47 protein-coding genes and 1 pseudogene (2 of these 48 running past the window's edge) are annotated in these 57,671 nt (G+C 62.6%); 15 read left to right on the top strand and 33 right to left on the bottom strand.

From position 1 onward, the window contains the following. The 4 genes from JYG36_RS02865 to glnE form a co-directional block, all read right to left on the bottom strand. Positions 1 to 679: the 5' portion of a glycosyltransferase family 4 protein gene (locus JYG36_RS02865; protein WP_213603054.1), read on the bottom strand. It extends 446 nt beyond the left edge of the window; 679 of the gene's 1,125 nt are visible here — the first part of the coding sequence; it begins with the start codon at positions 677 to 679; its stop codon lies beyond the left edge, outside the window. Beyond that, on the bottom strand, positions 679 to 1,737 hold the full coding sequence (waaC, locus tag JYG36_RS02860) for a lipopolysaccharide heptosyltransferase I (RefSeq protein ID WP_045199168.1): 1,059 nt from the start codon (positions 1,735 to 1,737) through the stop codon (positions 679 to 681). Before waaC ends, JYG36_RS02865 begins: the two co-directional genes overlap by 1 nt. After that, the gene (gene waaF / locus JYG36_RS02855) at positions 1,738 to 2,787 is read right to left on the bottom strand and encodes a lipopolysaccharide heptosyltransferase II (protein WP_045199166.1); all 1,050 of its coding nucleotides are present in this window, start codon (positions 2,785 to 2,787) and stop codon (positions 1,738 to 1,740) included. A 156-nt stretch (positions 2,788 to 2,943) separates the two neighbouring features. Further along, positions 2,944 to 5,880: a bifunctional [glutamate--ammonia ligase]-adenylyl-L-tyrosine phosphorylase/[glutamate--ammonia-ligase] adenylyltransferase gene (glnE, locus tag JYG36_RS02850; protein WP_213603052.1), complete on the bottom strand. Its 2,937-nt coding sequence runs from the start codon at positions 5,878 to 5,880 to the stop codon at positions 2,944 to 2,946. A gap of 383 nt (positions 5,881 to 6,263) precedes the next feature. On the opposite strand from glnE, the gene aceE reads away from it, so the two are divergent. From aceE to JYG36_RS02825, 5 genes are all read left to right on the top strand, one after another. Beyond that, positions 6,264 to 8,909, top strand: coding sequence for a pyruvate dehydrogenase (acetyl-transferring), homodimeric type (gene aceE, locus JYG36_RS02845; protein ID WP_045199161.1), 2,646 nt, complete (start codon positions 6,264 to 6,266; stop codon positions 8,907 to 8,909). Positions 8,910 to 8,922: 13 nt separating this feature from the next. Continuing rightward, positions 8,923 to 10,554 carry a dihydrolipoyllysine-residue acetyltransferase gene (gene aceF, locus JYG36_RS02840; RefSeq protein WP_213603049.1) on the top strand — a complete coding sequence of 544 codons (1,632 nt, stop codon included), beginning with the start codon at positions 8,923 to 8,925 and terminating at the stop codon, positions 10,552 to 10,554. Between the two features lie 297 nt (positions 10,555 to 10,851). Further along, a complete protein-coding gene (locus JYG36_RS02835) occupies positions 10,852 to 13,545 on the top strand; it encodes a putative bifunctional diguanylate cyclase/phosphodiesterase (RefSeq protein ID WP_045199157.1) in 2,694 nt (897 codons plus the stop codon). 131 nt (positions 13,546 to 13,676) lie between these two features. Then, on the top strand, positions 13,677 to 14,345 hold the full coding sequence (msrA, locus tag JYG36_RS02830; RefSeq protein WP_093378790.1) for a peptide-methionine (S)-S-oxide reductase MsrA: 669 nt from the start codon (positions 13,677 to 13,679) through the stop codon (positions 14,343 to 14,345). 9 nt (positions 14,346 to 14,354) lie between these two features. Beyond that, positions 14,355 to 14,987, top strand: a complete 633-nt coding sequence (locus tag JYG36_RS02825; RefSeq protein ID WP_045199153.1) for a glutathione S-transferase — start codon at positions 14,355 to 14,357, stop codon at positions 14,985 to 14,987. A gap of 150 nt (positions 14,988 to 15,137) precedes the next feature. On the opposite strand, the gene creD is transcribed toward JYG36_RS02825, so the two are convergent. The 4 genes from creD to rloA2 all read right to left on the bottom strand — a co-directional run bounded on the left by creD (position 15,138) and on the right by rloA2 (position 19,301). After that, entirely contained in the window at positions 15,138 to 16,472 is a 1,335-nt protein-coding gene (gene creD, locus JYG36_RS02820; RefSeq protein WP_045199151.1) for a cell envelope integrity protein CreD, read from the bottom strand. A gap of 95 nt (positions 16,473 to 16,567) precedes the next feature. Next, positions 16,568 to 18,001, bottom strand: coding sequence for a two-component system sensor histidine kinase CreC (gene creC, locus JYG36_RS02815; RefSeq protein WP_093378787.1), 1,434 nt, complete (start codon positions 17,999 to 18,001; stop codon positions 16,568 to 16,570). Next, positions 18,001 to 18,684: a two-component system response regulator CreB gene (gene creB, locus JYG36_RS02810; protein WP_045199148.1), complete on the bottom strand. Its 684-nt coding sequence runs from the start codon at positions 18,682 to 18,684 to the stop codon at positions 18,001 to 18,003. The genes creC and creB overlap by 1 nt, the downstream gene beginning before the upstream one ends. A gap of 113 nt (positions 18,685 to 18,797) precedes the next feature. After that, a complete protein-coding gene (rloA2, locus tag JYG36_RS02805) occupies positions 18,798 to 19,301 on the bottom strand; it encodes a retropepsin-like aspartic peptidase RloA2 (protein WP_093378784.1) in 504 nt (167 codons plus the stop codon). A 180-nt stretch (positions 19,302 to 19,481) separates the two neighbouring features. On the opposite strand from rloA2, the gene yihG reads away from it, so the two are divergent. Continuing rightward, on the top strand, positions 19,482 to 20,369 hold the full coding sequence (gene yihG / locus JYG36_RS02800) for a 1-acylglycerol-3-phosphate O-acyltransferase, YihG family (protein WP_045199146.1): 888 nt from the start codon (positions 19,482 to 19,484) through the stop codon (positions 20,367 to 20,369). On the opposite strand, the gene JYG36_RS02795 is transcribed toward yihG, so the two are convergent. The 12 genes from JYG36_RS02795 to glyA all read right to left on the bottom strand — a co-directional run bounded on the left by JYG36_RS02795 (position 20,370) and on the right by glyA (position 32,992). Then, complete coding sequence (locus JYG36_RS02795) at positions 20,370 to 21,527, bottom strand: glutathionylspermidine synthase family protein (protein WP_093378777.1); 1,158 nt, start codon at positions 21,525 to 21,527, stop codon at positions 20,370 to 20,372. A gap of 9 nt (positions 21,528 to 21,536) precedes the next feature. Next, entirely contained in the window at positions 21,537 to 22,133 is a 597-nt protein-coding gene (locus JYG36_RS02790; RefSeq protein ID WP_213603047.1) for a DUF1190 domain-containing protein, read from the bottom strand. 13 nt (positions 22,134 to 22,146) lie between these two features. Beyond that, a complete protein-coding gene (locus JYG36_RS02785) occupies positions 22,147 to 22,914 on the bottom strand; it encodes a DUF1190 domain-containing protein (protein WP_195885191.1) in 768 nt (255 codons plus the stop codon). A gap of 16 nt (positions 22,915 to 22,930) precedes the next feature. Beyond that, on the bottom strand, positions 22,931 to 23,359 hold the full coding sequence (locus tag JYG36_RS02780) for a DUF350 domain-containing protein (RefSeq protein WP_093378770.1): 429 nt from the start codon (positions 23,357 to 23,359) through the stop codon (positions 22,931 to 22,933). Between the two features lie 71 nt (positions 23,360 to 23,430). After that, positions 23,431 to 23,997, bottom strand: coding sequence for a DUF2780 domain-containing protein (locus JYG36_RS02775; protein ID WP_045199137.1), 567 nt, complete (start codon positions 23,995 to 23,997; stop codon positions 23,431 to 23,433). A gap of 183 nt (positions 23,998 to 24,180) precedes the next feature. Further along, positions 24,181 to 25,380 carry a formaldehyde dehydrogenase, glutathione-independent gene (fdhA, locus tag JYG36_RS02770; protein ID WP_045199135.1) on the bottom strand — a complete coding sequence of 400 codons (1,200 nt, stop codon included), beginning with the start codon at positions 25,378 to 25,380 and terminating at the stop codon, positions 24,181 to 24,183. Between the two features lie 160 nt (positions 25,381 to 25,540). Further along, positions 25,541 to 26,398, bottom strand: a complete 858-nt coding sequence (gene purU, locus JYG36_RS02765; protein ID WP_093378767.1) for a formyltetrahydrofolate deformylase — start codon at positions 26,396 to 26,398, stop codon at positions 25,541 to 25,543. 11 nt (positions 26,399 to 26,409) lie between these two features. Beyond that, the gene (locus JYG36_RS02760) at positions 26,410 to 27,042 is read right to left on the bottom strand and encodes a sarcosine oxidase subunit gamma (protein ID WP_213603045.1); all 633 of its coding nucleotides are present in this window, start codon (positions 27,040 to 27,042) and stop codon (positions 26,410 to 26,412) included. A 67-nt stretch (positions 27,043 to 27,109) separates the two neighbouring features. Then, positions 27,110 to 30,127: a sarcosine oxidase subunit alpha gene (locus tag JYG36_RS02755; protein ID WP_213603043.1), complete on the bottom strand. Its 3,018-nt coding sequence runs from the start codon at positions 30,125 to 30,127 to the stop codon at positions 27,110 to 27,112. Next, the gene (locus tag JYG36_RS02750) at positions 30,124 to 30,453 is read right to left on the bottom strand and encodes a sarcosine oxidase subunit delta (RefSeq protein WP_045199126.1); all 330 of its coding nucleotides are present in this window, start codon (positions 30,451 to 30,453) and stop codon (positions 30,124 to 30,126) included. Before JYG36_RS02750 ends, JYG36_RS02755 begins: the two co-directional genes overlap by 4 nt. A gap of 14 nt (positions 30,454 to 30,467) precedes the next feature. After that, on the bottom strand, positions 30,468 to 31,718 hold the full coding sequence (locus tag JYG36_RS02745) for a sarcosine oxidase subunit beta family protein (RefSeq protein WP_038998326.1): 1,251 nt from the start codon (positions 31,716 to 31,718) through the stop codon (positions 30,468 to 30,470). 20 nt (positions 31,719 to 31,738) lie between these two features. Then, a complete protein-coding gene (gene glyA, locus JYG36_RS02740) occupies positions 31,739 to 32,992 on the bottom strand; it encodes a serine hydroxymethyltransferase (RefSeq protein ID WP_195885194.1) in 1,254 nt (417 codons plus the stop codon). A 231-nt stretch (positions 32,993 to 33,223) separates the two neighbouring features. Here glyA and JYG36_RS02735 point away from each other — a divergent pair, with 231 nt between their 5' ends. Then, complete coding sequence (locus JYG36_RS02735) at positions 33,224 to 34,264, top strand: threonine aldolase family protein (RefSeq protein ID WP_093378747.1); 1,041 nt, start codon at positions 33,224 to 33,226, stop codon at positions 34,262 to 34,264. A gap of 78 nt (positions 34,265 to 34,342) precedes the next feature. On the opposite strand, the gene JYG36_RS26730 is transcribed toward JYG36_RS02735, so the two are convergent. The 4 genes and pseudogenes from JYG36_RS26730 to JYG36_RS02720 form a co-directional block, all read right to left on the bottom strand. Continuing rightward, positions 34,343 to 35,047, bottom strand: a complete 705-nt coding sequence (locus JYG36_RS26730; RefSeq protein ID WP_502937512.1) for a methyl-accepting chemotaxis protein — start codon at positions 35,045 to 35,047, stop codon at positions 34,343 to 34,345. 204 nt (positions 35,048 to 35,251) lie between these two features. Next, positions 35,252 to 36,097: pseudogene (locus JYG36_RS26725) on the bottom strand (PDC sensor domain-containing protein); the annotation flags it as partial. Between the two features lie 339 nt (positions 36,098 to 36,436). Continuing rightward, positions 36,437 to 36,739: a cell division protein ZapA gene (locus tag JYG36_RS02725; RefSeq protein WP_038998322.1), complete on the bottom strand. Its 303-nt coding sequence runs from the start codon at positions 36,737 to 36,739 to the stop codon at positions 36,437 to 36,439. Next, positions 36,736 to 36,966, bottom strand: a complete 231-nt coding sequence (locus tag JYG36_RS02720; protein WP_045202365.1) for a hypothetical protein — start codon at positions 36,964 to 36,966, stop codon at positions 36,736 to 36,738. Before JYG36_RS02720 ends, JYG36_RS02725 begins: the two co-directional genes overlap by 4 nt. Positions 36,967 to 37,240: 274 nt before the next feature. On the opposite strand from JYG36_RS02720, the gene JYG36_RS02715 reads away from it, so the two are divergent. Next, the gene (locus JYG36_RS02715) at positions 37,241 to 38,866 is read left to right on the top strand and encodes a methyl-accepting chemotaxis protein (RefSeq protein WP_093378737.1); all 1,626 of its coding nucleotides are present in this window, start codon (positions 37,241 to 37,243) and stop codon (positions 38,864 to 38,866) included. Here JYG36_RS02715 and JYG36_RS02710 read toward each other — a convergent pair. Continuing rightward, positions 38,856 to 40,682 carry a flavin monoamine oxidase family protein gene (locus JYG36_RS02710; protein ID WP_213603041.1) on the bottom strand — a complete coding sequence of 609 codons (1,827 nt, stop codon included), beginning with the start codon at positions 40,680 to 40,682 and terminating at the stop codon, positions 38,856 to 38,858. The genes JYG36_RS02715 and JYG36_RS02710 overlap by 11 nt on opposite strands. A 163-nt stretch (positions 40,683 to 40,845) precedes the next feature. On the opposite strand from JYG36_RS02710, the gene JYG36_RS02705 reads away from it, so the two are divergent. Then, positions 40,846 to 41,766, top strand: coding sequence for a nitrilase-related carbon-nitrogen hydrolase (locus JYG36_RS02705; RefSeq protein WP_213603039.1), 921 nt, complete (start codon positions 40,846 to 40,848; stop codon positions 41,764 to 41,766). Here the strand turns inward: JYG36_RS02705 and gbcB are convergent. Next, positions 41,687 to 42,787 carry a glycine betaine monooxygenase reductase subunit gene (gbcB, locus tag JYG36_RS02700; RefSeq protein WP_093378723.1) on the bottom strand — a complete coding sequence of 367 codons (1,101 nt, stop codon included), beginning with the start codon at positions 42,785 to 42,787 and terminating at the stop codon, positions 41,687 to 41,689. The genes JYG36_RS02705 and gbcB overlap by 80 nt on opposite strands. Positions 42,788 to 43,073: 286 nt before the next feature. On the opposite strand from gbcB, the gene gbca reads away from it, so the two are divergent. Then, on the top strand, positions 43,074 to 44,366 hold the full coding sequence (gene gbca, locus JYG36_RS02695; protein WP_115084934.1) for a glycine betaine monooxygenase oxygenase subunit: 1,293 nt from the start codon (positions 43,074 to 43,076) through the stop codon (positions 44,364 to 44,366). Between the two features lie 1,110 nt (positions 44,367 to 45,476). Here gbca and etfB read toward each other — a convergent pair. The 6 genes from etfB to JYG36_RS02665 form a co-directional block, all read right to left on the bottom strand. Then, positions 45,477 to 46,247, bottom strand: a complete 771-nt coding sequence (gene etfB / locus JYG36_RS02690) for an electron transfer flavoprotein subunit beta (protein WP_045202289.1) — start codon at positions 46,245 to 46,247, stop codon at positions 45,477 to 45,479. A gap of 15 nt (positions 46,248 to 46,262) precedes the next feature. Next, positions 46,263 to 47,486, bottom strand: a complete 1,224-nt coding sequence (gene etfA / locus JYG36_RS02685) for an electron transfer flavoprotein subunit alpha (protein ID WP_213603037.1) — start codon at positions 47,484 to 47,486, stop codon at positions 46,263 to 46,265. Further along, entirely contained in the window at positions 47,486 to 49,435 is a 1,950-nt protein-coding gene (gene dgcB, locus JYG36_RS02680; protein WP_213603034.1) for a dimethylglycine demethylation protein DgcB, read from the bottom strand. The genes etfA and dgcB overlap by 1 nt, the downstream gene beginning before the upstream one ends. A gap of 103 nt (positions 49,436 to 49,538) precedes the next feature. Continuing rightward, positions 49,539 to 51,599: a dimethylglycine demethylation protein DgcA gene (dgcA, locus tag JYG36_RS02675; RefSeq protein ID WP_093378706.1), complete on the bottom strand. Its 2,061-nt coding sequence runs from the start codon at positions 51,597 to 51,599 to the stop codon at positions 49,539 to 49,541. 15 nt (positions 51,600 to 51,614) lie between these two features. Further along, positions 51,615 to 52,145: a 4-vinyl reductase gene (locus JYG36_RS02670; RefSeq protein ID WP_045202287.1), complete on the bottom strand. Its 531-nt coding sequence runs from the start codon at positions 52,143 to 52,145 to the stop codon at positions 51,615 to 51,617. 214 nt (positions 52,146 to 52,359) lie between these two features. After that, positions 52,360 to 53,337: a dipeptidase gene (locus JYG36_RS02665; protein WP_123565301.1), complete on the bottom strand. Its 978-nt coding sequence runs from the start codon at positions 53,335 to 53,337 to the stop codon at positions 52,360 to 52,362. A gap of 258 nt (positions 53,338 to 53,595) precedes the next feature. Here JYG36_RS02665 and JYG36_RS02660 point away from each other — a divergent pair, with 258 nt between their 5' ends. The 5 genes from JYG36_RS02660 (at position 53,596) to JYG36_RS02640 (ending at position 56,870) form a co-directional block, all read left to right on the top strand. After that, on the top strand, positions 53,596 to 54,363 hold the full coding sequence (locus JYG36_RS02660) for a hypothetical protein (RefSeq protein ID WP_093378697.1): 768 nt from the start codon (positions 53,596 to 53,598) through the stop codon (positions 54,361 to 54,363). A 54-nt stretch (positions 54,364 to 54,417) separates the two neighbouring features. Next, entirely contained in the window at positions 54,418 to 55,071 is a 654-nt protein-coding gene (locus JYG36_RS02655; RefSeq protein ID WP_213603032.1) for a hypothetical protein, read from the top strand. Between the two features lie 72 nt (positions 55,072 to 55,143). Beyond that, on the top strand, positions 55,144 to 55,881 hold the full coding sequence (locus JYG36_RS02650) for a hypothetical protein (protein ID WP_213603030.1): 738 nt from the start codon (positions 55,144 to 55,146) through the stop codon (positions 55,879 to 55,881). A 154-nt stretch (positions 55,882 to 56,035) separates the two neighbouring features. After that, positions 56,036 to 56,443 carry a lysozyme inhibitor LprI family protein gene (locus JYG36_RS02645; RefSeq protein ID WP_213603028.1) on the top strand — a complete coding sequence of 136 codons (408 nt, stop codon included), beginning with the start codon at positions 56,036 to 56,038 and terminating at the stop codon, positions 56,441 to 56,443. A 7-nt stretch (positions 56,444 to 56,450) separates the two neighbouring features. Then, the gene (locus JYG36_RS02640) at positions 56,451 to 56,870 is read left to right on the top strand and encodes a DUF3010 family protein (RefSeq protein WP_195885206.1); all 420 of its coding nucleotides are present in this window, start codon (positions 56,451 to 56,453) and stop codon (positions 56,868 to 56,870) included. Here the strand turns inward: JYG36_RS02640 and JYG36_RS02635 are convergent. Further along, positions 56,857 to 57,671, bottom strand: the 3' portion of a protein-coding gene (locus tag JYG36_RS02635) for a GlxA family transcriptional regulator (RefSeq protein ID WP_213603026.1). 145 nt of this gene lie beyond the right edge of the window; the window shows 815 of its 960 coding nt (coding positions 146-960); its start codon lies off the right edge, out of view; it ends in the stop codon at positions 56,857 to 56,859. The genes JYG36_RS02640 and JYG36_RS02635 overlap by 14 nt on opposite strands.

The following is a 57,671-nucleotide window of genomic DNA, read 5'->3' as shown; positions in this document are numbered from 1 at the left end:
TGCGCAAGGCCGACGGCAAGGCGGCCAGGGCCTTGAGGCTGCGGTCGACGCCCTTGGTCTTGAAGCCCGAACCGATCTGCACCAGCAGCAGCTGATCGTCTTTCAGGTCGAATTCGCGGCGGAACTCGGCGCGGATCTCGGCGGCATTGGCCGGCGCCCGGCGATCCTGGCTGATGCCGGGTGGCAGCAGGTGGAAGCGCTCGATCGGCGTGTCGTAGTGTTTGATGAACAGCGGCTGCTGGACTTCGGAGATCATCAGGATCTCGGTCTTGGCGTCCTTGGCGAACACCGCCCGCTCGTATTCAGCGAAATGCCGGTAACGGCCCCAACGCCGATACAGCGAATTACGCAGGGTCTGCGCCTTGTCTTCGAAGCAGCCGTCGGCAGCAAAGTAGACATCCAGCCCGGGCATCTTGTTGAAGCCGATCAGGCGATCGACCGGGCGCTTGGCCAGATCCGCTTGCATCCAGGCACTGAGCTTCTCGTTACGCCGGTGGTTGAACAGCGCCTTGACCGGCGCCACCAGCACCTCGAAGCCCTCGGGCACGTCACCTTCCCAGATCAGCGTATAGACGCGGATCTGATGACCGCGACGCTGGCACTCCAGGGCAATGCGCATGAAGTCGCGCTGCAGGCCACCGAAGGGGAAATACTTGTACAGAACAAAAGCCAGTTGCATCAACGAACATCCTCAGCCAGCAGCAACGCGCGCAATTGGCTCGCCACACGCTCGGGATTCAGGCGAGTGAAGCACAGCGGCCACTCGCGTTTGAGATCGAACCGGCGCTGGTCATCAGCGCTCGGCTTGTAGGTACATTTTTTCTGCAGGCACGGCGCGCAGGCAAAATCGCTGGCGATGTGCACCTGGGACTTGCCATAGGCCCCGGTCAGCCCCGGGTTGGTCGGCCCGAACAGCGACAGGGTCGGCACATCCAGCGCCGCCGCCAGGTGACCAAGGCCGGTGTCCACGGCAATGCAGGCCTTGGCCGCCGCCAGCACCCGGGCGACACCCACCAGGTTGAGCTTGGGCAGTACCTGACAGTTGGCCAGGCCCTTGGCGATGCGCTCGGCACGCGCCTGTTCGGCCGGGTTGCCCCACGGCAAGCGTACCTGCAGGCCTTGCTGGCCAAGGCGTTCGGCCAACTGGCGCCAGTAGGCTTCCGGCCAGTGCTTGGTTGCCCAGGTGGTGCCGTGCAGGAACACCACGAACGGCGCCGCCGGCGGCAACTGCAGGCGGTTCAGGTCCAGGCCGTAATCACCCAGGCCTGCTGGCAGGTTGTAGCCCAGCGCCAGGGCAAACAACTGGCGTACCCGCTCTACCGCATGCTGGCCGCGCTCGACCGACAAACGCCGGTCGTAGAAGCGGCTGGACAGCCCTTCACGGGCCGAGTAACGGTCCATGCCGGCCACCGGCGCCTTGACGTAACGGGTCAGCCAGGCCGACTTGACCAGGCCTTGGGCGTCGATCACCAAATCGTACTTGCGCTCGCGCAGACGCTGCTTGAACTGGCGCCATTCGCCGCTCTTGAAGGTCTGCCAGAGGTTCTTGCGCCAGCGACGGATGGCCACCGGGATGATCGTGTCGACTGCCGGGTGCCAGCTGGGGATCTCGGCGAAGCCTTCTTCCACCACCCAGTCGAAGCGGATGCCGGGGATCGCCCGGGCAGCGTCGGTCAGCGCCGGCAGCGCGTGGATCACATCGCCCAGGGACGAGGTCTTGATCAGCAGTACCCGCACTTAGTCGACCTCGGCCATGACGTCGATCAGGCTCGGGCCGTTCAGGCGCTGCAACGCAGCTTCCACGGCTTCCGGTTCCAGCTGACGCAAGCAGTTGTAATGGCCGAAGCGACAGGTACGGTCGAAGCATGGGCTGCACTCCAGGCCCAGGCGCACCACCTCGACCTGATCGGCCAAAGGTGGGGTAAAGCCCGGCGAAGTAGAGCCGTAGACCGCCACCAGCGGGCGGTTCAGCGCCGCCGCCACGTGCATCAGCCCGGAATCGTTGGACACCACCGCATCGCTGCACGACAGCAGGTCGATGGCCTCGGCCAGCGAGGTTTCGCCGCTGAGGTTGGTTGCTTCTTCACGCAGGCCCGGGATCAGCCGCGCACGAATGGCCTCGCCGACCGCGTGGTCGTTCTTCGAGCCGAACAACCAGACCTGCCAGCCTTCGCGGATCTTGGTCTCGGCGACCTTGGCGTAATGCTCCGACGGCCAGCGCTTGGCTTCGCCGAACTCGGCACCGGGGCACAGTGCCAACACCGGGCGATCCAGGCTCAGGCCGAACTTGGCCAGGGCGGCGTCGCGGCTCGGCGCTTCGATCTGCAGGCTCGGGCGCGGGTACGGCTGCGGCAACTCGGCGCCGGCCGGGTAGGCCAGGGCCATGAAGCGCTCGATCATCAGCGGGTACTTGGCCTTGTCGAGCTTGCGCACGTCGTTGAGCAGGCCGAAACGCAGCTCGCCGCGCCAGCCGGTACGCTTGGGGATGCCGGCAAAGAACGGCACCAGCGCCGATTTCAGCGAGTTGGGCAGCAGGATCGCCTGGTCGTACTGGCCGGCCAGGGACTTGCCGATACGCCGGCGCGTGGCAAGCTCCAGCGCGCCGTGGCCGAGCGGGAAGCTCAAGGCCTGGCGCACTTCAGGCATGCGCTCGAGGATCGGCCGGCTCCACTCGGGCGCCAGCACATCGATCACACATTCCGGGTGACGCTGCTTCAGGCACTGGAACAGGGTCTGCGCCATTACCATGTCGCCCACCCAGCTGGGGCCAATGATCAAAATTCTCATGCTTTATCCAGAAACGATCAGGGAGGCTGCAAACTGTTCGCAAACAGCCTGGCCTCCCCTCTTTATATTCAGGCTATATGTCGACCAGTGTACGCCACTCGGGCTGTACTGTGGTCGTGGCAGGCGTCCTGGTGCCTGAACCGCCTGGCCGATGGCTCAACTCAAACCCAGCTGCGACCAGATCCGCCGCACCTCCTGGCGCTCCTGGACGAACTGCCCGGCATCGATTACCCCGGCCTGCTTTTGCAGGGCCTGGCGGTGCGCGGCGGAACGGAACGCCTTGTACACCTCGCGCAGCAGCACGGCATCGCTGGCGGGCATCAGCCCGGCCTGCTCAAGCTCTTCGAGGATGCGGATGTTGTCGGTCCAGCGCAGCAGTGCCGGATGGTCGTGAGACCAGGCCAAAGCGGCGTATTGCACCATAAATTCGATATCGACGATACCACCGGCATCCTGCTTGATATCGAAGGGCACACCGGCCTCGAAAGCATTGGCCGCAGTCCCGGCGGCGCTGAGCTTGGTGCCGAGGTTGTCGCGCATCTTGGCGCGCATCTCGCTGACCTCGGCCTGCAGCTTGGGCAGGTCGCGGGCCTGGCCAAGGATGCGCGCGCGCACCGCCTCGAACGCCGTACCCACCTGCGGGCAACCGACCAGCACCCGGGCGCGGACCAGGGCTTGGTGCTCCCAGGTCCAGGCTTCGTTCTGCTGGTAACGCTCGAAGGCGCCCAGGGAGCTGACCAGCAACCCCGACGCACCCGAAGGTCGCAGGCGCATGTCCACGTCGTAGAGTTGCCCGGAGTTGGTCTGGGTGGTCAGCAGGTGAATGATGCGCTGGCCCAGGCGGGTAAAGAACTGCGCGCTGTCGATCGGCTTGGCGCCATCGGTTTCGGCCTGCGGGTCGCCGTCGTGGATGAACACCAGGTCCAGGTCCGAGCCGTGGCCCAGCTCGATGCCGCCAACCTTGCCGTAGCCGACAATAATGAAGCCCGGGTCGCACAGGCTGCCGTCGCTGCGCTTGGGCTGGCCGTGACGGCTGACCGTCTGGCGCCAGGCCAGGGCCAGCACCTGGTTGAGAATCGCCTCGGCCAGCCAGGTCAGGTAGTCGCTGACTTTCATCAGCGGCAGGTTGCCGGCGATTTCTGAAGCGGCCACGCGCAGGCTGTGGGCCAGTTTGAAGTGGCGCAAGGCCTCCATTTGCTGCTCGAGGTCGTCCTCGGGGATGCGCGTCAGCCGCTCGCGCAGCTCGGCGGCCAGTTCCGGGGCCTGCGGCGGGCTGAACAGGCGGCCTTCATTAAGCAGTTCATCGAGCAGCAGCGGGAAGCGGGTGATCTGCTCGGCGATCCATGGGCTGGCGGCGCACAGGGTCAGCAGACGGCGCAGGGCGCCGGGGTTTTCGGTGAGCAGCACCAGGTAGGCCGAACGCCGGGCTACCGCTTCGACCAGCGGCAACACCCGTTCCAGCACCAGGTCCGGGTCGGCGTGCTCCACCGCCTGGGCCAGCAGGCGCGGAATAAAGGCATCCAGACGTTCACGCCCCAGGCGCTGCATGGCCCGCAACTGCGGGCTGACACGCAAGCCGGCGAGTTGCTTGAGGGCTTTTTGCGGGTCGGCAAAACCGGCGTCCTGCAGCTGACGGCAGGCGGCCTCTTCATTCTGGGCTTCTTCCCACAGCGGCAGCCATTCGCCGCCGACAATCACTTCGCCTTCTTCATTCTCGTCTTCATCCGGATCGGCAATCACTTGACGGAAGTGCCAGTCGATCCGCCCACGCCAGTGCATCAGTTGCGCATGGAAGCTCGGCCAGTCGGCAAAGCCAAGCATGAAGGCGATGCGCGCGCGGTCCAGCTCATCGTCCGGGAGCATCTGGGTCTGGCGGTCGGCAATCGCCTGGATCGCGTGTTCGGTATAGCGCAGGAATTCATAGCCTTCGCGCAGCTCGGCAATCACCGCCGGCGGCAGGTAACCCTGGCCTTCGAGGGTCGACAGCACTTTGAGCAACGGCCGCTGCTGCAGGCTCAGGTCGCGCCCGCCGTGAATCAACTGGAAGGCCTGGGCAATAAATTCGACTTCGCGGATGCCGCCGGCACCCAGCTTGATATTCTCGGCCATGCCCTTGCGCCGCACTTCCTGCTGGATCAGCTGCTTCATGGTGCGCAGCGCTTCGATCGCCGAGAAATCCAGGTAACGCCGGTAAACGAAGGGCCGCAGCAGGTCCAGCAACTGCGCGCCGGCCACCTGGTCGCCGGCCACCACCCGCGCCTTGATCATCGCGTAGCGCTCCCAGTCGCGGCCCTGGTCTTGGTAGTACTGCTCCAGGGCATTGAAGCTGAGCACCAGGGCGCCGGCCGAGCCATACGGGCGCAGGCGCATGTCGACACGAAATACAAAGCCGTCGACGGTGATCGGGTCGAGGGCCTTGATCAGCCGCTGGCCCAGGCGGGTGAAGAACTCCTGGTTGTCCAGCGAGCGCTTGACCCCTTCGGTTTCGCCGCCTTCGGGGAAGGCGAAGATCAGGTCGATGTCCGACGACAGATTAAGCTCCACCGCGCCGAGCTTGCCCATGCCCAGCACCACCATGTGCTGCGGCTCACCGCTGCGATGGCCGATCGGCGTGCCGAACTGCTGGCAATGGCGCGGGTACAGCCAGTTGTAGGCCTGGTCTATACAGGCGTCGGCAAGGTCGGACAGGTCGCGGCAGGTCTGCACCAGGTCGGCCTGGCGAGTCAGGTCGCGCCAGATGATCCGCACCTGCTGGCGGCTGCGCTGGCGGCGCAGGTTGCGCGCCAGTTCGTCCTCGCTCTCGGCGGCCTGGCTGGCGGCAGCGATCTGCGCGCACAACTGGCCTGCGGCAAAGGCCCGGTCGAGTTCGCCACTGGCGGCCAGATCGACCAGCATCGCCGGGTCGCGCAGCACCTGTTCAAGGGCAAAATCACTGGCCGCGCTCACCCGGGCGAACTGCGCCCAGCGTTCGGCGTTCCAGTCAGCAACAGACAGTTCTGGCTGCAGGGCGACAGCCGCACGAAACGATTGCTCGTTACGGCTGACCAAGGCAGTGAGGGTGGCCGGCAGTTCGGCCAGCAAAGGCAGGCTCATGGTCTATCCTTGATCGGCGAGATTGGGTTGGCAGCGAGCGGACCGGGGAACCCTGACCACGGTTGGACTGTCGTACAAAAGTTAGAAATAGCTGTAAAAACTGATTTTCTGGCAGAAACCATCGCAGCAAACCTTTTCTTAACTTGTTTTTAACCACCGGTATCGATTTTTCCCACAACCCGAACTGCGGCCACGAGCCATTTTTGTGTAGTTTTACTACTGCCCGATCACTTCAAAAGCATGAAATGGTGATTCATTTGTAGTAAAACTACACAACGCCGGTACACTCTCCGGTAATCCAAGAATTTTATGTCGTCTGCCCAAAAGGCCAGTCGCAAACTCAGGCAACCGATTCTGGAAGCCTTTCCGCCCTGGAGCAAGCCATGCAAGACCTCGATCCCGTCGAAACCCAGGAATGGCTGGACGCCCTGGAGTCGGTTCTCGACAAAGAAGGCGAAGACCGCGCTCACTACCTGATGACCCGTATGGGCGAGCTGGCCACCCGTAGTGGCTCTCAGCTGCCATATGCCATCACCACGCCATACCGCAACACCATCCCCGTTACCCACGAAGCACGCATGCCTGGCGACCTGTTCATGGAACGCCGCATTCGCTCGTTGGTCCGTTGGAACGCGCTGGCCATGGTGATGCGCACCAACCTGAAAGACTCGGACCTGGGCGGCCACATTTCGAGCTTCGCCTCCAGTGCCACCCTGTACGACATCGGCTTCAACTACTTCTTCCAGGCTCCGACCGAAGAACACGGCGGCGACCTGATCTTCTTCCAGGGCCACGCCTCGCCTGGCGTCTACGCCCGCGCCTTCATGGAAGGCCGCATCAGCGAAGACCAGATGAACAACTTCCGCCAGGAAGTCGATGGCAAGGGCCTGTCTTCGTACCCGCACCCATGGCTGATGCCTGACTTCTGGCAGTTCCCGACCGTTTCCATGGGTCTGGGCCCGATCCAGGCGATCTACCAGGCACGCTTCATGAAGTACCTGGAAAGCCGCGGCTACATCCCTGCAGGCAAGCAGAAAGTCTGGTGCTTCATGGGCGACGGCGAGTGCGACGAGCCGGAATCCCTGGGCGCAATCTCGCTGGCTGGCCGCGAGAAGCTCGACAACCTGATCTTCGTCATCAACTGCAACCTGCAGCGCCTCGACGGCCCGGTTCGCGGCAACGGCAAGATCATCCAGGAACTCGAAGGCGTGTTCCGTGGTGGTGGCTGGAACGTCAACAAAGTGGTCTGGGGCCGTTTCTGGGACCCACTGCTGGCCAAGGACGTCGACGGTATCCTGCAGCGTCGCATGGACGAAGTCATCGACGGCGAGTACCAGAACTACAAGGCCAAGGACGGCGCGTTCGTCCGTGAGCACTTCTTCAACACCCCAGAACTCAAGGCCATGGTCGCCGACCTGTCCGACGACGAGATCTGGAAGCTCAACCGTGGCGGCCACGACCCGTACAAGGTCTATGCGGCCTACCACCAGGCGGTCAACCACAAAGAGCAACCGACCGTCATCCTGGCCAAGACCATCAAGGGTTACGGCACCGGTGCTGGCGAAGCCAAGAACACCGCGCACAACACCAAGAAGGTCGACGTCGACAGCCTGCGTCACTTCCGCGATCGTTTCGACATCCCGGTCAAGGACGAAGAGCTGGAAAACCTGCCGTTCTTCAAGCCTGAAGAAGGCAGCGCCGAAGCCCGTTACCTGGCCGAGCGCCGCAGCGCCCTGGGTGGCTTCGTGCCGCAGCGCCGCGCCAAGAGCTTCAGCATCCCGACCCCGCCACTGGAAACCCTGAAGGCGATCCTCGACGGCTCGGGCGACCGTGAAATTTCCACCACCATGGCCTTCGTGCGGATCCTCGCGCAACTGGTCAAGGACAAGGAAATCGGCCAGCGCATCGTCCCGATCATCCCGGACGAAGCCCGTACCTTCGGTATGGAAGGCATGTTCCGCCAGCTGGGCATCTACTCGTCCGTCGGCCAGCTCTACGAGCCAGTCGATAAAGACCAGGTGATGTTCTACCGCGAAGACAAAAAGGGCCAGATCCTCGAAGAAGGCATCAACGAAGCAGGCGCCATGTCCTCCTTCATCGCTGCCGGTACTTCGTACTCGAACCACAACCAGCCGATGCTGCCGTTCTACATCTTCTACTCGATGTTCGGCTTCCAGCGTATCGGCGACCTGGCCTGGGCCGCTGGCGACAGCCGCACCCGTGGCTTCCTGATCGGCGGTACCGCCGGCCGTACCACCCTCAACGGTGAAGGCCTGCAGCACGAAGACGGTCACAGCCACATGCTGGCCGCGACCATCCCGAACTGCCGCACCTATGATCCGACCTACGGCTACGAGCTGGCGGTGATCATCCAGGACGGCATGAAGAAGATGACCGAAGAGCAACAGGACGTCTTCTACTACATCACCGTGATGAACGAGTCCTACCAGCAGCCAGCCATCCCGGCCGGTGTCGAGGAAGGCATCATCAAGGGCATGTACCTGCTCGAGGAAGACACCCGCGAAGCGGCGCACCACGTTCAGTTGCTGGGCTCCGGCACCATCCTGCGTGAAGTTCGCGAAGCGGCGAAGATCCTGCGTGAAGAGTTCAACGTTGGCGCCGACGTCTGGAGCGTTACCAGCTTCAACGAACTGCGTCGCGACGGCCTGGCCGTAGAGCGCAGCAACCGCCTCAAGCCTGGTCAGAAACCTCAGGTTACCTACGTCGAAGAGTGCCTGGCTGGCCGTAAGGGCCCGGTCATTGCCTCCACCGACTACATGAAGCTGTTCGCCGAGCAGATTCGCCAGTGGGTTCCGAGCAAAGAGTTCAAAGTCCTGGGTACCGATGGCTTCGGTCGCAGCGACAGCCGCAAGAAGCTGCGTCACTTCTTCGAAGTCGACCGCCACTTCGTGGTGCTGGCTGCCCTGGAAGCCTTGGCTGACCGTGGCGATATCGAACCGAAGGTCGTGGCTGAAGCCATCACCAAGTTCGGCATCGACCCGGACAAACGCAACCCACTGGACTGCTGAGGAGTATTTTTAAGTGAGCGAACTCATTCGCGTACCTGACATCGGCAGCGGTGAAGGTGAAGTCATCGAGCTGTTCGTCAAAGTTGGCGACCGTATCGAAGCCGACCAGAGCATCCTGACCCTGGAATCGGACAAGGCGAGCATGGAAATCCCTGCTCCCAAGGCCGGCGTGGTCAAGAGCCTGAAGGTCAAGCTGGGCGACCGTCTGAAAGAAGGCGACGAACTGCTGGAGCTGGAAGTCGAGGGCGCCGCTGCTGCGGCCCCGGCGGCTGCCGCCCCTGCCGCAGCGCCTGCTGGCGAAGAAAAACCTGCTGCTGCCCAGGCCCCGGCGGCCCCGGCCGCAGCACCGGCTGCCGCAACCGTCCAGGACATTCATGTTCCGGACATCGGCTCCTCGGGCAAGGCCAAGATCATCGAGCTGCTGGTCAAGGTCGGCGACAGCGTCGAAGCCGACCAGTCGCTGATCACCCTGGAATCGGACAAAGCCTCGATGGAAATCCCGTCGCCGGCTGCCGGCGTGGTGGAAAGCATCGGCGTCAAGCTTGAAGACGAAGTCGGCACTGGCGACTTCATCCTCAAGCTCAAGGTCCAGGGCGCTGCTGCCCCGGCGCCAGCGCCTGCCGCTGCTGCCCCGGCCGCCAAGGCTGAAGCCGCACCTGCTGCTGCACCTGCTCCGGCTGCCAAAGCCGAGGCCGCAGCGGCGCCTGCCGCTGCCCCTGCACCAAGCGGTGCCAAGGTTCACGCCGGCCCTGCCGTGCGTCAGCTGGCCCGTGAGTTCGGCGTCGAACTGAGCGCGGTTGCCGCCAGCGGCCCGCACGGTCGTGTGCTCAAGGAGGACGTGCAGGTTTACGTCAAGGCCATGATGCAGAAGGCCAAGGAAGCTCCAGCCGCCGGTGCCACCGGTGGTGCTGGCATCCCGCCGATCCCGGAAGTCGATTTCAGCCGCTTCGGCGAAATCGAAGAAGTGCCGATGACCCGCCTGATGCAAGTTGGCGCCACCAACCTGCACCGCAGCTGGCTGAACGTGCCGCACGTGACCCAGTTCGACAGCGCCGACATCACCGAGCTGGAAGCTTTCCGCGTAGCCCAGAAGGCCGTGGCCGAGAAGGCTGGCGTCAAGCTGACCGTGCTGCCACTGCTGCTCAAGGCGTGCGCGCACCTGCTCAAGGAACTGCCGGACTTCAACAGCTCGCTGGCCCCGAGCGGCAAGGCGATCATCCGCAAGAAGTACGTCAACGTCGGCTTCGCGGTGGATACCCCGGACGGCCTGCTGGTCCCTGTGATCAAGAACGTCGACCAGAAGAGCCTGCTGCAACTGGCTGGCGAAGCGGCGGCCCTGGCAGAAAAAGCCCGGACCAAGAAGCTTTCGGCCGACGACATGCAAGGCGCCTGCTTCACCATTTCCAGCCTCGGCCACATTGGCGGCACCGGCTTCACGCCGATCGTCAACGCGCCGGAAGTGGCGATCCTCGGTGTCTCCAAGGCAACCATCCAGCCAGTCTGGGACGGCAAAGCCTTCCAGCCGAAGCTGATGCTGCCGCTGTCGCTGTCCTACGATCACCGCGTGATCAACGGTGCTGCTGCTGCGCGCTTCACCAAGCGCCTGGGCGACCTGCTGACCGACATCCGCACCATGCTGTTGTAATTGCTGTTTCCTGTCTCCCCTGCCGGGGAGACAGGCTCCCTTTTCGAGCTGCCACGCTCGTACCTCAACCCCGTCATTTTGGCGGGGCTTTTTTTATCTGCTGGAAAGGTCCTGTGGAAGTGGGCTGAGCCCGCGATGCGCTGTGTCCGACTTAAGATTCCTACGCCAATGCCGACACAGTTAGTACGGAGGTCTCTGTATCGCTTGTCAGCCTCAAGCGCATGATGCAACCTTGCCGACACGCGTAGTAGCAGATTGCTCTATTTGCGCGAACAGCCTTCTTGAAGCGAGCTCTCGATGAAAAGCCAACCTGATGCCGCCAGCCGTATGGTGGCCGAGGTCGTGACGCAGTTGCCCGTGCCCTCGCGGCTCGGGATGCTGCGTTTCGAGCGGCTGAACGAGGCGAGCTGGGCGCTGCTCTATCTGGACCCTGGTTGCGAACGGCAATTTGGCCTGGCCGCCGTCGAACTCTGCGCCCTGGTCGGCTCGCCCTACGCCAGCCTGATGGAGCCCGAAGCGCGCTACAAACTGCACGACGCCATCCAGCTGCAACTGGCCCAGCGCCCGCATTACCTGGTGCGCTACACCCTGCACACCGGCCAGGGCCCGCTGCACCTGCTGGAGCTGGGCGAAGCCTACAAGCAGCACAACCGCCAGCTGCTGCGCGGTTACCTGATGGTCCTCGACAGCCAGCCGGGAGATACCCCGGACCTGTCGGCCGCCGACCTCGAGACCCGCAACAGTCGCCTGCAGATCGCCCTGCAACTCAACCAGCGCGCCCAGCAGGAACAGCTCGAGCACCTGGAGCGGGTGCGCGCCCAGCAGGACCTGATCCTGCACCTGGCGCGCCATCGCTACAGCGCCAGCAACTCGCTGCTCGAAGCCGCCGAGCTGATCACCCGCAGTGCCTGCGAGATCTACAAGATCGACTGCGCAAGCATCTGGTACCTGGAAGAGCAGCAACTGCAGCCGATTTCGGCGTTCTACCGTTCGACCCAGGAATACCGCCTGCCCGAGCCCATCGACGCCAGCCGTTTTCCCGACTACCTTGAAGCGCTGCACACCAGCCGCGCCATCGACGCCCACAACGCCACCCACGACCCGCGCACCCGCGACATGGCCGAGAGCCTGCGCCCACGCGATATCAACGCCATGCTCGATGCCAGTATCCGCATCGATGGCCAGGTGGTCGGGGTGCTGTGCCTGGAGCAGACCGGCTCGGCGCGGGCCTGGCAAACCGATGAGATCGCCTTTGCTGGCGAGCTGGCCGACCAGTTCGCCCAGGTCATCAACAACCACAACCGGCGCACCGCGACCAATGCCCTGCACCTGTTCCAGCGCGCCGTCGAGCAAAGCGCCAACGCCTTCTTGCTGGTCAACCGCGACGGTGTGGTCGAGTACGTCAACCCAAGCTTTACCGCCATCACCCAGTACAGCACCGATGAAGTCCACGGCCACCGCCTGTCGGAGCTGCCGGCGCTGGAAAACCTCAGCGAGCTGCTGTTCGACGCGCCGTCGAGCCTGGCCATGGGCAACAGTTGGCAAGGCGAGTTCAAGAGCCGGCGCAAGAACCTCGAGCCCTACTGGGGCCAGCTGTCGATTTCCAAGGTGTTCGGCGACAATCGCGAACTGACCCACTATATCGGCATCTACGAAGACATCACCCAGAGCAAGCTGGCCCAGCAGCGCATCGAGCGCTTGGCCTACACCGACAACCTGACCAGCCTGGGCAACCGCCCGGCGTTCATCCGCAACCTCGACGAGCGCTTCGCCCGCGACAGCGACAGTCCGATCAGCCTGCTGCTGGTGGACATCGACAACTTCAAGCGGATCAACGACAGCCTCGGCCACCAGACCGGCGACAAGCTGCTGATCAGCCTGGCCCGGCGCCTGCGCAACAGCCTGAGCCCCGGCGGCAGTCTGGCGCGCTTTGCCAGTAACGAATTCGCCGTGCTGCTCGAAGACACCGACCTTGAAAGCGGCCAGCAGGTGGCCCAGCAACTGCTGCGCACCCTCGACAAACCGATGTTCGTCGACAACCAGCTGATCAACGTCACCGGCTCCGTGGGCCTGGCCTGCGCGCCGCTGCACGGGCGCGACCCGCAGACGCTGATGAAGAACGCAGGCCTTGCCCTGCACAAGGCCAAAGCCAACGGCAAGCACCAGGTCCAGGTGTTCACCGAAGCGCTCAATGCCGAGGCCAGCTACAAGCTGTTCGTCGAGAACAACCTTCGCCGCGCCCTGACCCAGAACGAGCTGGACGTGTTCTACCAGCCCAAGCTGTGCCTGCGCAGCGGCCGCCTGCTGGGCCTGGAAGCGCTGCTGCGCTGGAACCACCCGGAAAAGGGCATGATTCGCCCTGACCAGTTCATCAGCGTCGCCGAAGAGACCGGGCTGATCATCCCCATCGGCAAGTGGATCGCCCGCCAGGCCTGCCGCATGAGCCAGACGCTGCGCCTGGAGGGCCTGGGCAACCTGCAGGTGGCGATCAACCTCTCGCCCAAGCAGTTTTCCGACCCGGACCTGGTCGCCTCGATCGCCAATATCCTCAAGGAAGAAGCCCTGCCCCCGCACCTGCTGGAGCTGGAGCTGACCGAGGGCCTGCTGCTGGAAGCCACCGAAGACACTCACCGCCAGCTGGACCAGCTCAAGCAACTGGGCCTGACCCTGGCCATGGACGACTTTGGCACCGGCTATTCGTCGTTGAGCTACCTGAAGAAATTCCCGATCGACATCATCAAGATCGATCGCAGCTTCATCCACGAAATCCCCGACAACCAGGACGACATGGAGATTACCTCGGCGGTGGTGGCCATGGCCCACAACCTCAAGCTCAAGGTGGTGGCCGAAGGCATCGAGACCGCCGAGCAGCTGGCCTTCCTGCGTCGCCACCGCTGCGATGTCGGCCAGGGCTACCTGTTCGACCGGCCGATTCCGGGCAGCGAGCTGATCACCAAACTCAAACGCTATCCGCGTGGCCCTATCGCCTGACAGCGGCGTTTGTCTCGGGCAATATAGGTTCATTCGGGTCCCATCGCGGGTCAAGCCCGCTCCCACAGTGGGAGCGGGCTTGACCCGCGATGGGACCAGCCTTGCCTACCCCAATCAGCAGAGGAACGATCATGGTCCTGCGCTCGGAGATTCTGGTGAACAAAAACGTCCTGCCCACTGCCGAACAGGCCTTGCCTGGCCGCGAAACCCCGATGACCCTGCCCGAGAAGCATTTTGTCTTCAAGGACACCCCGCTGCTCGGCCCGTTCTTCGAAGGCGCCATCGACTTCGCAATCTTTGGCCTGGGCTGCTTCTGGGGGGCCGAGCGGCGCTTCTGGCAGCGTGAAGGCGTGGTCAGCACCGTGGTCGGCTATGCTGGCGGTTTCACCCCCAACCCGACCTACGAAGAAGTCTGCTCGGGCCTGACCGGCCACACCGAAGTGGTGCTGGTGGTGTTCGACAAGGACAAGGTCAGCTACCAAGAGCTGCTGGCGATGTTCTGGGAACTGCACAACCCGACCCAGGGCATGCGCCAGGGCAACGACATCGGCACCCAGTACCGCTCGGTAATTTACTGCACCAGCCCCCAGCAACTGGACGAGGCACTGGCCAGCAAGCAGGCCTACCAGGCCGAACTGAGCAAAGCCGGTTTCGGCGAGATCACCACCGAAATCGAGCAGGCGCCGACCGTGTACTTTGCCGAGGCCTACCACCAGCAGTACCTGGCCAAGAACCCCGACGGCTACTGCGGCATCGGCGGTACCGGTGTCTGCCTGCCACCGAGCCTGCAAGGCAACTGAGGGATCGACATGTCCGCACCAAGCATGACCCTGTTCCATTCGCCGGCCTCGCCGTTCGTGCGCAAGGTCCTGGTGGTGCTGCACGAAACCGGGCAAACCGACCGGGTGGCGCTGCAGACCGTCAACCTCACCCCGGTCGATCCGGTGGCCGAGCTCAACCAGGGCAACCCGGCCGGCAAGATCCCGGCCCTGCGCCTGGCTGACGGCAGCGTGCTGCACGACAGCCGGGTGATCTGCGAATACCTCGACCTGCAGCATGTCGGCAACCCGCTGATCCCCCGTGACGGCTGGCCGCGCTGGCATCGCCTGACCCTGGCGTCGCTGGCCGATGCGATCATGGATGCCGCGGTGCTGACCCGTTACGAAACCTTCCTGCGGCCCAAGGACAAGCAATGGGACAGCTGGATCGAGGCGCAACAGGACAAGATTCGTCGTGGCCTGAGCAACCTTGAGCAGCAGCATTTCGCCGACCTTGCCTCAGGCTTCGACATCGCCGCCATCGGTGTGGCCTGCGCCCTGGGTTACCTCGACCTGCGCTTCCCCGACTTCGGCTGGCGTGAGCAACAGCCGCAGCTGGCGGGGTGGTATGCGCAGGTTTGCCTGCGTGAATCGATGCGCGCGACTGACCCTTCGATTGTCTGAGCCGGCCTTATCGCGGGGCAAGCCCGCTCCTACGTGCGTGGTAGGAGCGGGCTTGCCCCGCGATGCTGACTTCTGCCTCCCAGCGCACGAACAGCCTGGCGATTTTCATCGCCAGCACTGCCCCCAGATACCTCTCCTCGCGCAAGCCGCTCACGACAGCTTCACCTGGCCAACCCCATACCAGTCCAGGCGACGGGTCAGGACCATGAACACACCCAGCAGCGCGAACAGCAGCAGCGAACCCATCAGCAAAGCGTAATCCTCGGCCGTCAGCAGACCGTAGAGCATGCCGTAGAGCATCGCCAGGCCCAGGGCAAAGCCCATGCCGCGCAACACGCTGTGCAGCACGTGGCACAGGTAGAAGCCGATCAGCAACACACAACCGCTCGCCGACAAGGCATAGGCCATGGCAAAGCCCAGGTGTTCGGACAACGACAACAGCAGCAGGTAGAAGAACGCCAGGGCCACGCCCACCAGGCCGTACTGGATCGGGTGCACGCTCAGGCCCTTGAGCACTTCGAAGAGGAAGAAGCCGGCAAAGGTCAGGGCGATGAACAGCAGCGCATATTTGATTGCCCGCTCGCTCTTGAGGTACTGGTCCACCGGGTCGATGAAGCTGACCCCGAAAGCGCGACCGTTGAAGGCATTGCACTTGTCATTGACCACGCACTGGGTCAGGGCGTCTTCGAGGTTGGTGGAGAAGAACGAGGTCTGCCAGCGCGCCGAGAAACCACCGGCATCGATCTTGCGGCTGACCGGCAGGTAGTTGCCGTCAAAGCTCGGATGCGGCCAGTTGGCGGCCATGGCCACGCTGGTGCTACGCCCTACCGGCACCACCTGCAGCTGTTCGGTGCCTTGCAGGCTGAGGTCGAAGGCATAGTTGAGCACGCTGGCGACCTTGCCATCGACACCGGGCAACAGTGCGTGCACACCACCACTCATCCAGCCCAGCTTGGTGCCGGCGGCAAAGTCCAGGCGCTGGTCGTTGAGCTGCAGTTGCAGGCCTTTTTCGATGCCGCGGATGTCGCTGATACCGACGACCAGGAACGCAGGTTCGAAGCGGTAATCCTCGAAGTCCTCGGTAATGCCCCAGTTGGCCGGGATCTCGAAATGGCCGTTGATGTGGCTATTGGCGTGAAACAGGCGCGCTTCGTAGATACCGCGCGAACGCAGCTCGGTGTCGATGCTGGCGTTGAGGTCGAAGGTTTCCGGGAGGAAATACAAATGACCGTTGACCTGGCTGATTTCCTGGAAGCTCTTGCCCTCTTCGGTCTTCCAGCGCCGTTCAATCTTGCGGTACGGCACCACCAGCATCGGCCCGGTAATCTGCTGGGCGAAGCTTGAGCTTTCGGCAATGTCGCGCACCACGCGATCGCGTTGGTACTGACGGTCCTGGATCAAGCCGCCGATCATGAACAACGGGATCAGCAGCAATACGATCAGAAAGCCGATCACGGCCAGTTTGTAACTCAGTTTGCGGTGCATGGACAGGACTCCGGTTTCGATGGGCAGAGTCTGCGCAAACGAAATGGAGCCCTTGCGGACTTATGTGGAGCCTGTGTGCAGACTCTGTGAAGTTTTCAGCCCAGGCGCTTGGCCGGCAGCCACAACCGTACGCGCACGCCGTCCTCGACGTTGGCCACTTCCAGCGCGCCACCATGCAGCTGCATCACCTCTTCGACGAAATTCAGCCCCAGGCCGGTGCTCTTGCGCCCACTGAACGGTCGTGGCAGCGAATAGAAGCGCTCGCTGAGCCGGCCCAGGGCGTAGTCCGGAATCGACTCGCCCTGGTTGAACAGGCTCAAGGCCACGCGGCCATCGCCGTGCTCCAGCTCGAACACCAGCAAACCGCCTGGAGGGGTGAAGTCCAGGGCGTTGTCGAGCAGATTGGCGATGGCCTGGCGCATCAGGAACGGGTCACACAGCAGGCGCGCGGCCGCGGGCAGACGCTGACGCACCTGCAGCTCGGCGCTTTCGATCCGCGCGCCCTGGGCCAGCAGCAACTCGTCGACCAATGCTGCCAGCGGCACCTGTTGCTGTTCTTCCAGCGCTTGCATCTGCTCGACCTGAGCCAGGTTGAGCAGGCGTTCGATCAATTGCTGCATACGTGCGCTTTCGCTTTCGATATTGCCGGCAAAACGCTGGCGCTGTTCGTCGCTCATCGGCCCCTGGAGCAGCTCGCTGGCGCCGCGAATCGCCGCCAACGGGCTTTTCAGCTCGTGGGTCAGGGTGTGCACATAGCGCTCGACGTAATCCTTGCCTTCAAGCTGGGTGCGCATGCGCTCCACCGCCGCCGCCAGTTGCCACAACTCACCCCCGCGATAATGCGGCAGCGCCGTGCGCTCGCCTTCACTGACCGCCTGGGCGTAGCGCGTCAGGCGGCGCAGCGAGCGCGCCAGCCACCACGACAATGCCGCGCCCACCAGCAGGCCAAGGCCGATCAGGCCCAGGCCGAGGTATAGCAGGCGCCGCTCGGAGCGGTCGATATAGGGTTGCAGCGATTTGTTCGGCTTGGCCACGGTGATCACGCCGATGATCTTGCCGTCATCGAGGATCGGCGCCGCCACGTGCATCACCGACGAATCCGGATCGTCCGGGTTGCTGCGAGTCGAGCGTGCACCGTATTGGCCGCGCAGGGTCAGGTAGACGTCGTTCCAGCGCGAATAGTCCTCGCCTACCGCCACGCCGGCCGAGTCGAGCAGCACTTTGCCCTGGGCATCGGTGACATAGATGCGGTGGTTGACCTGGTTCTTCGACAAGCCCCAGATATCGGCCTTGGGCTGGCGCTGGCCGTAGGCGCGCAGCAGCACCGGCAAACGGCTCTGGCCAAGGGTGCCGGCCTTGACGTCGTCGTGGAGGATTTCCGCCAGCAGGTTGGCGGTGTCGACCAGGGTTTCTTCGGTGGACTGACGCACACCGGGGCGGATCTGCTCGCGCACAGTGCTGAGGATGAAGTAGCCGGTCAGCCCGACGAACAGGAAGTACACCAGGAAAATCCGGATCCCCAGGCGCATCAGCTATGGCTCGGGCTGTAGCTGTAGCCCAGGCCGCGGTGGGTCTGGATCGGCTCGGCGTCGGCAGCCACCGCACGCAGCTTGGCGCGCAGGCTCTTGATATGGCTGTCGATGCTGCGCTCGTAGCCGGCATCGGCGGCGACCCCGACGGCATCGAGCAGTTGCTCGCGGCTGAACACCCGCTCCGGTTGCTCCAGCAGGCTTTGCAGCAGGCGAAACTCGTGGCGGGTCAGGCTCAGGGCCTGGCCACGGTAGTGGATCTGCATGCGCAGGGTATCGACCTGGAACAGCTCGGCGGCGCTCACCACAGGTTCCGCGCGCGGCGCCATGCGCTTGAGGATCGCCCGCACCCGGGCCGCCACTTCGCGAGGGCTGAAGGGTTTGACCACGTAATCGTCGGCGCCGATTTCCAGGCCCACCACCCGATCGATTTCGCCATCGCGAGCGCTGAGGAACATCACCGGCACCTCGCTGAAACGGCGCAGTTGCCGGCAGGTTTCAAAACCGCTGATGTCCGGCAGGCCAATGTCGAGGATGATCAGGTCGGCCGGGCGCTGGCGTTGCTGCTCCAGCGCGGCGCTGCCCAGGGTCACCCACTCGGTGCTGTGACCGTCGCCTTGCAGGGCGAAAATCAGCGTATCGGCGATGGCCGCTTCGTCTTCGACAATTAAAATGTGGGGCATCTGGAGCGGCAAGCCTCAAGCGACAAGCTTCAAGAAGAAGCGGATCGCGTGAAGTTACACTGAACCGCTTTTTCTTGCAGCTTGTCGCTTAAAGCTTGCAGCTAGTGAGCTGCTCAGCAGCTCGGCTTGTCTGCGGTAAAGCGCCGCGCCGGGTTTACCGCCGCCTTGAACTCGCGCAGCGCCTTGGCACCGATCAGCAACGGGTAGTTGAAACTGCTGCGGTCGGTCAGGTTGACCTCGACGGTGCGTTTCACGTCGCCCAGGCACAGCTCCAGGTCGACCACCGGGCGCTTGCTGATCTCGGCGCCCTCGCCGTCTTCGTCTTCATCGGCGCGGTTCTTGATCTTGCTGATGCGCGCCAGCTTGTGTTCATAGACCTTGCCGTCGGCGTCCTTGGTGGCGACCCGAAAGCGCACCCACTCTTCGCCGTCACGGGTGAAGGTTTCGATGTCCTTGGCCGACAGCGAAGCGGTCAGCGCGCCGGTGTCCATCTTGGCCTTGAAGGTCTGGCCACCGACTTCCGGCAGTTTGATGTATTCGTAGCGGCCATACAGGGTCGGCTCGGCGGCCAGGGCCGGCAGGGCTAACAGGGACAGCAGTGCAAGTACCGATTTCACAGGATCCGCTTCCTTGAGATAAGACAGTGTTTAGACTGCGAAGGCAGGATAGGTTCGCGCCAATAGCTTATTCAACACAATGTGAAACATTTGTCCGGCGGGAGCAGATCGGAGCATTTGGCGTACGCCGACCGGGTGCTTATCATTGCCGACCGCTTACTTGAATATAAGAGCTTTCTTATGCGCCGCTTGCTGACGGGCATTCTTGTGACCTTGCTGTTGCTGCTCAACACCCTGGTCCTGATCGGCCCGCTGATGGTCTTTGCCCTGCTCAAACTGGTCCTGCCCGGCCGTTACCGCGACTATGCCTCGTGGGCGGTGATGTGGATCGCCGAAACCTGGGCCGAAATCGACAAACTGATCTTCCGCCTGTGCATCCCGACCATCTGGGACGTGCGCGGCGCCGCCGACCTGCGCCTCGACACCTCGTACCTGGCGGTCAGCAACCACCAGAGCTGGGTGGATATCCCGGCGCTGATCCAGGTGCTCAACCGGCGCATACCGTTCTTCAAGTTCTTCCTGAAAAAGGAGCTGATCTGGGTACCTTTGCTGGGCCTGGCCTGGTGGGCCCTGGACTACCCGTTCATGAAGCGCTACAGCAAGGCCTTCCTCGACAAGCACCCCGAGCTCAAGGGACAGGACCTGGAAATCACCAAGGCCGCCTGCGAGCTGTTCAAGCGCCAGCCGGTGACCGTGGTCAACTACCTCGAAGGCACGCGGTTCACCGAGGCCAAGCGCGCCGCCCAACAGTCACCCTTCAAGCATCTGCTCAAGCCCAAGGCCGGCGGCGTGGCCTTCGTGCTGGCGGCGCTGGGCGAACAGCTCGACGCCCTGCTGGATGTCACCATCGTCTACCCCGGCGACAAGGCCCCTGGGTTCTGGGACCTGCTCAGCGGCAATTTGCCCAAGGTGATCATCGACATCCAGGTACATGAGCTGGACCCGGCACTGTGGAGCGGCGACTACGAGAACGACCCGGTGTTTCGCCAGACCGTGCAGGACTGGGTCAACCAGCTCTGGCACGCCAAGGACGCCCGCATCGAGGCCTTGCGCGCCGAGCTGCGCTGATCAGTCGATGATCGCGTGGGGCAGAAAGCGGCTGCTGTCCTTGGTGATCAGCGAGTTGTCTTCGCGAATGCCGATGCCCGCCGGCAGGTCGCCGACCACCCAGCTGCCGATCACCGTGTAGCTGTCGCCAAAGCGCGGCAGCGCCTGGAACTGCTGGATGATGCTCGGCCCGCCGCCATACGGGCCATCTTCGACCACCCGCTTGCCGCTGGCGGTGTGGATCTCGATGTTGGCGCCTTCGCGCGAGAAGAACGGCTTGCGCACCCAGCCCTTGTCGAGGGGCGCGCCCGGGGTTTGCTCGATGAACGCCGGCAGCAGGTTCGGGTGGCCCTGGTGGCGTTCCCACAGCAGCGCCAGCATGCCCTTGTTGGAAAGGATCGCCTTCCACGGCGGCTCGACGAACAAGGTACCGCTGGTGGCGATCGCCGGGCCGTAGGGGTCATGGAAGATGTCTTCCCAGGGGTAGAGTTTGAACAGGCTCGGGATCGGTGCGCCAACATCATCGACAAATCGCCCGCCGCGGCTCAGGCCGATGTCTTCCATGTCTACCAGGCGCGCATCGAGCCCGGCGCCGAGGGCGATATCGCGCAGGTATTCGACGGTGCCGCGGTCTTCGATCGAGTCTTTCACCGAAGAAAAGTAGAACGGCGTGGCAAAGGTATTGGCACCCATCACCTGGGTGAGTTTGTCTTCCAGGCTGTTGAACTGGTCGGCGTCGGCCGGCAGCATGCCGCGCTGCATCTGCTGCTCCAGCCACAGGTACTGGAAGAAACTGGCTTCGTAGAGTGACGTCGGCGTGTCGTAGTTGGCCTCCAGCAGCTTGGCCGGGCCCTTGCCGTCGTAACACAGGTCCATGCGCCCGTAGAAATGCGGGTGGCCGTCGCGCCACGAGCGGCGGATCAAATCGAAGTACGGTGCCGGGATCGCCAGGCGCTCGAGCAGCTCTTCACTGTCGACCACCTCGGCCACCAGCGCCATGCACAGCTCATGCAGTTCGCGGGTGGGCTCTTCAAGATCGTCTTCGATCTGCCGCAGGCTGAACTGGTAATAGGCCGACTCGTCCCAGTAGGGCTCGTCGCCGAAGGTGTGGAAATTGAAGCCGAACTGCTCGGCGGTGGCGCGCCAGTCCGGGCGCGGGGCGATGGAAATTCGCTTCATCTGCAATCCTCAGGTGCTGTAGCCGCGTAGCGACGAGCGGCTGTTGAACCCGTTGCTATCCAGGGTCAACCAACGCGTCGAGCCATAGCTGTTACCGCCGAAAACACGCAATTGGGCAGGCGCCACGTCAGCTCTGCCCTGTTCACTCAATGCACTGCTGACAAACGCCTCGCGGCCCTTGCGCGCCCGGTACACAGGCTCCGCCAGGTAACGCGGTGCGGCATCGACATAGCGCAGGCTGGTCCAGTGCGCCTGGTCGATCGGCACCCCGTCGTCATAGACCTGGCGCTCGGTGGTCAGGTTGAAACCGTCCATGGCCGGCAGAAAAAAGCCGTTGCCCTCGACCTGCTGGCAGTGCTCAAAGCGCAGCTGGCAGGCGTTGAGGTCGTCAAAGCGCGGCGCGTGGGCATAGTGCAGTTGCTGCGCGACATCCCGCGCCTCGTTGCACGCTTCGGCGCGGGTGCCACTGCCAATGCACTGCTGCACCCCTTGATGGTGACGCACCTCGCTATACGGCTTGATTGTTGCCACCTGGTTGTCGCAGGCGCTGAGCACCAGCGGCAGGCTACCCAAGGCCAGCAGGCGCAGGGATCTGCTGCGTTTCATCGGCTGACCTCGTTCAGGAAGCGAAGCCGCCACGCCCCGAAGCACGCGAGACAAAACCGTTGTGGGTACCCACCGCGAACGGCCGGGCCGAGCTGATCAGCTTGTTTGACTGGGCCACGGGGATAATCGCCGGGTGGGCGCTGCCCACGTGCGCCGGGTCGCTGCCGGCAACGGCGCTACCGCCGCCACTCGCCGCCGCATGCTGCGCGGCTTCGCTGAACGGCTGCGAGGCCGGGTGCGAGGTGTCCAGGCCGGCGTAGTAATTGTGGTTTGCCACTTGCTCGGTCAGGGTGCTGACCTTGAACGCATTGCGCCCGTCGCGCTCGTGATAGATCGCCTCGGTCGAATAGCGCGCATCGGTGTCGGTGTACTCGTAATAGCGACGACCGCCGCCGGAGCCGCCGCTCGACGATGAGCTGTTGGTCGACGAACTGCTGCTGTTGTCCTCATCGTCGGCGTACACCTGGCGTTCGGTGGTCAGGGCAAAGCCTTCCATCGGCGGCACGTAGTTGTTGGCGTAACGGCGAAAATCGCACTTGAAATAGACCGCCTCACAGGCCTCGGCGGTCAAAAAGCGCGGGACGTTGGCGGCATGGTGGTTCTGCGCGGCGACCCAGGCTTGCTGGCACACCTGGCGCGGCTTGCCGTCCATGACGCAATAGTCGACGTCCTGGTAGCGCTTGGTTTCGCTGATGATTTTGGTCGGCCGGTCGCCACAGGCGGACAGCACCAGCGGCAGGCTGCCGAGGGCGACCAGGCGAATGGTTTTGCTGCGTTTCATTGTCGATCGTCCCTGATCAGGCGGCGGGGGTCATGCAGGCGGCGTTGAGCAGGCCAATACCAATGGACACGGCGGCCAGCAAAATGGCCGAGGCGGTTTCCTGGCGGGCAACCCGTTCAGCCATGCCTTTGACGCAGCGGTTGACCACCACGAACGCCAGCAACTGCACCACTGCGGCAATCAGCGCCCAGAGCAGGAAGTCGAGCAGCGAAATCGAATGGGAAATGGCACTGGCCACCGGAATCGCAAAACCGATCAAGGCACCGGCCAGGGCAATGGCGGCGGCATTGTTGCCTTCGCGGATCAAGCGCAATTCGTTGTAGGGGGTCAGGCGGGTGTAGATGAATGCGTAGAGGCCGAACAGCACGGCGGCGCCGAGCATGTAGACCACAAAGCCGAGCACGGCGTCGGCAGGCAAAGACATCTTCAGGGCGTCCATGAACATGGCGAATCACACTTCCTTGTAAAACGGGGCGGGACATATAGCACACCGCCCCGCCCGCGCAAATAGCTGGCTTACACGGAAGGCACGCCCGCCCCTGTGCCCCACAGGCTGCCCAGGCTCTGCAACAGCGAGCCGCCGACGCCTTGCTGGCCCAAGTACTGCAGGATCAACGGCGCGAACTGGCCGATCATGCCGGTGTCCATGCCCAGCGCGCTGAAGGCGTTGTTGAGGTCATTGGTGTCTTTGACATTACCCAGGGCATTGCTCAGGGCCGAGGACTTGTCGCTCTTGCCCAGCAGCGTGCCCAGACCGTTCAAACCGCCCAGGGCCTTCTCGCCGGAAAGCAGGTCAAGGCCGGGCACGGCTTTGCTCAGTTGCTCGTAATCGCCGCTGTTGAGCTGATTCTTGGCCAGGCCCAGCAATGCGCCGGTGCCGCCGATGGCTTGTTCGGGGGTGACTTTCAGTTCGCTGCCGAGGGTATTGAGCAGGTTCGCCGAAGCAGCGGGGGCCTGTACCGCGGCATCGCCGCTGTTGCCCTTGGCGGCGTTGTAGACATTGGCCGCGTCATTGAGGCTGAAGCCTGCGAATACCGGAGTGGCAGCCAGGGCCACCAGGGTGACCAGTGCGAAACGTTTCATCGAAATACCTCGTCAGCCGTTAAGGCAGGGAAAACGAGGTTTCGACCTTGTGGGCGGGGGATTGTTCCCTTGTAACCGGTGGAAGCGGGCTTGCCCCGCGATGCGATGTGACTGACAGACCTCTATCGCGGGGCAAGCCCGCTCCCACAGGCACAGTGGGAGCGGGCTTGCCCCGCGATGTGTTTAGGCAGCGCTGAACAGCTTGTGCGGGTCGATGACGAATTTCTTCGGCACGCCGGCATCGAACTCGCCATAGCCTTCAGGCGCCTGGTCGAGGCTGATCACCTGCACACCCACCACTTCGGCAATGTTGATGCGGTCCCACATGATCGCCTGCATCAGTTGGCGGTTGTATTTCATCACCGGGGTCTGCCCGGTGTGGAAGCTGTGCGACTTGGCCCAGCCAAGACCAAAACGGATGCTCAGGCTGCCGATCTTCGCCGCGGCATCCACCGCGCCCGGGTCTTCGGTGACGTACAGGCCAGGGATACCGATCTTGCCGGCAACCCGCACCACGCCCATCAGCGAGTTGAGCACGGTGGCCGGCGCTTCGTGCTTGGCACCGGCATGGCCGTGGCCCCGGGCTTCGAAGCCCACGGCATCGACCGCGCAGTCGACTTCCGGCTCGCCCAGCAGGTTGGCGATCTGCTCGTGCAGCGGGGTGTCCTGGGACAGGTCGGCAATTTCGAAACCCTGGGCCTTGGCGTGGGCCAGGCGCACCGGGTTGACGTCGCCGACGATCACCACCGCAGCGCCCAGCAGGCGCGCCGACGCCGCTGCAGCCAGGCCCACCGGGCCGGCACCGGCGATGTACACCGAGCTGCCCGGGCCAACCCCGGCCGTCACCGCGCCGTGATAGCCGGTAGGGAGGATGTCCGACAGGCAGGTCAGATCGCGGATCTTCTCCATGGCCTTGTCGCGGTTCGGCAGTTTCAGCAGGTTGAAGTCGGCGTAAGGCACCAGCACATATTCGGCCTGGCCGCCGGTCCAGTCGCCCATGTCGACATAGCCGTAGGCACCACCGGCACGGGCCGGGTTGACGGTGAGGCAGACGCCGGTGTGCTGCTCTTTGCACGAGCGGCAGCGGCCGCAGGCGACGTTGAAGGGTACCGAAACCAGGTCACCGATCTGCAGGTTTTCGACGTCCCTGCCCTTCTCGATGACTTCGCCGGTGATTTCATGGCCCAGCACCAGGCCGACCTGGGCCGTGGTACGGCCACGGACCATGTGCTGATCGGAGCCACAGATATTGGTGGAGACCACCCGCAGGATCACCCCGTGCTCGATCTTGCGACCGCGCGGGTCCTGCATTTTCGGGTAGTCAATCTTCTGCACCTCGACCTTGCCAGCGCCGAGATACACCACACCACGATTACCAGACATGCTTTCACCTCGCTAAAGTTTGTTGTTATGTAGCGGTGCAAAGTGCGCTGCCCGTAGGCGGCGCTGTGTTACTGGAATCTGTTTTTGCCTTGAAGGCCTCATCGCGGGGCAAGCCCGCTCCTACCGGTGTGGGAGCGGGCTTGCCCCGCGATGGCGGCCGTCAGAGCACTACCGTCCGGTTGGCGTTGAGGAACACCCGCCGCTCGATGTGATAGCCCACCGCCCGCGCCAGGGTCAGGCACTCGATATCACGGCCCTTGGCGATCAGGTCTTCGGGGTAATGGCTGTGGTCCACCGCCTCGACGCCTTGGGCGATGATCGGCCCTTCGTCGAGGTCGTTGTTGATGTAGTGCGCGGTGGCACCGACCAGTTTCACGCCCTTGTTGTAGGCCTGGTGGTAGGGCTTGGCGCCCTTGAAGCCGGGCAGCAGCGAGTGATGGATGTTGATCGCCCAGCCGTCGAGCTTGCGGCACAACTCGGGCGACAGCACCTGCATGTAGCGGGCAAGGATTACCAGCTCGGCGCCGGACTCTTCGATCACCTGCAGCACCTTGCGCTCCTGCGCCGGTTTGTCATGGGGGTCGAGGGCGAAGTGGTAATAGGGAATGCGGTGCCAGTGGGCCAGGGGCTCTAGGTCCGGATGGTTGGAAACCACTGCCACCACGTCCATGCTCAACTGGCCGATGCGCTGGCGATAGAGCAGATCGTTGAGACAGTGATCGGCCTTGGAGACCATGATCACCACTTTCGGTCGGTGCTTGGGCGCGGTCAGCTCGAACAGCATGCCAAACGCCGCGCCGCGCTCGGCCAGGCCTGCGCGAAAGCTGGCCTCGTCGAAATCATCCGGCTGGCGGAATTCCACGCGAATGAAAAAGCGCCCGGACAGCCGGTCATCGAACGAGTGGTGCTCGGTAACGTAGCAGTGCTGCTCGAACAGGTAACGCGTCACCGCGTCGACCGTGCCGAGCAGGCTCGGGCAGTCGGCGGTGAGAATCCAGGTGTCCGGTGCACGACTCATGGCATTGCTCCTTAAGCCTGAATGCTCAGGCCGTATTCGGCGGAAGCGTCCTGCAGCCACAGCCACCAGTAGTCGGAGAAACTGCGGCGGATCAGCAGCTCCCAGGTTTCTTCACCGGTGCGGCGGATCACCAGTTGCGACTTGGCGAACACCGTGCCGACGGCCTTGCCCACCGGAAAGTTGTTTGGATGTACATCGTAGCTGGTGGATTTCATCAGCACGTCGCGCACGTTGGGGCCGCTCAGTTCCAGCACGGTTTGCCCGCCACTGACGTTGACGATCTGAATGTGCAGGCCATCGAGGGCGTCGCGCAGCTTTTGCTCGACGGCAAATTCCTCTCCGCCGGGGACGATCAGCAGCCACTCATCCGGGCCCAGCCACTGCAGCGACATCTCGCCGTTGGCGACCACGGTCAGGGCCACCGGCAGTTCCAGGCCCAGGGCCTTGAACACACCGCCGGCAAAGGCCGGGTCCTTGCCATCGCCTCGCAGGGTCAGGTGGCCGAGGAGTTTTTTCTCGCGCAGGGTTACCCCGGCGTTTTTGCGACCCTTGCCGATCAGGCTCGGCAGGTCGGCGTGGTGCAGCGGAGTTTCAGCCTTGGCGTCGTTGCCGGGGCGTTGCTGGTAGACGTTGATCGTGCTCATTACACACCTGCCTTGAATTCTGTGGACCTGGTAACGCGATCCCTGTGGGAGCTACATCACGCCGGCGTTAGATGTTCTGCCGCTCACCCTTCGGATCGAAGAACACCGAAGAGCAGATCTCGGCCTCGATCACGCTGCCATCGGCCTGGGGCGAGTAGACCCGTTCGCCGATGCGTTTGAGCCCGCCCTTGACCACACCCATGGCAAACGAATAGCCCAGGGAGTTGCTGGCGTAGCTGGAGGTGACGTGACCGACCATGTCCATCGGGATCGCTTGTTTCGGGTCGAACACCAGTTGCGCGCCTTCTGGCAGCCACTTGTTGGGGTCGACCGGCTTGAGCCCGACCAGCTGCTTGCGGTTCTCGCGCACGCAGTCTTCGCGGTTCATCCCGCGCCAGCCGATCCACGAAAACGGCTTGGTGCGGCCAACACACCAGCCCATGTTGAGGTCGTCCGGGGTCATCGAGCCGTCGGTGTCCTGGCCGACGATGATGAAGCCCTTCTCGGCGCGCAGTACGTGCATGGTTTCGGTACCGTACGGGGTCAGGTTGTATTGCTTGCCGGCAGCGACGATCTTCTCCAGCACGCCCATGGCGTAGTTGGCCTGGACGTTGACTTCATACGACAGCTCGCCGGTGAACGAGATACGGAACACCCGCGCCGGCACACCGCCGACCAGGCCCTCCTTCCAGGTCATGAACGGGAAGGCGTCCTTGTCCAGGTCGATATCGCTGACTTCGCTGAGCAGCTTGCGGCTGTTGGGGCCCGACAGGGTCAGGGTCGCCCAGTGGTCGGTGACCGAGGTGAAGTACACTTTCAGGTCCGGCCATTCGGTCTGCTGGTAGATCTCCAGCCACTGCAGCACCCGCGCCGCGCCACCTGTGGTGGTGGTCATGATGAAGTGGTTGTCGCCGACACAGGCGGTGACGCCGTCGTCGAAGACCATGCCATCTTCTTTGCACATGAGGCCGTAGCGGGCCTTGCCAACATCGAGCTTGGTCCAGGCGTTGGTGTAGATGCGGTTGAGGAATTCGCGCGCGTCCGGGCCCTGGATGTCGATCTTGCCCAGGGTCGAGGCGTCGAGCAGGCCGACGCTGTCACGCACCGCCTTGCACTCGCGAGCCACGGCGGCATGAATGTCCTCGCCGTTGCGCGGGAAGTACCAGGGGCGCTTCCACTGGCCGACGTCTTCGAATTCGGCGCCGTTCTTCACATGCCAGGCATGCAGGGCAGTAAAGCGTACCGGCTCGAACAGGTGCCCGCAGTGCCGGCCCGCCACCGCGCCGAAGGTGATCGGCGTGTAGTTGGGGCGGAACATGGTGGTGCCCATTTCCGGGATGGTGATGCCCATCGAACGGGCGGCAATCGCCAGGCCGTTGATGTTGCCCAGCTTGCCCTGATCGGTACCAAAGCCCAGCGCGGTGTAGCGCTTGACGTGCTCGACCGACTCGAAGCCTTCGCGGGTAGCCAGTTCGATGGCGGCGGCGGTGACGTCGTTCTGCTGGTCGACGAACTGCTTCGGCGCCCGTGCAGTGTTCTTGTCGTGGGGCACCTGGAACAGCGCCACGGTTGGTTCCTCCTGGCGTGCCAGGACTTTCGGAATCACCCCCAGCACCGCCTTGAAACCGGCTTCGGTGGCGGCGCGCACGCCGCCTTCAAAACCATCGGCGAGGGTGTCGGCAAGGGCGAACACACCGTTGATGCCACCCACGCACACGCGTTTTTGCGGTGCTTCACCGGGTACGAAACCGAGAATGTCTTCACGCCAGACCGGTTTGCCGCCCAGGTGCGAAGCCAGGTGCACCACCGGGCTGTAGCCGCCGGAGGTGGCTACCAGGTCGCAATCCAGCCACTCGCCGGGGCTGCTGACCTTATGCGCCTTGACGTCGATGGCGGCAACCCGGGCTGCAGTCACGTGCTTGCTGCCGCGCGTCTCGATCACCGCGCTGGAGGTGAGGATGCGAATGCCCTTGGCCCGCGCCTCTTCCACCAACGAACCGCGCGGGTTGTGGCGGGCATCGGCGACGGCGACCACGTTCAGGCCGGCGTCGTGCCAGTCCAGGGCCACGCGGTAGGCATGGTCGTTGTTGGTCGACAGTACCAACTTGCGCCCCGGCGCCACGCCATAGCGGCGCACGTAGGTCGAGACCGCACCGGCAAGCATGTTGCCCGGCACATCGTTGTTGCCGTACACCAAAGGCCGCTCGTGGGCGCCAGTCGCCAGCACCACACGCTTGGCGCGTACCCGGTGCATGCGCTGGCGCACCTGGCCGATCGGCGCGCGATCGCCCAGATGGTCGGTCAGGCGCTCGTGAATGGTGAGGAAGTTGTGATCGTGGTAGCCGTTGACCGTGGCCCGTGGCAACAGGGTGACTTCCGGCAGTGCCTTGAGTTCGGCCACCACAGCCGCAACCCAGTCGGCGGCCGGTTTACCATCGAGGGTTTCACGGCTGTCGAGCAGGCTGCCGCCAAACTCTTCCTGTTCATCGGCGAGGATCACCCGCGCGCCGCTGCGGCCAGCCGCCAGGGCTGCGGCCAGGCCGGCGGGGCCGGCGCCGACCACCAGCACGTCGCAGTGGTGGTTCATGTAGTCGTAGCTGTCCGGGTCGTTCTGCAGCGGCGCACGGCCAAGGCCGGCGGCTTTGCGGATGTACTTCTCGTAGGTCATCCAGAACGACTGCGGGTACATGAACGTCTTGTAGTAGAAACCCGGCGGCATCAGCTTGCCGCCGACCTTGCCGAGGATGCCCATGACGTCGTTGTTCACATTCGGCCAGCCGTTGGTGCTGGTGGCCACAAGGCCGGCGTACAGCGCCTGCTGGGTGGCGCGCACGTTGGGCACCTGGGTGGCTTCGGTGGCGCCGATCTGCAGGATGGCGTTGGGCTCCTCGCTACCTGCGGCGATGATCCCGCGCGGGCGCGAGTACTTGAAGCTGCGCCCGACAATGTCGACGCCGTTGGCCAGCAGTGCAGCGGCCAGGGTGTCACCGGCAAAGCCCTGGTAGGTCTGGCCGTTGAAGGTGAAGTTCAAGACTTTGCTGCGATCGATACGACCGCCGTTGGACAGGCGATAGACCTGGCTCATACCTTTTCTCCCTGACCACTGACTGCCAACTGCGGGCTGGTGTTCTTGCCGGTGACCTGCGGCTTGGCGCCGATCGGATAGGTTTCGAGAATTTCGTAGGTCAGCGTGTCACGCGTGGCGTTGAAGTACTGGCGGCAACCAGCGGCGTGAATCCACAGCTCGTGGTGCAGGCCACGGGGGTTATCGCGAAAGAACATGTAGTCGCCCCACTCCTCGTCGGAGCAGGCGTTGGGGTCCAGCGGCCGGGGAATGTGCGCCTGACCTGCGGCGTGGAACTCCTCTTCGGAGCGCAGCTCGCCGCAGTGGGGACAGAAGATATGCAACATGGGGATTTCTCCTGTTAGTGGGCGACAGCGGCGGCGCCGTGTTCGTCGATCAGTGCACCGTTGTGGAAACGGTCGATGGAAAAGGGTTTGGCCAGCGGGTGCATTTCGCCCTTGGCCAGGCTTGCGGCAAAGACGTTGCCCGAGCCTGGGGTGGCCTTGAAGCCGCCAGTGCCCCAGCCGCAGTTGAAGAACATGTTCTTCACCGGGGTCTTGGAGATGATCGGGCAGGCGTCCGGGGTGGTATCGACGATGCCGCCCCACTGGCGGTTCATGCGCACCCGCGAGAGGATCGGGAACATTTCGACGATGGCCTGCAGGGTGTGCTCGATCACCGGGTACGAACCGCGCTGGCCGTAACCGACCCAGCCGTCGATGCCGGCGCCGATGACCAGGTCGCCCTTGTCCGACTGGCTGATGTAGCCGTGCACGGCGTTGGACATGATCACGCTGTCGATGATCGGCTTGAGCGGCTCGGACACCAGTGCTTGCAGCGGATGCGATTCGATCGGCAGGCGGAAACCTGCGAGCTTGGCCATGTGCCCGGAGTTACCGGCGGTGACCACGCCGACGCGCTTGGCGCCGATAAAGCCTTTGTTGGTCTCGACGCCGATGACCACGCCGTTTTCCTTGCGAAAACCGATCACTTCGGTTTGCTGGATCAGGTCGACGCCCAGGGCGTCGGCGGCGCGGGCAAAGCCCCAGGCAACGGCGTCGTGGCGGGCAACACCACCGCGGCGCTGCACGGTGGCGCCGATGATCGGGTAGCGGGTGTTCTTCGAGCAGTCCAGGTAAGGGATTTCTTCAGCTACTTGTTGAGCATTGAGCAGCTCGCCGTCGACGCCATTGAGGCGGTTGGCACTGACCCGACGCTCGGAGTCGCGCATGTCCTGCAGGGTGTGGCAAAGGTTGTAGACGCCGCGCTGGGAGAACATCACGTTGTAGTTGATGTCTTGTGACAGCCCTTCCCAGAGCTTCATCGCGTGTTCATACAGGTGCGCCGACTCGTCCCACAGGTAGTTGGAGCGGACGATGGTGGTGTTGCGCGCGGTGTTGCCGCCTCCCAGCCAGCCCTTCTCGACCACTGCCACGTTGGTGATGCCGTGTTCCTTGGCCAGGTAGTAGGCGGTGGCCAGGCCATGCCCGCCACCACCGACGATGACCACGTCGTAGACTTTTTTCGGGGTGGGCGTGCGCCACATGCGCTGCCAGTTTTCGTGGTGGCTGAGCGAGTGCTTGAAGAGGCCGAAGCCTGAGTAACGTTGCATAGTCTTTACTCCTGGACCACTCAGCGATAAACCGGAAAATCTGCACAGAGTGCCGACACGTTCTTCGCAACATCGGCCTCGACGTCGGCATCACCGAGGTTATCGAGGATGTCGCAGATCCAGCCGGCCAGCTCCACGCACTGGCTGACCTTGAAGCCGCGGCTGGTGACCGCCGGGGTGCCGATGCGCAGGCCGGAGGTGACGAACGGCGACTGCGGGTCGTTGGGCACGGCGTTCTTGTTGACGGTGATGTGCGCACGGCCCAGGGCGGCGTCGGCCTCTTTGCCGGTCAGGCCCTGGCGGATCAGGCTGACCAGGAACAGGTGGTTGTCGGTGCCGCCGGAAACCACGTCATAACCGCGTTTGATGAACACTTCGGCCATGGCCTGGGCGTTGTCGATCACCTGCTGTTGATAGGTCTTGAAGCCAGGCTCCAGCGCCTCCTTGAAGCACACCGCCTTGGCGGCGATCACGTGCATCAGCGGGCCGCCCTGGGCACCGGGGAATACCGCGGCGTTGAGCTTCTTCTCGATCTCTTCGTTGCTGCGCGCCAAAATCAGGCCGCCACGCGGGCCGCGCAGGGTCTTGTGGGTGGTGGTGGTGACCACGTCAGCGTAAGGCAGCGGGTTCGGGTACAGGCCAGCGGCGACCAGGCCGGCAACGTGGGCCATGTCGACGAACAGATAAGCACCGACCTTGTCGGCGATCTGACGAAAGCGTGGGAAATCGAGGGTTTTTGAGTAGGCCGAGAACCCGGCGACGATCATTTTCGGCTTGTTCTCCAGCGCCAGGCGCTCGACTTCGTCGTAGTCGATCAGCCCGGTGTTGGTGTCGATGCCGTACTGCACGGCGTTGTACAGCTTGCCCGAGGACGACACCTTGGCGCCGTGGGTCAGGTGACCGCCGTGGGCCAGGCTCATGCCCAGGATGGTATCGCCGGCCTGCAGCAGGGCCAGGTATACGGCGCTGTTGGCCGAGGAGCCGGAGTGCGGCTGAACGTTGGCGTAATCGGCGCCGAACAGCTGCTTGGCGCGGTCGATGGCCAGTTGCTCGACTTTATCCACATGCTCGCAACCGCCGTAATAGCGCTTGCCCGGGTAGCCTTCGGCGTATTTGTTGGTCAGGCCGCTGCCCTGGGCCTGCATGACACGCTTGCTGGTGTAGTTTTCCGAGGCGATCAGCTCGATGTGATCTTCCTGGCGTTGCTCTTCGGCATTGATCGCCGCCAGCAGTGCATCGTCATAACCCTGGATCTGGTCTTGCTTGCTGAACATCGCAGTCTCTCCCGGCAGCGGCATCGGTTCTTGTCGGGCAATTGCCCTTTTGCAGCGATGGTATGACCGACGCAGACAGCCCAGATGCCTACGGACGCCACGCAAAGGTGCGTTTACGACATGTAGCCTCATCGCGGGGCAAGCCCGCTTCCACGGGGGCAATGCTTTGTATAGGCGACGCCGCAATTCTTGGTTTAGAGTGCTCGTCTGCGTCGTTCACAGGACAGTGTCATGCCAGATAAAAGCCAGCAATTCGCCAGCGACAACTACTCAGGTATCTGCCCCGAAGCCTGGGCCGCCATGGAAAAGGCCAACCAGGGCCACGAGCGCGCCTACGGCGACGACCAATGGACGGCACGTGCCTCGGAATACTTCCGCAAATTGTTCGAAACCGACTGCGAAGTGTTCTTCGCCTTCAACGGCACCGCCGCCAACTCGCTGGCGCTGTCGTCGCTGTGCCAGAGCTATCACAGCGTGATCTGCTCGGAGACCGCCCACGTCGAGACCGACGAATGCGGCGCCCCGGAGTTCTTCTCCAACGGCTCCAAGCTGCTCACCGCGCGCAGCGAAGCCGGCAAACTGACCCCCGAGTCGATCCGCGAAGTGGCGCTCAAGCGCCAGGACATCCACTACCCCAAGCCACGGGTGGTGACCATCACCCAGGCCACCGAGGTCGGCAGCGTTTACCGCCCGGACGAACTCAAGGCCATCAGCGCTACCTGCAAGGAGCTGGGCCTGAACCTGCACATGGACGGCGCCCGCTTCAGCAACGCCTGCGCGTTCCTCGGCTGCAGCCCGGCGGAGCTGACCTGGAAGGCCGGTGTCGATGTGCTGTGCTTTGGCGGCACCAAGAACGGCATGGCGGTGGGTGAAGCGATCCTGTTCTTCAACCGCGAGCTGGCCGAAGACTTCGACTACCGCTGCAAGCAGGCCGGGCAACTGGCGTCGAAGATGCGCTTTTTGTCGGCACCCTGGGTCGGTTTGCTGGAAGACGGCGCCTGGCAGCGCCACGCTGTGCATGCCAACCACTGCGCGCAGTTGCTCAGCGAACTGGTTCGCGATGTGCCGGGGGTTGAGCTGATGTTCCCGGTGGAGGCCAACGGGGTGTTCCTGCAGATGTCGGAACCGGCGCTGGAAGCCTTGCGCAACAAGGGCTGGCGCTTTTACACCTTCATCGGCAGCGGCGGCGCACGCTTCATGTGCTCGTGGGATACCGAAGAGGCGCGGGTGCGTGAGCTGGCGGCGGATATCCGGGCGGTGATGGGGGCTTGAGGGCCTTATCGCGGGGCAAGCCCGCTCCCACCGAAGATCAATGAAATCCGGTGGGAGCGGGCTTGCCCCGCGATAATTTCAAAGGCGAAACCCACCCATCTGCCGCGCCAGGTCATCGGCCAGCCCGCGCAGCGCCTGGCACTCCTCCCGGCACCCCTGCACATCCACCGCCGTTTCCCGCGCCAGGTCGGAAATCCCCTGCACCGTGCGGTTGATCTCCTCGGTCACCGCCGACTGCTCTTCAGTCGCTGTCGCCACCTGATGGTTCATGTCACTGATGTGCTCGACCTGCTCGGTGATGGTCCCCAGCGAAGCACCGGTCTGCTGGCTCGACTCCACGCCCGTACCGGTTGCCGCCTGCCCGGCCTGCATCGACGCCACCGCACTGCCGGCACCCTGCTTGAGGCGCAGGATCATTTGCTGCACTTCATCGGTGGACACCTGGGTGCGCCGCGCCAGGGTTCGTACTTCATCGGCGACCACGGCAAAGCCGCGGCCCATCTCGCCGGCTCTCGCCGCTTCGATGGCAGCGTTGAGCGCCAGCAGGTTGGTTTGCTCGGAGATGCTGCGGATCACCGCCAGCACTTCGTCGATCGACGCCACCTCCGTAGCCAGCTCCCCCACTGCACTGGCCGCCTGGCCAATCTCCTCGGACATGCCCTCGATATGGGCAATCGAGCGGCGCACTACGTCGCGGGCCTGTAGCGCTTCGCTGCGCGCGGTTTGCGAGGCGTGCGCGGCATTGCCGGCATTCTGGGCAATGTCCTGCACGGTCAGGCCCATCTCATGCACGGCGGTGGCGACCATCTCGGTCATTTCCTGTTGGCGGCCGGAACGCTCGGCGGTGTTGTCCACCACTTGCGTGACTTGCGCCACCGACGCCCGCAGGCGCTCGCTGGTGCTCAGCACCTCGCCGATCAGGTCACGCTGGCTGTCGAGAAAGCGGTTGAAGCCACGGGCCAGGTCGCCGAGTTCGTCTGCACGGTTCTCGTCCAGGCGCTGGGTCAGGTCGCCGCCGCCATTGCCGATGGCCATCAGGGCAGCGGTCACGCGGCGGATCGGCCGGACGATACCGCGTGCCAGCAGTACCACCAGCAACAGCGACACCAACGCCACTGCGCCGCCAATCAGGCTGGTCAGCCAGACGGTCTCGCGTACCTGGGCGTAGATCTGCGCTTCTGGCACTTCGGCGACCAGCGTCCAGTTGAGGTCACGCAGCGGCAGGCTGAGGGCCAGGTAGCCCTCGCCATCGCGCTCGAAGCGGCTGCTGTGCAGGCCCTGCTCACGGCTCAAGACAACTTTGGCAGCCTCGCCACCAATCTGTTCGGCCAACTGCCGCTTGCCGCTGAACTGCGCCTGCGGATGCACCTGGATCAAACCGTCGCCACGCACCAGCATGACTCGCCCGTGCTCGCCAAAACTGAAGTTGTGAATCAGCTCGGACAGTTCGGTCATGCGCAGGCCAAGCCCGGCGATGCCCACCAGTTGCCCGGCTTTTTCCACCCGATAATCGATGAACAGCGCCAGTTCGCCGGTGCTGCCATCGGTGTCGATGTTCAGCAGCCGCGGGTTGCCGCTGTCGATGAAGCCGAAGAACCATTTGTCCGCCGGGTTGCTGCGGCTGAGGGTGCGGTCCAGGCCTTTCTCGTTGTAGTAGTGGTTGCTCGCGGTCGCGGCAAACAGCGCGGTAAAGGCCTGGTTGTGCTTGCGCAGGGCTTCGAGGTACTCGATGAATTGCGGCGCCTGGGCACTGTCTTCGCCCGCCGCCAGCCAGTCGCGCAGCAGGGTGTTGTTGGCGATGTCCGCCGCCGCCGTCAGCGGCCGGCCAAGCATGCGCTCGATGTCGTTACGAATCGCCTCAATGCTCGCCGGCAAGGCAGTGTCGACCAGGTAACGCTCGGTCAGCCGATTGACCGCCACGCTGTAGATGCCGACCACCACCAGAATGCTCAGCAACAGCGCTGCGCCCATGCTTGCGATCAATTGCCACTGGATACTGCGCCGCCAGAACTGCATGTATTTCCCCTGGGTAAATAAGCCCTGTAGTGCAAGAGACAGGCCAATTGTATACAACAGGAAATACAATAATGACAGTGATCCACAGCAATGCCGGCCCACCCTCCCGAAGGCGGTGAGCTGGCAAAAAGGTTTAGCTTGGGGCTTTGGAGGCGATCAGCTGTTGCTGATGGTCCGCGCAATCACATCGACCGTGGCGTTGACTTGCTCTTGGTAACGGTCGAGGGCCTGCTGGTGCTGCTGTTGCAGTTCGATCTGCTGCGAGCACAGGTTGAGGGCTGCCAGTACCAGCAGCTTGTCACCGATCAGGGTCGGGTATTTACGCTTGGTATCGGCCAATGAGGCATTGAGCATCTGCACCGCTTGCGCCAGCGCCTGCTCCTGGCCTTCGGGGGCCTTGATCGAATAATCGCTGCCGAGGATCGACACGACATTGATCGGCTGCGCTGAGGTTTTCATGCGTTCACGGCACCAACGCTGGCACGCTCAACCAGGGCCTGGATGCGTGCGGCGGTAGCGCCCTGCTTTTCTTCCTGCTCCAGCAGGCTCAATTGCAAGCTGTCGTTTTCATCTTTGGCCTGGGCCAGTTCGGCACTGATTTGCGCGTTGCGCTCGGTCAGTTCCTGATTCTTCTGCACCAGGTCGCTGACCAGTTGCTCCAGTTGACTAAGGGAAGTTTCCAACATGATTGCCTTCTCGGGGTGTTTCAGGGGGCGCACACGATAAAGAAAAGTCCGCGTGCTAGCCAGGGATATCGGGTTTAGACGCTTCGGCCTGGTGCAGATTGACCCGCCGATCCGGGTCCGGTTCCCCGTTTTGCCTACCACCGGTCAGGAAAAAAGATAGCTGCCTCACAATTTCATCTTCGCCCGCTCAAGTCTTTACCCCGCCGACCGATAGGCATGGCAGTCCTGACTCCTGCGCACGGTTCGCGTGCCCTTTTCCCTCCTGGATACCACCATGTCCCTACGCAACATGAATATCGCCCCGCGCGCGCTTCTGGGCTTTGCTCTGATCGGTGCGCTGATGCTGGCCCTGGGTCTGTTCGCCCTGAACCAGATGAGCAAGATTCGCCAGGCCGGCGAAACCATCGAGACCTCGACGGTGCCAAGCCTGACCAACCTCGACCAACTGACCCAGCTGACCCTGCGCCTGCGCACTCTGTCGTACCGCCTGCTGCTCAACCGCGAAGCCGACACCCTGCAGGCCACCCTCAAGCTGATCGACCAGCGCAACCAGCAGATCGACGACGCGCGCCGCAACTACGAACCGTTGATCTTCGGCAACCAGGAACGCTCGGCCTACAACCAGTACGTGCAGTTGCTGGGCCAGTACCGCCAACTGGAAAACCGCATGCGCCTGGCCTCGCAGAACAATGACCTGGACACCCTGCGCAACCTGATCAACCGCGACATGCTCGACAGCTCCGAGCAGATCAACAGCGTCATGGATCAACTGGTCAGCATCAACACCGAACAAACCAGCGAGATCAACCGCACCGCCGCCGAACAATATTCCAATGCCGTGACTCTGGTGATCGGCCTGCTGCTGGCCGCCACCGCCCTGACCCTGATCTGCGCCCTGCTGCTGACCCGCAGCATCGTCAAGCCGATCGACGAAGCCCTGCAGGCCGCCGAGCGGATTGCCGAAGGCGACCTGACCCGCAGCATCCACGCCGAAGGCCAGGACGAAGCAGCGCGTCTGCTCAAGGCCATGGCCAAGATGCAGAACAAGCTGCGCGACACCCTGCAGCAGATTTCCGGCTCGGCCACCCAGCTGGCATCGGCGGCCGAAGAGCTCAACAGCGTCACCGACGAAAGCGCCCGTGGCCTGCAGCAACAGAACAACGAAATCGAACAGGCCGCCACGGCCGTCACCGAGATGACCAGCGCCGTCGAAGAAGTCGCGCGCAATGCCGTGAGCACCTCGGAAGCCTCCAAGGAAGCCACCCGTTCGGCCGGTGACGGCCGTGACCTGGTCATGGAAACCGTCAGCGCCATCGAGCGCATGAGCACCGACGTGCAAGGCACTGCCGAACTGATCGGCAACCTGGCGGAAGAGTCGCGTGATATTGGCAAGGTGCTCGATGTGATTCGCGGCCTGGCCGACCAGACCAACCTGCTGGCACTCAACGCCGCCATCGAAGCGGCGCGTGCCGGGGAAGCCGGCCGCGGCTTTGCCGTAGTGGCTGATGAAGTGCGCGCCCTGGCCCACCGCACCCAGCAGTCGACCAGCGAAATCGAACGGATGATCGGCAGTATCCAGGGCGGCACCGAGCAGGCGGTCAACTCCATGCGCAACAGCACCGAACGCGCCGAGTCGACCCTGAACATCGCCCGTGGCGCCGGCCTGGCGCTGGAAACCATCACCGGCGCGGTGGCCGAGATCAACGAACGCAACCTGGTGATCGCCAGCGCCGCCGAAGAGCAGGCCCAGGTTGCCCGCGAAGTCGACCGCAACCTGGTCAACATCAACGATCTTTCGGTGCAGTCGGCCACCGGCGCCCACCAGACCAGCGCCGCCAGTGCCGAGCTGTCGCGCCTGGCGGTGGACCTGAGCGGGCTGGTGTCGCGCTTTAGCGTTTGACCTGCAGATCGGCCAGCGCAGCCGGCTTGAGGGGGTCCCACTGCGCAATGGGGCCGCCCTCGGGGCTGAAGCCGTTGTTGTAGCGCGTGGCCAGTTTGTCCACGGCATTGAGTGCCGTGGTCACCGCCCCTTCGGCCCAACCGCCAGTCCAGGACACATCGTCGCCGGCCAGGATGAAGCCATCCACCGCGCTACCGTCACTGCCCTCCTTGAACTGGCTGAACAACAGCCGCTGGTACTCATACTGACCCGGCAAGTTCATCTTGAAAGCCCCAAGGTAGAAGGGTTCGTTCTCCCAGTTGATCTCGACAAAGGGGTCCGTCGTGGGGAAATGCGAAGCCAGGTCAAGGCCGGGATAAACCTGATCGAGCAAGGCTGTGCACAACTCGCCATGTTGCGGCAGGCTGCCCTGGCGATCGCCAAGAAACTTCAGGCTGTCGTCGTTCCAGGTGTACATCAGGAAAATCCCGCTGCCTTTGTGGGCTCCCGGGTTTCGGCTGTAGTCCACCAGGTAGGTACCGCGGGTCAGACGGTCAGACAGGGTAATACTCATCAGTTGCTTGCCGTCCTGCCCACGCTGGGTCCAGAACGGCTCGCGGGTAGCGGCAAAAATCTTGGCCGACTGCATGTAGTGGGTATACATCACCGCTTCCCATTGCTGCTGCGTCAGCAGCGAACGGCTGGCTTCAATGCCTTCGGCGCCGTTCATGTAGCGGAATTTGTCGAGTATCCGCACATGCGGGGTGTAGACCACACTGGCGTAGCGCAGGCGTTGGTCGCGTCCGCTCTGCAGGTCATGGCAGAGCACTTCGAAACCGCCACCTTCGCCCGCTGTCAGGCGCTTGATCTGCCGAACTTCCTGGCGCAGCGGGTCGCCCGGAAACGCGCTCGCCAGTTCTTCCAGGGTCATGTTCTGCGGCCAGAACACGCTGTCATCACCAAAGGCCGCTGCAGGTTGCTGCCAAAGCCGTAGGGGCAACTGGTCGGCACCGTCGCGCATCAACAGGTGGTTGATATCCAGCCCGGTATACAGCACCCGCAGTACTTCCAGAAAGCAATTGGGAAAGTCGGTGTTCCAGCCACCCGTACCAAAGCCGATCTGGCCGAACAGGTTAATCTCGTCGGCAGGCCAACGCGCCTGCTCGACCATCGCGGCATGAAAGCTGAGGTTGTCCCAGCCTTCGCGCAAAATTGCATTCCACAACAGTTTGATTTTCGCCTGGTCTATTGTCCCGGCAGACATGGCGTGTTCCATTTCCTTGAAATGGATAGGCGCCTGCTCGAGAAACTCATCGAAGAACTTGATTTCAATGTTCTCGAACGCCGGCGGCCGGGGAAAGTTGTCATTGCCGACTTCGTAGTAATATTTTTCGTCGGCATAATCAACGACAGTACTAACGGCGGCGGCACTTCCGGGATTGGGAAAGTCTTCAGTGTTATCCCGCATGCGCACTTTGCTGAAGTAATGCATCAGCGCCTGGCCCGACAACGGAAAGCGCATGGCACCGCGCTCAAACGGCACGCTATCGTTGACCGCGGTCGAATACAGGCGCCCGCCTATGCGTCCGCTGGCCTCCACCAAAACCGGATGCAGGCCCATGCGCATTGCTTCATAGGCGGCAACCAGCCCGGCCACGCCGGCCCCCACCACCAGCACTTGCTGGCCATGATGCTGTGGCTGGATTCGGCCAAGCGGTGCCGGCCCCTTGTCCGCCAGGTACTGCCCATAGTCAAAAGGAAAGTCTGGAATCAGCGCCCGAACCTGATTATCCAGCACACGCTTGGCGGAAAGAATTCGTGAAGGGATCGAGGACATATCAGGCTCCGCCTGAAGGCAGTGATGAACTCACAGCATAGAGCCGGGGGTCTTCAATAGTTATATTGATTGGCAATCAAAAACACGGAACTTGAACTAGCAAAAATGCCAGTTGACGCTAACTATTTTATATCGCCTGATCATTATTTTCAGGAGAGCACACATGAACACATCATCACTGCCGCTGCGCATTGCTTGCGCCCAAGTTGCACCGAAAGTTGCCGATGTAATCCATAACCGCGAAGTTTCCAATGCAGCGATCATCGAGGCCGCCCGGGAAGGCGCGGAACTGGTCGTGCTGCCGGAGCTTATGCAGAGCGGCTACGTGTTTGAAGACCGCGACGAAGCCTTGAGCGTTGCCGAGGGTTTATACGACGCCACGGTCAAGGGTTGGTTCGCCCTCGCCCGGCAACACGAGATCATGGTGGTGGCCGGCCTGTGCGAACGCCTGTCGGCAACCGAAGTCGCCAACAGCGTAGTGCTGATCGAGCCTCAGGGCTGGATCACCTGCTATCGCAAGGTGCACCTGTGGGACCGGGAAAAACTCATCTTCACACCGGGCGAACAACCGCCACCCGTTGTGCGAACGGCCAAAGGGCGAATAGCACTGATGATCTGTTATGACCTGGAGCTCCCGGAGTGGGTACGCCTGGCTGCGCTGAATGGTGCACAGTTGTTGTGTGCGCCCGCCAACTGGCCAGAATTCCCCCGCCCTCCCGAGGAGCGCCCGGCAGAAATCGTCCGGGTTCAGGCGGGGGCAGCAGTGAATCGCATGTTCATCGCGGTTTGTGATCGCCATGGCAGCGAACGCGGGGTCGACTGGGTGGGCGGTTCAACCATTGTCGATGCCGACGGCTTTCCCCTGGCTGGCGCCAGCAGCCTGCCCGAAGCGCAACTGCTGCTGGCCGACCTGGACCTGAGCGACGCCGACTACAAGTGGATCAGCGACCACAACCATGTCCATGAAGATCGCCAGCCGCAGCTTTACGGCGGTGTCTGCAACACTAGTACTCAATCCGTACGTCACCCTTCGGCACACTGCAGCAGGACAAAATATAACCCTCCGCCACATCGTCATCAGTGATGCCACCGTTGTGTTCCATCTCCACTTCGCCGCCCAGCTTGAGCACCTTGCAGGTGCCGCAGATGCCCATGCCGCAGGCCTTGGGGATCATCAGCCCGAGCTTGGCCGCCGCCGCGTGCACGGTCTCGCCCGGGGCGACGCGGATGCTCTTGCCGGTGGCGGTGAATTCGACTTGGTGCAGGTCGCCGGCGTCCACCTCGGCAGCTTCGGCGGCTTGTTCGGCGTGTTCCACGGCATCGGCCTTGACCTCGGCCGGGGTCGCGCCGAACGACTCTTCATGGTAGCGGCTCATGTCGTAGCCGCTACTTTCCAGCAGGCGCTTGACCGCGTTCATGTAGGGCGTCGGGCCGCAGCAGAAAATCTCCCGTTCCAGGTAGTCCGGGGCGATCAACTCCATCAGCTTCTGGTTCAGGTAGCCGCGATAGCCCGCCCAGGGCTCGCCCAAGCCGTGCTTCTCGCAAATGATATGAAGGCTGAAGTTGTCGATCCGCGAGGCCATGTGCTCCAGCTCGCGGTGATAGATGATGTCTTTCGGCGAGCGCGCGCTATGAACGAAAACCATGTCGACATTGCCGTTGGTGTCATAGAACCAGCGGGCCATGGACATCACCGGGGTGATGCCGACGCCGCCGCTGAGGTACAGGACCTTGGGGCTGGGGAAATCCATGGCATTGAACAGCCCGACCGGGCCGTGTACCGCCAGCTCCTGGCCTTCGTGCAATGTATCGTGCAGCCAGTTGGAGACCTTGCCGCCGGGCACGCGCTTGATGGTCACCGAGAAACTGTAGGGCACCGACGGCGAGCTTGAGATGGTGTACGAGCGCATGATCGGCTCGCCATCGATCTCAAGCTCCAGGGTGACGAACTGCCCGGGCTTGAAGAAGAACATGATCGGCTGATCGGCCATGAAACAGAAGGTGCGCACGTCCCAGGTTTCCTGGATCACCTTGACGCAACGGACGATGTGGCGGCCGTTGGCCCAGGTCTGGGTGCTGACCGGATTGAGGAAGCTGTTGGACATGCTCGTCTCCACGGCCGACTGCGGCCTGATGGCTGCGATTCTGCTTAAGCCGCGCAGGCGACACTTACCTATCCGCGACATTGGCGTGCTTATCGCGACCAGCCCCCGGCCACGGGGGCTTACGCGTCGGAAACGGATCTGATCATGTCGTCCATGGATATGGTTCCTGCGCCCTTCGAACGCACACTCCATCGCACATGATCCTGCTGTACTTGAGCCTTGCGTCGCCATAACAACGATTAGCCACTTTCACCGGCCACAAGCACTGGCCATGAGGACCTACACGATGGACGTCACCGCAACTTTGAGTCTGGGCGATCCACTGGAACCTGCACGCAAGGCCACCGCCGAGATGCTGCAGAGCCGCGAGCGGACCTTCTCGCTGCCACAGCCGTTCTACTGCGACGAGCGCCTGTTCCAGATCGACATGGAAGAAATCTTCCAGAAGGAATGGCTGATCGCCGGGATGACCTGTGAAATCCCGACCAAGGGCAACTTCATCACCCTGCAGATCGGCAAGAACCCGATCCTGGTGGTGCGCGGTGCCGAAGGCCAGGTGCACGCCTTCCACAACGTCTGCCGCCATCGCGGTTCACGCCTGTGCACCAGCGACAAGGGCAAGGTTGCCAAGTTGGTCTGCCATTACCACCAGTGGACCTACGAGCTGGACGGCCGCCTGCTGTTTGCCGGCACCGAAATGGGCGCCGATTTCGACATGAAGCAGTACGGCCTCAAGCCTGTGAACGTCAAGACCGCCGGTGGCTACATCTTCATCAGCCTGGCCGAGAACCCGCCGGCGATTGACGACTTCCTCGCCACCCTGACCCACTACATGGAACCCTACGACATGGAGAACACCAAGGTGGCGGTGCAAACCACCTTGATGGAGAAGGCCAACTGGAAGCTGGTGCTGGAAAACAACCGCGAGTGCTACCACTGCAGCGGCTCGCACCCTGAACTGCTGAAAACCCTGCTGGAATGGGACGACGTCACCGACCCACGCGCCGACCAGGCGTTCAAGGACCACGTCGCCGCCTCGGCTGCCGCCTGGGATGCCGAGAAGATCCCCTACGCCCACGCAAGCTTCGGCCTGCGTAACCGTATCGTGCGCATGCCGCTGCTCAAGGGCACGGTGTCGATGACCCTGGATGGCAAGCAGGGCTGCCAGAAGCTCATGGGCCGGATCAAGAACCCGGATCTCGGCTCGATGCGCATCCTGCACCTGCCGCACTCGTGGAACCACTGCATGGGCGATCACATCATCGTCTTCACCGTATGGCCGATCAGCGCCCAGGAGACCATGGTCACCACCAAGTGGCTGGTGCACAAGGATGCGGTTGAAGGTGTGGACTACGACCCGGCGCGCATGCGCCAGGTGTGGGACGCCACCAACGACCAGGACCGGCGCCTGGCTGAAGAGAACCAGCGTGGGATCAACTCCACGGCGTATCAGCCCGGGCCTTATTCGAAGACCTATGAGTTTGGCGTGGTTAATTTCGTCGATTGGTACAGCGAGCGGATGCTGAGCAACCTGGGGGCGGCGCCGGCGCCTTATCTGAAGGGTGTGGCTGCGCAGTAACCTTATCGCGGGGCAAGTCGAGGCGTCGCACCGCCGCTCCCACAGGTAGCGTAGGCCTTTAGAGGCGCGAGCTGATCCATTGGCGATGCTGCTCACACTTCACCTTTGCGCCTTGTCGGCGAATGGACCGGCGATGCACGAGAAGCGAAAGCAAAAAAAGCGCTCTGCTTCTAGATGTACGTAATTGCAGACGCCACCGATCGTCCCTTGCAGAAGGCCGAGTGGAACCCTTGCGTAGTGGGGCGACGGCCATGGATGGCCGGCGAGCGCCGCAGGGCCAGGGACGGCCCTTCGGCGCGCCCCCACGGGAGCAAGGGTGGAAGGAGGGAACCCGGAGCGCAGCGCAGGGCCGATGAAGGGACAGGGCGTTTTTGGTTACTTTTGCCGCCAAGCAAAAGTGACCCGCCGTAAGGGCGGAAGGCGCCGGTAGCGCCTCATCATCAAATGGATCAGCTCAAACACAGCCTGGCTGCCCCAATACTTGCAAGCTGCTTAAGACAGTTGCTCCCACCGGATTTGTAGGTACCTGTAAATCCTGTGGGAGCTGATCAAATTTTGACCATACCCCGCAAAACCCCGGCCTTACTGGGGCCCTCGATAGAACAAACACTTTATCCACAGGACAGCCCACAGCTAATGTGGGCAAGTCGTTGTTTTTCCCACTAAATTTTATTGATCAATATTTGATCAAATCTCTGCGCGCCTTTAAATACAAGGCTCACAGCGGAAGGCGAACACCTTATCCACAGAGACGCCAACAGACTTTGTGTGCAAAAGTCGCAGCGGTGAAAAAGCGTTGTGGATAACGCCCTGAACAACCGAAAAAACGGGCGTGGGCAGGCATAAACACGGCAATTGGCTAGTTTTTGATCAACCGTGCGCAGCCCTTGCCACACGGGCCTCTCAGCCATGGGCGAACATATTATCCACAGACCCGCCAACAGCGATTGTGGGCAAACTCAGCCGAGCCAGAGGGAGAAAACCTCGAAAAATCCACAACTTAGCTTGATCATTTTTTGACCATAACGCCGAAGGGCACGCAATGCGTGCCCTGCAGCCATACACGAACACTTTATCCACAGATCGGCCAACAGACTTTGTGAGCAACTGTCAGCGTAATACGCCCTCTTCCACCAGCAGCTTGAGGATGGCTTGCGCGCCGTCTGCGGGGCAGAGGTCCTTGAGTACTTGCCCACCACCGCCACTGGCCTTGGCGGTAGCAGCTTTCATGCGGTCGGCGCCGCTCTTGGCCTTGATCACTTTCAGGCGCTTGGGCCGTGGCTTGGCCGGCTGCAGCTCGGCGCTTGTGAATAACTCGTCTTCGACAACATCCACCTGGCGCGCTGCCAACACCCCGCGCCGGGCCGGGCCAAAGGCGCTCTGGCGCGGCTTGGGCGCGGCGTTATCCACAGTCGCCAGCAGCGGCAGGCGTACCTTCAGACGCCGCCGCTGGCCCCGTGGCAGGGCCTGCAGCACTTGGGCGACACCATTGTGGATAGATTCAACTTCGGCCAGGCCCACCACCAGCGGCCAGCCCAGACGCTCGGCCAGCAGGAACGGCAGCATCCCCGAACCTTCGCCGGTTTCCGCCTGGCTGCCGGTCAGCACCAATTGAGCGCCAGCGTCGCGCAGGTAATCGCCGAGTACGCCCAGGGCATCGGCGCCATGTGGCTGTTCGAGCACGTCGATGTGCTCCAGGCCCATACCCAGGTAAGCGCGCAAGGCCGGCTCCTGCGGGTCGCCGGCGTGCAGCACCTGCAAGTTATCCCCAGCCAGCTGCAGGCCCAGCTCTACCGCCCGGGCATCCTGCTCGGCACGTCGAGTGCGGCCAGAGCTTGGGTGGGCACCGATTGAAACCAGACTGATGACCTTGGTGTGCATAGTTATCCCCTGCCCTCAGGCCGCATCGCGCTTGACGTCGTTGCGGTAGTTTTCCACAGCCTCGATCAGCGCCTGGAGAATCGCCGCGCTGTCGCCGATCACCGACAGGTCGGCACGCTTGATCATGTCGCAGCCCGGGTCCATGTTGATCGCCACCACTTTGTCGCAGGCGCCGATGCCCTGCAGGTGCTGGATCGCCCCGGAAATACCCACAGCCAGGTATACCCGCGCGGTCACCCAGGTACCGGTGGCACCGACCTGGCGATTGCGTGGCATAAAGCCGTCGTCCACCGCTACCCGCGAGGCGCCTTCGGTCGCGCCGAGGGCCACGGTGGCGCGGTGGAACAGTTCCCAATCCTTGACGCCATTACCGCCCGAGACAATGAATTCGGCCTCGGCCATGGCGATGGCCGCCGGATCGACGGCCACCGGGCCGAGGTCTTCAATGCGTGACAAGCTGCGCACAGCACTTGTGGATAACTGCACCGGCAAGGCTTCATGACGGGTTTCACTGACCGGTTCCGCACATTCGGCGGCTGCCAGGATCAAGCGCGGCAAGCCGCGGACCAGGTCTTGCTGGCCAGCGCCGGCGCGGCCGCTGCACTGCCCGTCCTTGACCTGCCAGACCCGAGTCGCCGGGCGTTCGCCAATGGCCGCAGCAAAGCGCCGGCCCAGCTCGCCGCCACCCGTGCGGCTGTCTGGCAGCAACCAATGGCGTGGGCTGTACTGGTTATCCACAGCGCGCAGGCCCTGCACCAACTGCTCCGGTGCGTAACCTGCGAACTCGTCACCTTCGATGACCAGCAGGCGATCGACGCCGGCTGTGGAAAAGTTGCTTTCCTTGTGTTCGCCAAACACCACTGCCAGCACCGCGCCGTCGCTACCGGCCAGGCTGTGGGCCAGGCCCAGCAGGTCGCGGTCGTGACTGCCCAGGCGACCGCCGACCATGTCTGGAACCACGGCGATGTAGAACGCCGGCTGTGCCACCTGGTGCAGCAGCAATTGCACCACGGCCGCAGCCGTGCGCTTGCTGCTGCCACCCTGCTGGGCGCCGCTGCGGTCGATGCGCTTGAGGCCATTGGGGCCGATGAAGCCAACCCCGTGCGGGTTCTTGCGAATGATGCCGTTGGGCCCCATCCAGCTGTGTTGCTGGCCCTGCTGCATGGCCGCATGCAGCGGGTGCAAGCGGTTGCGGGCGATCCACTCGGCGCGCGGATCACGGCGAATAATGTCGCTCATCAGTGCACCTCCGCAGGTTCACGCTGTGCCGGAGCGGGTTTGCTCGGCGCCGCCGGTTCTTCGAGAATGGCGTCGGCAACCAGTTCCGCCAGGTCCTTGATCAGCGGACGCGGTTCGACTACGCCCTCAAGCATCGCCGTGCACTGTGGACAACCCACGGCCACCAGCTCGGCGGCGGTTTCGCGGATGTCATCCATACGCATGTCGGGGATCCGTTGTTTGCCCGGAATATCGGTAATCGGCGCTCCGCCGCCACCGCCGCAGCAGCGCGAACGCAAGCCCGACCGCTGCATCTCCCTGACCTCGATGCCGAGAGCGCGCAATACCTCGCGCGGCGCCTCGTACTCACCGTTGTAGCGGCCCAGGTAGCACGGGTCGTGGTAGGTCACGCTGCCGCCCTTGTGCTGGCCCAGGTTGAGCGCGCCTGCGCCAATCAGCTCGGCGATGTAAGTGCTGTGGTGCTGCACCAGGTAGTTGCCGCCGAAGGCCCCGTATTCGTTCTTGAGCACGTGGAAGCTGTGCGGATCGCAGGTGACGATGCGCTTGAAGCTGTACTTGGCCAGGGTCTGGATATTGCGCCGGGCCAGTTGCTGGAAGGTCGCTTCATCGCCCAGGCGCCGGGCCACGTCACCGCTGTCGCGCTCTTCCAGGCCGAGCACGGCGAAGTCCACTTGCGCGGCTTTGAGCACTTTGACGAAAGCGCGCAGGGTGCGCTGGTTGCGCATGTCGAAGGCACCATCGCCGACCCAGAACAGCACCTCGGCGGTCTTGATGTCGCCGAGCAGGTTGAGGTTGAGGTCCGCCGCCCAGTTCATCCGCCCGCCCGGGGCGAAGCCGCCGGGGTTGTCGGTGGCGATCAGGTTGTCCAGCACCTCGGCGCCCTTGTTCGGTGTCGCGCCTTTTTCCAGGGTCAGGTGGCGGCGCATGTCGACGATGGCATCGACGTGCTCGATCATCATTGGGCATTCCTCGACGCAGGCGCGGCAGGTGGTGCACGACCACAGGGTCTGGGCATCGACCAGGCCGTTGACGATCGGCTGGTGCGGGTTGCCGCCATGCTCGCCAATGGCTTTGCCAGGATAGGGGCTGCCGGCAAACTTGGCATCGGTACCACCGGCCAGGCCAACGACCATGTCCTGGATGAGTTTTTTCGGGTTCAGCGGCTGGCCGGCGGCAAACGCCGGGCACACGGCCTCGCACTTGCCGCACTGCACGCAGGCGTCAAAACCGAGCAATTGGTTCCAGGTGAAATCCTTGGGCTTTTCTACCCCCAGCAACGCTTGCGGGTCTTCCAGGTCGATGGGCTTGAGCCCGGTCGAACGGCCACCGCCAAAGCGCTCGGCACGCCGGTGCCAGGCCAGGTGCAGGGCACCGGCGAAGGCATGCTTCATCGGCCCGCCCCAGGTCATGCCGAAGAACAGCTCGGACACGCCCCACAACACGCCAAGCCCCAGCAGCGCCACCAGCAGCCAGCCGCCGAAGCCTTCGGGGAGGATCCCGGCGACCGGCAAGGTGGCGATGAAGAAGCTTGCGGCGAACACCAGCAGGCTTTTCGGCAAGCGCATCCATGGGCCTTTGGACAGCCGCGACGGCGGATTGAGCCGGCGTTTGTAAACGAACAGCGCACCGGCAAACATCAGCACAGTAGCGAACAGCAAGGCGTAGCCGAGAATCTTGTTATGCAGGCCGAAGCCATGCACCAGGATCGCCAGCACCGCCGCCAGGACAAAGCCGCCAGCGGTGGCCACGTGGGTGTTGGCCATGTACTTGTCGCGGGCGACCACGTGGTGCAGGTCAACCATATAGCGCCGGGGCATGGCCAGCAGGCCGCCGAGCAGATCGACCTTCGAAGGCCGACCCTGGCGCCACATCCGCACGCGCCGCAGCGCGCCCAGGACAGCAAGGCCCAGGGCGGCGAACAGGAGGATGGGGATAAGGGTGTTCAACATTTAGAGGCACCTTTCAGGTGCAAGCCTCAAGCCTCAAGCCGCAAGCCAGGGCAACACCGCGCTGCTCTTGCTTACCGCTTGAAGCTTGCCGCTTGCAGCTGCCTTAGAAATCCTTACAAAGCCGGAGTGCATCGTAGATAGCGGCATGGGTATTGCGCTGCGCCACGCAGTCGCCGATGCGATACAGCAAGTAGCCTTCGCCCGGCTGGCTGAGAATCGGCTGCGGCTTGATCGCGAACAGCGCTTCGATGTCGATCTGGCCCTTGTTGCGCGAGCCTTCCTTGAGGCCGTAGTACAGCGCCTCGTCCGGCCGTACGCCGTTCTCGATCACCACCTGGTCGACCACCCGCTCCTCTTTGGCGCCGGTGTATTCGTTCTCCAGCACCGCCACCAGTTTGTCACCCTCGCGGTAGACCTTTTCCAGCATCAGGTCGCCAGTCATGATCACTTCTTTGGGGTACATGCTGCGGTAGTAGGTCGGGAACGACGTGCCACCAATGGCCACGCCCGGCTTGATGTCGTCGGTGACGATCTCGACCTGGCTGCCCTTGTCAGCGATGTAGTCGGCCACCGACATGCCGGTGAATTCGCAGATGGTGTCGTACACCAGCACGTTCTTGCCCGGCGCCACCTTGCCGTCGAGCACGTCCCAGCTGCTGACCACCAGCCCTTCGGCGGCGCCCCAGTGTTCGTTCTGCTCGATGAATGGATGGCCGCCCACCGCCAGCACGATGATGTCCGGGCGCAGGTCTTGAATGGTGTCGATATCGGCGGCAGTACCCAGGCGCAAGTCGACCTTCAGGCGCGCCAGCTCCAGCTGGTACCAGCGGGTGATACCGGCGATCTGGTCGCGCTGCGGCGCCTTGGCGGCAATGCTGATCTGCCCGCCGATGGCGTCCTTCTTCTCGAACAGGGTGACGTCATGGCCGCGCTCTGCTGCCACGCGCGCGGCTTCCATGCCCGCAGGCCCGGCGCCAACCACCACCACCTTGCGCTTGGGTCCGGTGCTTTTCTCGATGATGTGCGGCACGCCCATGTATTCACGGGAGGTCGCGGCGTTCTGGATGCACAGCACGTCCAGGCCCTGGTACTGGCGGTCGATGCAGTAGTTGGCACCCACGCACTGCTTGATCTGGTCGATCTGGCCCATCTTGATCTTGGCGATCAGGTGCGGGTCGGCGATGTGCGCACGGGTCATGCCGACCATGTCGACATAACCGCCTTCGAGAATGCGCGTAGCCTGGTTCGGGTCCTTGATGTTCTGCGCGTGCAGCACCGGCACCTTGACCACTTCCTTGATGCCGGCTGCCAGGTGCAGGAACGGCTCGGGCGGGAAGCTCATGTTGGGAATGACGTTGGCCAGGGTGTTGTGGGTGTCGCAGCCCGAACCGATCACGCCGAAAAAATCCAGCATGCCGGTGGCGTCGTAGTACTTGGCGATTTCCTTCATGTCCTCATGACTGAGGCCATCGGGGTGGAACTCGTCACCGCAGATGCGCATGCCCACGCAAAAGTCCGGGCCCACTTCGGCACGCACGGCCTTGAGCACTTCCAGGCCGAACTTCATCCGCCCTTCAAAGGTGCCGCCCCATTCGTCGGTGCGCTTGTTGACCCGCGGGCTCCAGAACTGGTCGATCATGTGCTGGTGCACCGCCGACAGCTCGACGCCGTCCAGGCCACCTTCCTTGGCCCGGCGCGCGGCCTGCGCGTAGTTGCCGATCACCCGCCAGATTTCTTCTGGCTCGATGGTCTTGCAGGTGGCCCGGTGCACCGGCTCGCGCACCCCCGATGGCGACATCAGGGTCGGCCAGTTGAAGCCGTCCCAGCGCGAGCGACGGCCCATGTGGGTAATCTGGATCATGATCTTGGCGCCATGCTTGTGCATGGCGTCGGCCAGGTTCTGGAAGTGCGGGATGATGCGGTCGGTCGAGAGGTTCACCGACGCCCACCATTCCTGCGGGCTGTCGATGGCCACCACCGAGGAGCCGCCGCAAATCGCCAGGCCGATGCCGCCCTTGGCTTTCTCTTCGTAGTACTTCACGTAGCGCTCGGTGGTCATGCCGCCATCGGTAGCGTAGACCTCGGCGTGCGCAGTGCTCAGTACCCGGTTGCGGATGGTCAGTTTGCCGATCTGGATCGGCTGGAACATTGCTTCGAAAGCCATGGCGGGATCCTCGACTTACAACGGCTTGACGATGAACAGGCCGTCGTCGTGGCCTTCTTGCGAACCGCCGTAGACCTGCTCGGCGACCGTGCGAATGTTGCTGCCGCGGGCGGCCAGGATCTGGTCCATGGCCCCGGCGAACCAGCCGGTGAACATGTAGTCGACCTTGCGCCCGACCTTGCCGTACACATACACGAACGCCGAATGCTCGAGCTTGACGCTGGCGGTGCCCTTGTCGAGGTCGATGTCCTGGATCTTGAACAGGCCCCAGCCGCGCTGGGACAGGCGCTTCATGTAGTGCTCGAACACCGCCACGCCTTGCAGGCCGTGGCATTCGGCCTCTTTCTCGCACCAGTGCCAGGCAGACTTGTAGCCGGCCTTGTAGAGGATCTCGGCATAGGCCTCGGCGCCCAGTACTTCCTCGATGCCCATGTGGTTGTTGACGAAGAAATGCCGCGGCACGTACAGCATCGGCAGGGCGTCGCTGGTCCAGACACCGGTTTCGCTGTCGACTTCGATAGGCAATTGCGGGGCAATCTTGGCCATGGAAACTGAACTCCAGAAATGTGGTATTCACGATGCAAAGCCGCTTTGGCTTTGCTCTTCAATAAACAGCCGCTGTGAATGCCTTTGGAGCCGTAGCGAGCACGTCGAGAGCAAGGAAGGACCGGAGCGAAAGGCGAGACAGTACCGAGGTACGGCGAGCTTTTCGCGAGGACCTGACGCAGCTATCGGCGAGCGGAGTAGGCTCCAGAGGTATTCACTCGCCCCAGACGTCCTTTAGAACGTTGACCCAGTTCTCGCCCATGATCTTGCGCACCACGCGCTCGGAGTGGCCGCGTTTGAGCAGGGTCTCGGTGAGGTTGGGGAACTCGCCCACGGTGCGGATGCCCAGCGGGTTGATGATCTTGCCGAAGTTGGTCAGGCGCCGGGCGTAGCCCTTGTCGTGGGTCAGGTACTCGAAAAAATCCTGGCCGTGGCCTTGGGTGAAGTCGGTACCGATGCCGATGGAGTCTTCACCAACAATGTTCATGGTGTATTCGATGGCTTCGGCGTAGTCGTCGATGGTCGAATCGATACCCTTGGCCAAGAACGGCGCGAACATGGTAACGCCGACGAAACCGCCGTGATCGGCAATGAACTTGAGCTCTTCATCGGACTTGTTGCGCGGGTGTTCCTTGAGCCCGGAAGGCAGGCAGTGGGAGTAGCACACCGGCTTTTTCGATTCGAGGATGACTTCTTCGGAGGTCTTGGAACCGACATGGGAGAGGTCGCACATGACCCCGACGCGGTTCATCTCGGCGACAATCTCGCGGCCAAAGCCCGATAGCCCGCCGTCACGCTCATAGCAACCGGTACCGACCAGGTTCTGGGTGTTGTAGCACATCTGCACGATACCCACGCCCAACTGCTTGAACACCTCCACGTAGCCGATCTGGTCTTCGAAGGCATGGGCGTTCTGGAAGCCGAAGAGGATGCCGGTCTTGCCCAGTTCCTTGGCCTTGCGGATGTCGGCGGTGGTGCGCACCGGCATCACCAGGTCGCTGTTGTCGCGAATCAGCTTCTGGCTGGCGGCGATGTTGTTGACCGTGGCCTGGAAGCCTTCCCAGACCGACACTGTGCAGTTGGCTGCGGTCAGGCCGCCCTTGCGCATGTCCTCGAACAGCTCGCGGTTCCATTTGGCAATGATCAGCCCGTCGATAACGATGCTGTCTGCGTGTAATTCGGCTGGGCTCATCAGGCTGTCCCCTTTATTGGTAAAACCTGCGCCGAATCGTCTGCCGGCGCTTTGGAGCCAGCATATGCCTAGGGGGAATGTCGCCCAGATGCAAAAACGACAGGGGAATTGCCGAAAGCGTCAACGCCTGCTGAAGGGGGGCAGTTTGTGCCGCGGCGAACCCTGGGAATAGAAGCGCGTCCCTCTGGGTTGCAGCAGTGGTCGCTCTATCATTGCTCGACCAGCCAGGAGGCTGGCGCCCTTTACAGGAGTAACGACATGCTGCAATCGGATCAACTTGACTTCATCAGTTCCCTTGAGTTGCCTGCCCGCAAACCCGTCATCGCCACTCGCGCGGCGTTTGCGGCAGCACCCACCCTCCCGGGAGTCGCCTTCGACGAAAACACCGACAATGGCGTCGTCGTCGGTGAAAGTGCCATCGGCCTCACTGACTCGCTGTCGGAACAAAACAGTATTGATGTAATGAACTGCATCTCCCTCATGCAACAAGGGGCAGACAAGAAGTTCGACAAGGAAACCCAGCGCAAGCAGTGGTATGAGTTCTACACCAAAGGCCTGGCGACATTGGGATGGAACACCACCAACAACGCCTCTCAGCTTTACACCCCACGCGCCAGTGAGTTTTCCATGGACCAGATTGCCCTGGAAATCATTGGCGCGGTGTCCGGGGGCGGTGCATTCAGGAGCATTGCGGAAAAAACCCTGAATGGCCTGCAAAAAGACCAGGGCGCACTGAACCTGCTGGAAAACAACAGCGCCTCGGAATCCTTCGGCACCTTCCAGATTCTTCCGTGCCTCGAGTCCAGCAAGGGTCAGGTAGCGATGGTGCTCAATTGCCTGGAGTTCAAGAAACAGGTCAGGACCAAGCGCGTGCTGTTTTTCAAATTCAAGAAAACCAATGTGACCATCTATCGGGCTGCTAGCCAGGTTCAGTTGAACACCAATCTGTATGCCCGCATCCGTTCTGCGGTAGAAGACAAACTGGCCGGTGGTGCAGAAAACTTTCTTGAGCAATTCGAGATTTGATACTTCGCGTGCCGATGCCCGGCATCGGCACTGCCCATCGCAAGGAGTGCCAACATGCCCAATGCTTTCGAGAATTATATCAACGCTGCGCAGATTGCCTGTTTATCCACGCACCTGCCTGTGAGCACCAAGGAAGACATATTGAGATCGAGCCTGCTCGCGCAAATGTCTGCCGACAAACAGCCGTATCATTCTATCCAGGCGTGGCACTCGCACTACAGTAAGGCGCTCGGTAAGTTAGGCTGGGTTTTCACCACCGAGCAGTTGACCGAATACACCTCAAGCCTGGGAAGCACAATCACGCTAATGGAACTGCTTCAGCAGGTTGCCCATCCCTATGCGATTCCAGCGCAGGTGTGGACTGCATTGAACGAGCCGGGTCAGCCCGACCAAAAAAAAACTGTTCTGCGCCAATCTGCTTTTAAACCGCTGCCTGGCCAGGACCGCCTGTTGATCACTATTGAAGTGCTGATTGCGCGTTCGTCAACGGCGATCAAGAAGATCAGTCTGGCCCTGGAGACTAAACCCTTTAACGTCACCGATGACTGGCTAAAGCATTCGTTTGCCTGTCAGGACATTCTGTGCCCAATCCAGATCCGCCACAGTGATGCCAGTCTCAAAGCAAGCTACAGCAGCCTGAGGAGCACCGTGACCACCAAACTGGGTAGTCACATTCAGCAACTCACCTTCGAACTTCCCCACCCGTGAATCGCTGGCTATTCCACTGATACTGTCGCACTGGTCAATCCTGGCAATGCGGCAGTATCCGAGCCCCTCGCCATGAACACCTCTATGGATTCAAACCCGATAGCTATTCCACCGGCACTAACGCCGGCAACTCGCAGCCTGGTCAACTATCACAATAACACTCTATCGGGTGCAGTGAATGCTGCGGTGGCAGCGGATAGTGTCCTCAGTTTCAGTGACCGACTGACAGATACGCGGCGCAAGAGCGTGTTGAACAGCACACTTTTTGCGCAACTGTTGGCTCAACAACAAACGCCCCCGGGTCAGGACTGGTTTGCCAGCTACTGTGCGATCCTGGCAACCCTGGGCTGGCGCTTCACCGGCGTCTGGAAAAAACAGCTCGAGCTGTATCACCTGCATTGGACATTGCTCGAATTGGCGTTCTCTACCGTTGCACAGAACTCGCCCGTGCTGGACCTCGCGCAAGTTCAACAGGTCAACAGAACGTTCAGGGCGCTCCTGCAATCCACAGCTGCCCGGGAAGTGTTCAGAATCGGCAATGACAACCACGCGTTCAACAGCTTTCAGTTCATCCCTGTCAACGAGCGGGCCAACGGTCTATTGGATGTCCAGTTGCACAGGCTGGAGCTTTCGTCTGCTGTGCCAGTGACAAGCCTCCTTGACCGTCAGCGGCTTGAATCCAGAGCCATGGTAAAACTGGAAATTCACCAGGTGCAGTTTCATCCCCCGGGAAATCACGCCATACAGCAAATGATCCAGGAGCGTCTTGGCCAGATGGCCGAAACATTCATCGTCGGCCTGATGATCTGAACTGCCCTGGATAGAGGGCTCGATACTTCACGCCTCAGGCGGTTTTGGTCTGGGCCTGGTGAGTTTACAGGCGCAACGGCTACCCTGTTCTTTGCTGCGGCGCTGAGCGAGAATCGGCGCCCATGTTCGCGCAAACTTTCGGAGGATGTCGCAGATGAGAACAATGGTAGGCCTGGCCCTGGTATTGCTGGCATTCGGCGCCCATGCCGAGGACGACGAAAGCACCCCGTGCGACAACGTCGACACCGACCAGCAAAGCTATGCGTGCGCCCAATACAGCCGCACTACCGCCGAACGCGAACTCAATGCCGCTTTCGATGACCTGCTGCAGCGCATTGGCGAGCAGTACGGCGGCCAGCAAGCCAAGGTCGACGAGCTGAGCAAGCGCCTGCGTGACGCCCAAGCCATCTGGAAGCAACTGCGCGACGCCGATTGCAAGGTCGAGACCTATGACCAGCAACTCGGCAAGGCTTTCGATGCGGCCTTGAACACCTGCATTGCCCAACGTAGCGATGATCGCTCCGAATATTTGCAGTCCCTGGGGCTGCAGAACTCCGATTGAGACCAGCATGAAAATCTGCGGAATTGAAATCAAAGGCAGCGAAGCGCTGCTTGCCGTTGCCACCCTGGACGGCGCCAGCCCTGTGCACCTTGCCGTGGCGACGAAAAAAATCGCCCTGGAAGACGACGAACTGGCAGATAGCGTCAAAGCCTTTGCCCGCCAGGCCCGGGCCTTTATCGCCGAGCAGGGCATCAGCCACCTGGCGATCAAAAAGCGCAGCAAGAAAGGCGATTTCGCCGGCGGCCCGACCACCTTCAAGATCGAGGGCGTGCTGCAGTTGCTGGACAACTGCGAGGTGGAGCTGGTGTCACCGCAGACCGTCAGCGCCCAAGCGAAGAAACACGACCTTGAACTGCCGGCGTCGCTGAACAAGTACCAGCACGAAGCCTACAAGAGCGCCTGCGCGCTGTTGCTCAAGCGCCGCTGAGGCTGACCGCCGCGGCCTTGCGGTCTTCGCGCGGGCAACGCTGGAAGCGCCCGCGGTAACAACGGGTGAAATACGACGCCGACTCGAACCCGCAAGCGATGCCCACCTCCAGCACGCTGAGCTCGGTCTGGCGCAGCAATTGCCGGGCCTTGTCCAGGCGCAGGCGCAGGTAGAAGCCGCTGGGGGTGTCGTGCAGGTAAAGCTTGAACAGGCGCTCCAGCTGGCGTCGGGTGACCTGCACCGACTCGGCGAGCACCAAGGTGTTGAGCGGTTGCTCGGTGTTGCGCTCCATCTCACCGATCACCTGCACCAGCTTCTTGTTGCTGATGCCGTAGCGTGAGGCGATCTGCATGCGCTGGTGATCCTGGCGCGGGCGAATCCGGCCGAGCACGAACTGCTCCGACACCTGGATCGCCAGCTCCGGGCCATGAGCCTGGGCGATCAGGTCGAGCATCAGGTCGATCGAAGCGGTGCCTCCCGCAGAGGTAATGCGCCGGCGATCGACTTCGAACAGCTCCTGGGTCGCCTGCAACTGCGGGTAACTTTCCTTGAAGGCCTCCAGCGCTTCCCAGTGCAGGGTCACCCGGTAACCCTCAAGCAAACCGGCCTCGGCCAGCACCACGCTGCCGGTATCGATGCCGCCCAATACCACGCCTTCGTGATCAAGCTTGCGCAACCAGTGCTGCAGGGCCGGGCCGAAACTGCGCAGCGGCTCGAAACCGGCCACCACCAGCAGGGTAGCGCCCTTGCCCAACGGCTGCAGCGCGGCGTCGGCATTCACCGACATGCCGTTGCTGGCCT

The organism is Pseudomonas sp. SORT22, assembly GCF_018417635.1.
In the GTDB taxonomy this organism is placed as follows: Bacteria; Pseudomonadota; Gammaproteobacteria; order Pseudomonadales; family Pseudomonadaceae; genus Aquipseudomonas.
The sequence above is the reverse complement of the archived record's forward strand: the minus strand, read 5'-3'. Positions and strand labels throughout refer to the sequence as shown.

Excerpts from the sequence above, each read along its gene's own strand:
- waaF (WP_045199166.1), bottom strand. The coding sequence starts at position 2,787 with ATGAGAATTTTGATCATTGGCCCCAGCTGGGTGGGCGACATGGTAATG.
- glnE (WP_213603052.1), bottom strand. The coding sequence starts at position 5,880 with ATGAGCCTGCCTTTGCTGGCCGAACTGCCGGCCACCCTCACTGCCTTG.
- aceE (WP_045199161.1), top strand. The coding sequence starts at position 6,264 with ATGCAAGACCTCGATCCCGTCGAAACCCAGGAATGGCTGGACGCCCTG.
- JYG36_RS02835 (WP_045199157.1), top strand. The coding sequence starts at position 10,852 with ATGAAAAGCCAACCTGATGCCGCCAGCCGTATGGTGGCCGAGGTCGTG.
- msrA (WP_093378790.1), top strand. The coding sequence starts at position 13,677 with ATGGTCCTGCGCTCGGAGATTCTGGTGAACAAAAACGTCCTGCCCACT.
- JYG36_RS02825 (WP_045199153.1), top strand. The coding sequence starts at position 14,355 with ATGTCCGCACCAAGCATGACCCTGTTCCATTCGCCGGCCTCGCCGTTC.
- creD (WP_045199151.1), bottom strand. The coding sequence starts at position 16,472 with ATGCACCGCAAACTGAGTTACAAACTGGCCGTGATCGGCTTTCTGATC.
- creC (WP_093378787.1), bottom strand. The coding sequence starts at position 18,001 with ATGCGCCTGGGGATCCGGATTTTCCTGGTGTACTTCCTGTTCGTCGGG.
- creB (WP_045199148.1), bottom strand. The coding sequence starts at position 18,684 with ATGCCCCACATTTTAATTGTCGAAGACGAAGCGGCCATCGCCGATACG.
- yihG (WP_045199146.1), top strand. The coding sequence starts at position 19,482 with ATGCGCCGCTTGCTGACGGGCATTCTTGTGACCTTGCTGTTGCTGCTC.
- JYG36_RS02795 (WP_093378777.1), bottom strand. The coding sequence starts at position 21,527 with ATGAAGCGAATTTCCATCGCCCCGCGCCCGGACTGGCGCGCCACCGCC.
- JYG36_RS02790 (WP_213603047.1), bottom strand. The coding sequence starts at position 22,133 with ATGAAACGCAGCAGATCCCTGCGCCTGCTGGCCTTGGGTAGCCTGCCG.
- JYG36_RS02785 (WP_195885191.1), bottom strand. The coding sequence starts at position 22,914 with ATGAAACGCAGCAAAACCATTCGCCTGGTCGCCCTCGGCAGCCTGCCG.
- JYG36_RS02780 (WP_093378770.1), bottom strand. The coding sequence starts at position 23,359 with ATGTTCATGGACGCCCTGAAGATGTCTTTGCCTGCCGACGCCGTGCTC.
- JYG36_RS02775 (WP_045199137.1), bottom strand. The coding sequence starts at position 23,997 with ATGAAACGTTTCGCACTGGTCACCCTGGTGGCCCTGGCTGCCACTCCG.
- fdhA (WP_045199135.1), bottom strand. The coding sequence starts at position 25,380 with ATGTCTGGTAATCGTGGTGTGGTGTATCTCGGCGCTGGCAAGGTCGAG.
- purU (WP_093378767.1), bottom strand. The coding sequence starts at position 26,398 with ATGAGTCGTGCACCGGACACCTGGATTCTCACCGCCGACTGCCCGAGC.
- JYG36_RS02760 (WP_213603045.1), bottom strand. The coding sequence starts at position 27,042 with ATGAGCACGATCAACGTCTACCAGCAACGCCCCGGCAACGACGCCAAG.
- JYG36_RS02755 (WP_213603043.1), bottom strand. The coding sequence starts at position 30,127 with ATGAGCCAGGTCTATCGCCTGTCCAACGGCGGTCGTATCGATCGCAGC.
- JYG36_RS02750 (WP_045199126.1), bottom strand. The coding sequence starts at position 30,453 with ATGTTGCATATCTTCTGTCCCCACTGCGGCGAGCTGCGCTCCGAAGAG.
- JYG36_RS02745 (WP_038998326.1), bottom strand. The coding sequence starts at position 31,718 with ATGCAACGTTACTCAGGCTTCGGCCTCTTCAAGCACTCGCTCAGCCAC.
- glyA (WP_195885194.1), bottom strand. The coding sequence starts at position 32,992 with ATGTTCAGCAAGCAAGACCAGATCCAGGGTTATGACGATGCACTGCTG.
- JYG36_RS02735 (WP_093378747.1), top strand. The coding sequence starts at position 33,224 with ATGCCAGATAAAAGCCAGCAATTCGCCAGCGACAACTACTCAGGTATC.
- JYG36_RS26730 (WP_502937512.1), bottom strand. The coding sequence starts at position 35,047 with ATGGGCCTGACCGTGCAGGACATTGCCCAGAATGCCGGCAATGCCGCG.
- JYG36_RS02725 (WP_038998322.1), bottom strand. The coding sequence starts at position 36,739 with ATGAAAACCTCAGCGCAGCCGATCAATGTCGTGTCGATCCTCGGCAGC.
- JYG36_RS02720 (WP_045202365.1), bottom strand. The coding sequence starts at position 36,966 with ATGTTGGAAACTTCCCTTAGTCAACTGGAGCAACTGGTCAGCGACCTG.
- JYG36_RS02715 (WP_093378737.1), top strand. The coding sequence starts at position 37,241 with ATGTCCCTACGCAACATGAATATCGCCCCGCGCGCGCTTCTGGGCTTT.
- JYG36_RS02710 (WP_213603041.1), bottom strand. The coding sequence starts at position 40,682 with ATGTCCTCGATCCCTTCACGAATTCTTTCCGCCAAGCGTGTGCTGGAT.
- JYG36_RS02705 (WP_213603039.1), top strand. The coding sequence starts at position 40,846 with ATGAACACATCATCACTGCCGCTGCGCATTGCTTGCGCCCAAGTTGCA.
- gbcB (WP_093378723.1), bottom strand. The coding sequence starts at position 42,787 with ATGTCCAACAGCTTCCTCAATCCGGTCAGCACCCAGACCTGGGCCAAC.
- gbca (WP_115084934.1), top strand. The coding sequence starts at position 43,074 with ATGGACGTCACCGCAACTTTGAGTCTGGGCGATCCACTGGAACCTGCA.
- etfB (WP_045202289.1), bottom strand. The coding sequence starts at position 46,247 with ATGCACACCAAGGTCATCAGTCTGGTTTCAATCGGTGCCCACCCAAGC.
- etfA (WP_213603037.1), bottom strand. The coding sequence starts at position 47,486 with ATGAGCGACATTATTCGCCGTGATCCGCGCGCCGAGTGGATCGCCCGC.
- dgcB (WP_213603034.1), bottom strand. The coding sequence starts at position 49,435 with ATGTTGAACACCCTTATCCCCATCCTCCTGTTCGCCGCCCTGGGCCTT.
- dgcA (WP_093378706.1), bottom strand. The coding sequence starts at position 51,599 with ATGGCTTTCGAAGCAATGTTCCAGCCGATCCAGATCGGCAAACTGACC.
- JYG36_RS02670 (WP_045202287.1), bottom strand. The coding sequence starts at position 52,145 with ATGGCCAAGATTGCCCCGCAATTGCCTATCGAAGTCGACAGCGAAACC.
- JYG36_RS02665 (WP_123565301.1), bottom strand. The coding sequence starts at position 53,337 with ATGAGCCCAGCCGAATTACACGCAGACAGCATCGTTATCGACGGGCTG.
- JYG36_RS02660 (WP_093378697.1), top strand. The coding sequence starts at position 53,596 with ATGCTGCAATCGGATCAACTTGACTTCATCAGTTCCCTTGAGTTGCCT.
- JYG36_RS02655 (WP_213603032.1), top strand. The coding sequence starts at position 54,418 with ATGCCCAATGCTTTCGAGAATTATATCAACGCTGCGCAGATTGCCTGT.
- JYG36_RS02650 (WP_213603030.1), top strand. The coding sequence starts at position 55,144 with ATGAACACCTCTATGGATTCAAACCCGATAGCTATTCCACCGGCACTA.
- JYG36_RS02645 (WP_213603028.1), top strand. The coding sequence starts at position 56,036 with ATGAGAACAATGGTAGGCCTGGCCCTGGTATTGCTGGCATTCGGCGCC.
- JYG36_RS02640 (WP_195885206.1), top strand. The coding sequence starts at position 56,451 with ATGAAAATCTGCGGAATTGAAATCAAAGGCAGCGAAGCGCTGCTTGCC.